Annotated in this window: 38 protein-coding genes and 2 pseudogenes; 24 read left to right on the forward strand and 16 right to left on the reverse strand. The window is 65.1% G+C overall.

Features of this window, described 5'->3' with window-relative positions:
* Nucleotides 1-91: 91 nt before the first annotated feature.
* The 3 genes from thrS to ACFWF1_RS34235 form a co-directional block, all read right to left on the reverse strand.
* Nucleotides 92-1309: a threonine--tRNA ligase gene (thrS, locus tag ACFWF1_RS34225; RefSeq protein ID WP_379281042.1), complete on the reverse strand. Its 1218-nt coding sequence runs from the start codon at nt 1307-1309 to the stop codon at nt 92-94.
* Between the two features lie 366 nt (nt 1310-1675).
* Complete coding sequence (locus ACFWF1_RS34230) at nt 1676-2284, reverse strand: dihydrofolate reductase family protein (RefSeq protein WP_379281043.1); 609 nt, start codon at nt 2282-2284, stop codon at nt 1676-1678.
* A gap of 71 nt (nt 2285-2355) precedes the next feature.
* A complete protein-coding gene (locus tag ACFWF1_RS34235) occupies nt 2356-3198 on the reverse strand; it encodes a helix-turn-helix domain-containing protein (RefSeq protein ID WP_379281044.1) in 843 nt (280 codons plus the stop codon).
* 319 nt (nt 3199-3517) lie between these two features.
* Between ACFWF1_RS34235 and ACFWF1_RS34240 the strand changes: the two genes are divergently transcribed.
* The 3 genes from ACFWF1_RS34240 (at nt 3518) to ACFWF1_RS34250 (ending at nt 6751) form a co-directional block, all read left to right on the forward strand.
* Nucleotides 3518-4591, forward strand: coding sequence for a fatty acid desaturase family protein (locus ACFWF1_RS34240; RefSeq protein WP_379281045.1), 1074 nt, complete (start codon nt 3518-3520; stop codon nt 4589-4591).
* Between the two features lie 227 nt (nt 4592-4818).
* Nucleotides 4819-5739 carry a class I SAM-dependent methyltransferase gene (locus ACFWF1_RS34245; RefSeq protein WP_379281046.1) on the forward strand — a complete coding sequence of 307 codons (921 nt, stop codon included), beginning with the start codon at nt 4819-4821 and terminating at the stop codon, nt 5737-5739.
* Between the two features lie 169 nt (nt 5740-5908).
* On the forward strand, nt 5909-6751 hold the full coding sequence (locus ACFWF1_RS34250) for a hypothetical protein (RefSeq protein WP_379281047.1): 843 nt from the start codon (nt 5909-5911) through the stop codon (nt 6749-6751).
* On the opposite strand, the gene ACFWF1_RS34255 is transcribed toward ACFWF1_RS34250, so the two are convergent.
* Complete coding sequence (locus ACFWF1_RS34255; RefSeq protein ID WP_379281218.1) at nt 6728-7711, reverse strand: helix-turn-helix domain-containing protein; 984 nt, start codon at nt 7709-7711, stop codon at nt 6728-6730. The two genes, ACFWF1_RS34250 and ACFWF1_RS34255, sit on opposite strands and share 24 nt — an antisense overlap.
* A gap of 184 nt (nt 7712-7895) precedes the next feature.
* On the opposite strand from ACFWF1_RS34255, the gene ACFWF1_RS34260 reads away from it, so the two are divergent.
* Nucleotides 7896-9182, forward strand: coding sequence for a cytochrome P450 (locus ACFWF1_RS34260; protein ID WP_379281048.1), 1287 nt, complete (start codon nt 7896-7898; stop codon nt 9180-9182).
* 24 nt (nt 9183-9206) lie between these two features.
* Here ACFWF1_RS34260 and ACFWF1_RS34265 read toward each other — a convergent pair whose 3' ends face one another.
* Nucleotides 9207-10001, reverse strand: coding sequence for a helix-turn-helix domain-containing protein (locus ACFWF1_RS34265; RefSeq protein WP_379281049.1), 795 nt, complete (start codon nt 9999-10001; stop codon nt 9207-9209).
* Nucleotides 10002-10283: 282 nt separating this feature from the next.
* On the opposite strand from ACFWF1_RS34265, the gene ACFWF1_RS34270 reads away from it, so the two are divergent.
* From ACFWF1_RS34270 to ACFWF1_RS34325, 12 genes are all read left to right on the forward strand, one after another.
* On the forward strand, nt 10284-11303 hold the full coding sequence (locus ACFWF1_RS34270; protein ID WP_379281050.1) for a ParB/RepB/Spo0J family partition protein: 1020 nt from the start codon (nt 10284-10286) through the stop codon (nt 11301-11303).
* 365 nt (nt 11304-11668) lie between these two features.
* Nucleotides 11669-12943 carry a lysine N(6)-hydroxylase/L-ornithine N(5)-oxygenase family protein gene (locus ACFWF1_RS34275; RefSeq protein WP_379281051.1) on the forward strand — a complete coding sequence of 425 codons (1275 nt, stop codon included), beginning with the start codon at nt 11669-11671 and terminating at the stop codon, nt 12941-12943.
* Nucleotides 12940-14019: an NAD(P)/FAD-dependent oxidoreductase gene (locus tag ACFWF1_RS34280; RefSeq protein ID WP_379281052.1), complete on the forward strand. Its 1080-nt coding sequence runs from the start codon at nt 12940-12942 to the stop codon at nt 14017-14019. Before ACFWF1_RS34275 ends, ACFWF1_RS34280 begins: the two co-directional genes overlap by 4 nt.
* Entirely contained in the window at nt 14016-16031 is a 2016-nt protein-coding gene (locus ACFWF1_RS34285) for a class I tRNA ligase family protein (RefSeq protein WP_379281053.1), read from the forward strand. Before ACFWF1_RS34280 ends, ACFWF1_RS34285 begins: the two co-directional genes overlap by 4 nt.
* Nucleotides 16031-17518: an AMP-binding protein gene (locus ACFWF1_RS34290; RefSeq protein WP_379281054.1), complete on the forward strand. Its 1488-nt coding sequence runs from the start codon at nt 16031-16033 to the stop codon at nt 17516-17518. The genes ACFWF1_RS34285 and ACFWF1_RS34290 overlap by 1 nt, the downstream gene beginning before the upstream one ends.
* The gene (locus ACFWF1_RS34295) at nt 17511-17771 is read left to right on the forward strand and encodes a hypothetical protein (protein WP_379281055.1); all 261 of its coding nucleotides are present in this window, start codon (nt 17511-17513) and stop codon (nt 17769-17771) included. Before ACFWF1_RS34290 ends, ACFWF1_RS34295 begins: the two co-directional genes overlap by 8 nt.
* Before the next feature lies 1 nt (nt 17772).
* The gene (locus ACFWF1_RS34300; protein ID WP_379281056.1) at nt 17773-18387 is read left to right on the forward strand and encodes a GNAT family N-acetyltransferase; all 615 of its coding nucleotides are present in this window, start codon (nt 17773-17775) and stop codon (nt 18385-18387) included.
* Nucleotides 18384-19418: a C45 family autoproteolytic acyltransferase/hydolase gene (locus ACFWF1_RS34305; protein WP_379281057.1), complete on the forward strand. Its 1035-nt coding sequence runs from the start codon at nt 18384-18386 to the stop codon at nt 19416-19418. Before ACFWF1_RS34300 ends, ACFWF1_RS34305 begins: the two co-directional genes overlap by 4 nt.
* Before the next feature lie 8 nt (nt 19419-19426).
* Nucleotides 19427-20605 carry an acyl-CoA dehydrogenase family protein gene (locus ACFWF1_RS34310; protein WP_379281058.1) on the forward strand — a complete coding sequence of 393 codons (1179 nt, stop codon included), beginning with the start codon at nt 19427-19429 and terminating at the stop codon, nt 20603-20605.
* Nucleotides 20602-24270 carry an acyltransferase domain-containing protein gene (locus ACFWF1_RS34315; RefSeq protein ID WP_379281059.1) on the forward strand — a complete coding sequence of 1223 codons (3669 nt, stop codon included), beginning with the start codon at nt 20602-20604 and terminating at the stop codon, nt 24268-24270. The genes ACFWF1_RS34310 and ACFWF1_RS34315 overlap by 4 nt, the downstream gene beginning before the upstream one ends.
* 2 nt (nt 24271-24272) lie before the next feature.
* Nucleotides 24273-25277, forward strand: coding sequence for a diiron oxygenase (locus tag ACFWF1_RS34320; protein ID WP_379281060.1), 1005 nt, complete (start codon nt 24273-24275; stop codon nt 25275-25277).
* A complete protein-coding gene (locus ACFWF1_RS34325; protein ID WP_379281061.1) occupies nt 25274-26479 on the forward strand; it encodes a CynX/NimT family MFS transporter in 1206 nt (401 codons plus the stop codon). Before ACFWF1_RS34320 ends, ACFWF1_RS34325 begins: the two co-directional genes overlap by 4 nt.
* A gap of 427 nt (nt 26480-26906) precedes the next feature.
* Here the strand turns inward: ACFWF1_RS34325 and ACFWF1_RS34330 are convergent, their stop codons facing one another.
* The 6 genes from ACFWF1_RS34330 to ACFWF1_RS34355 form a co-directional block, all read right to left on the reverse strand.
* Nucleotides 26907-27479, reverse strand: coding sequence for a hypothetical protein (locus ACFWF1_RS34330; RefSeq protein WP_379281062.1), 573 nt, complete (start codon nt 27477-27479; stop codon nt 26907-26909).
* Between the two features lie 216 nt (nt 27480-27695).
* On the reverse strand, nt 27696-28850 hold the full coding sequence (locus ACFWF1_RS34335; RefSeq protein ID WP_379281063.1) for a YncE family protein: 1155 nt from the start codon (nt 28848-28850) through the stop codon (nt 27696-27698).
* A 6-nt stretch (nt 28851-28856) separates the two neighbouring features.
* Nucleotides 28857-29633, reverse strand: a complete 777-nt coding sequence (locus ACFWF1_RS34340) for an acyl-[acyl-carrier-protein] thioesterase (protein ID WP_379281064.1) — start codon at nt 29631-29633, stop codon at nt 28857-28859.
* Between the two features lie 41 nt (nt 29634-29674).
* Nucleotides 29675-30814 carry a YncE family protein gene (locus ACFWF1_RS34345; protein WP_379281065.1) on the reverse strand — a complete coding sequence of 380 codons (1140 nt, stop codon included), beginning with the start codon at nt 30812-30814 and terminating at the stop codon, nt 29675-29677.
* A gap of 12 nt (nt 30815-30826) precedes the next feature.
* The gene (locus ACFWF1_RS34350) at nt 30827-32875 is read right to left on the reverse strand and encodes a lipoxygenase family protein (RefSeq protein ID WP_379281066.1); all 2049 of its coding nucleotides are present in this window, start codon (nt 32873-32875) and stop codon (nt 30827-30829) included.
* Nucleotides 32876-33415: 540 nt separating this feature from the next.
* Nucleotides 33416-34261 carry a YceI family protein gene (locus ACFWF1_RS34355; RefSeq protein ID WP_379281067.1) on the reverse strand — a complete coding sequence of 282 codons (846 nt, stop codon included), beginning with the start codon at nt 34259-34261 and terminating at the stop codon, nt 33416-33418.
* Between the two features lie 914 nt (nt 34262-35175).
* Between ACFWF1_RS34355 and ACFWF1_RS34360 the strand changes: the two genes are divergently transcribed.
* Nucleotides 35176-36336, forward strand: coding sequence for a GGDEF domain-containing protein (locus tag ACFWF1_RS34360; protein ID WP_379281068.1), 1161 nt, complete (start codon nt 35176-35178; stop codon nt 36334-36336).
* A 234-nt stretch (nt 36337-36570) separates the two neighbouring features.
* Nucleotides 36571-36783: pseudogene (locus ACFWF1_RS34365) on the forward strand (hypothetical protein); the annotation flags it as partial.
* A 742-nt stretch (nt 36784-37525) separates the two neighbouring features.
* Here the strand turns inward: ACFWF1_RS34365 and ACFWF1_RS34370 are convergent.
* Both ACFWF1_RS34370 and ACFWF1_RS34375 read right to left on the reverse strand, forming a co-directional pair.
* Nucleotides 37526-38629 carry an alpha-hydroxy-acid oxidizing protein gene (locus ACFWF1_RS34370; protein ID WP_379281069.1) on the reverse strand — a complete coding sequence of 368 codons (1104 nt, stop codon included), beginning with the start codon at nt 38627-38629 and terminating at the stop codon, nt 37526-37528.
* Nucleotides 38630-38685: 56 nt separating this feature from the next.
* Nucleotides 38686-39210: a MarR family winged helix-turn-helix transcriptional regulator gene (locus ACFWF1_RS34375; RefSeq protein WP_379281070.1), complete on the reverse strand. Its 525-nt coding sequence runs from the start codon at nt 39208-39210 to the stop codon at nt 38686-38688.
* Nucleotides 39211-39289: 79 nt separating this feature from the next.
* Between ACFWF1_RS34375 and ACFWF1_RS34380 the strand changes: the two genes are divergently transcribed.
* The 4 genes from ACFWF1_RS34380 to mdlC all read left to right on the forward strand — a co-directional run bounded on the left by ACFWF1_RS34380 (nt 39290) and on the right by mdlC (nt 46850).
* Nucleotides 39290-40789 carry an FAD-binding oxidoreductase gene (locus tag ACFWF1_RS34380; RefSeq protein WP_379281071.1) on the forward strand — a complete coding sequence of 500 codons (1500 nt, stop codon included), beginning with the start codon at nt 39290-39292 and terminating at the stop codon, nt 40787-40789.
* A 44-nt stretch (nt 40790-40833) separates the two neighbouring features.
* Nucleotides 40834-42237, forward strand: coding sequence for an FAD-binding oxidoreductase (locus ACFWF1_RS34385; RefSeq protein WP_379281072.1), 1404 nt, complete (start codon nt 40834-40836; stop codon nt 42235-42237).
* A gap of 81 nt (nt 42238-42318) precedes the next feature.
* Complete coding sequence (locus ACFWF1_RS34390; protein WP_379281073.1) at nt 42319-45246, forward strand: FAD-binding and (Fe-S)-binding domain-containing protein; 2928 nt, start codon at nt 42319-42321, stop codon at nt 45244-45246.
* The gene (gene mdlC, locus ACFWF1_RS34395; protein WP_379281074.1) at nt 45243-46850 is read left to right on the forward strand and encodes a benzoylformate decarboxylase; all 1608 of its coding nucleotides are present in this window, start codon (nt 45243-45245) and stop codon (nt 46848-46850) included. The genes ACFWF1_RS34390 and mdlC overlap by 4 nt, the downstream gene beginning before the upstream one ends.
* A gap of 327 nt (nt 46851-47177) precedes the next feature.
* On the opposite strand, the pseudogene ACFWF1_RS34400 reads toward mdlC, so the two are convergent.
* Nucleotides 47178-47405 (reverse strand): annotated as a pseudogene (locus tag ACFWF1_RS34400) (hypothetical protein); the annotation flags it as partial.
* 1063 nt (nt 47406-48468) lie between these two features.
* Between ACFWF1_RS34400 and ACFWF1_RS34405 the strand changes: the two are divergent.
* Nucleotides 48469-48975: a hypothetical protein gene (locus tag ACFWF1_RS34405; protein ID WP_379281075.1), complete on the forward strand. Its 507-nt coding sequence runs from the start codon at nt 48469-48471 to the stop codon at nt 48973-48975.
* A gap of 11 nt (nt 48976-48986) precedes the next feature.
* Nucleotides 48987-50189: an MAB_1171c family putative transporter gene (locus ACFWF1_RS34410; protein ID WP_379281076.1), complete on the forward strand. Its 1203-nt coding sequence runs from the start codon at nt 48987-48989 to the stop codon at nt 50187-50189.
* Nucleotides 50190-50200: 11 nt separating this feature from the next.
* Here the strand turns inward: ACFWF1_RS34410 and ACFWF1_RS34415 are convergent, their stop codons facing one another.
* Both ACFWF1_RS34415 and ACFWF1_RS34420 read right to left on the reverse strand, forming a co-directional pair.
* Nucleotides 50201-50818, reverse strand: coding sequence for a 2'-5' RNA ligase family protein (locus ACFWF1_RS34415; RefSeq protein ID WP_379281077.1), 618 nt, complete (start codon nt 50816-50818; stop codon nt 50201-50203).
* Nucleotides 50819-50909: 91 nt separating this feature from the next.
* Entirely contained in the window at nt 50910-51293 is a 384-nt protein-coding gene (locus ACFWF1_RS34420; RefSeq protein WP_379281078.1) for an XRE family transcriptional regulator, read from the reverse strand.
* Between the last annotated feature and the right edge of the window lie 1047 nt (nt 51294-52340).

Consider the following 52340-nt stretch of genomic DNA (forward strand, 5'->3'; position numbering starts at 1 on the left):
GCGGCCGAACAGCTGATCGGGCCGGTTCGGTGGCGGCCCCCGGCCGCCACCTAACCGGCTCTTTACCGAAAACGATCCGGGCCGATGGAGATCAGTCAGACCACAAGCGGGCGTCGTTGCTTTCGATCAATGCGCGGATTTGTGCGACTGCATGTTCGGCGGCTTGGGCGGGCAAACGGCGTCCGTCTCGTAGCCGTAGCGCCACCTCTCCGTTCGCGATTTCGGCCGGGCCGAGGATGAATTGGTATGGCACCAGCCGGGTTTCCCGTATCCGCGCGCCCAGGCTTCCTGATGCCGCATCGACTACCTGTGCCCGCAGCCCCGCGCGAACGCAACGGTCTCGAAGCGCTGCGGCAGCCGGTTGCTCCGCATCGGAGATCGGGAGCACGGCCACCTGAAGCGGGGCCAGCCAGGCTGGGAAGGCGCCGCCGTGTTCTTCGATCAGCTGGGCGATCGCGCGCTCGACGCTGCCGATGATGCTGCGGTGCACCATGACCGGACGATGCTTGGCGCCGTCGGCACCGGTGTAGTGCAGGTCGAACTGCTCGGGTTGATAGAAGTCGACCTGCACGGTGGACAGGGTCGATTCGCGGCCTGCGTGATCGGTCACTTGAACATCGATCTTCGGTCCGTAGAACGCGGCCTCGCCCTCGATCGCCTCGTAGGGCATTCCGGATCGGTCGAGTACCTCACTCAGGATCTTGCTTGCCCGTAGCCACATGTCCGGTGCCGCAACGTATTTGCCGCCCGCGCCGGGCAGTGACAGTCGGTAGCGGGCACCGGCGATACCCATGGCCCGGTACGCGGAGCCGATCATTGCCAGCGCACCGGCGGCCTCGTCGGCGACCTGATCGAGGGTGCAGAAGATATGAGCATCGTTGAGTTGGATGCACCGCACTCGGGTCAAACCGCCTAGTACTCCGGACAATTCAGAGCGGTACATCCCGCCCAGTTCGGCCATCCGCAATGGAAGTTCACGGTAGCTGTGCGCCCGGGACCGGTAAATCACCGCATGATGCGGGCACAGACTTGGGCGCAGCACCACCTGCTCGCTGCCGATGTCCATCGGTGGGTACATGTCGTCGTTGTAATGCGCCCAGTGTCCGGAGATTTCATACAGTTCACGTTTTCCGAGCACCGGGGAGTAGACGTGCTGGTAGCCCGCCTGCCGTTCCGCAGCGCGGACGTATTCCTCGAGGCTGTGGCGCACGATCGCGCCGTCTGGCAGCCAGTACGGCAACCCGGCTCCGATCAACGGGTCGGTGTCGAACAAGCCGAGTTCTCGGCCGAGCTTTCGATGGTCATACATGAGGTCTCCTCGTAGTCGAGGGACGGATGACCACAGCGAAAAGCCCCGGGCATCCGCCCGGGGCTTTCGCAGAACAGGATTCAGCGCGCCGGGACGTCGTCCGGCGTCGTGGTGGACTGAGCGCGCTGCATGCCGGAGAGGTTACACGCGGGATGTTTCGTGGGACAACCGAAATAACCGGCCCTGGTTTCATGATCGGCAACGAGGACACGAATCGGGCCACCCCCGCCATCCTCGGCGCAGGCCTACTCGAACTACCGGAACTGGCGGGCCCGGAAACCCATGCCCCCCTTCGCCACCTACTGCATAATCGCCGACCTACTCTCCACCGCCCACTTCAGTTGAAATACTGTGCTCGACAAGGACTTAGCGGCGGACCTTGAACTTCAGGTGGAGGACTCCCTCGCCCTGGATGACCACGTGGGGGTCCTCCAGGAGGTGTTGGTCATCGATGCTGCCGAAATAGCGTTTGCCTGAACCGAATACGACGGGGACCACGTCCATTGCTACTTCGTCTATGAGGCCGGCGGCGAGGATTTGGCCGCCTACCTCGCCTGCGTTGACGGCTACTGTTCGGTCGCCGGCGAGTTCTTGGGCCTTGGCGATGGCGGCGGTCACGTCGTCGACGAAATGGTAGGAGGCTTCGGGGTGCCAGCCTTCGGGCTTGGGGCGGTGGGAGACCACTACTACGTGGTCGCCTGCGGGTGGGCGGCCTTCCCAGCCGTTCACGAGGTCGAACAGGTTGCGGCCCATCACGATTGTGCCGATCGCCGCCCAGATCGATGAGACGTACTCGGCTGATACTTTCGAGGCTTTGAAGCCGTTGCCCGCGCCGGAATGGTCGAACTCCTCGTCGCGGTCGGCGATCGGGGTGTCTCCGTTGAAGTACCACTCGTGGAGTGGGCCGACGTCGTCGTTCTTGTCGGCGATGAAGCCGTCGACTGACACCACGTTGTGCATGATCACTGTGCCCACTGGTTCTCCTCGGGTCGCTCGGGTATTCGCTCCGATCTTGTCGCCTCGCGGACGATGGGGCTTGTAAAAAATCACTCGGCGGGCATAGGACCGCCGTCCGGCGGAAAATCCTGGTCGGCGGGGAAGCGGCGGCGCAGGGCCAGGTACTCCGTCGGGGTGTGGCCGGTGAAGTCCTTGAACTCCCTGCTGAAGTGGGCCTGGTCGAAGTAGCCCGCCGTGTGTGCGACCTGCGCCCAGTCGACCGGCCGCAAGGCATCCACGGACAGGATCAGCTGCGCGAAGCGGTAGATCCGCGCTACCCGTTTCGGGGTGACCCCGACATGGGATTTGAACTGCGCGGCCAGCTGATTGACGCTCACTCCGGCGGCATCGGTCAATGCGCCTACCGGGACCGCGCCGTGCGACGTCGCCAACCGTCCTGCCGCGTATTGGACCAGGTCGAGACCGCGTGATGGCGTCTCGGCAAGTCGGGCGCGCAGTTCCTGCTCCACCACCCGCAGCGTCTCGGTGGCCGAGGTGAGGTCGCCGACCAGGTTGCGGATCCGATCCACCGACCGTTGCCAGACGGCGTCGACCGGCACCCATCGGTCCCGCAGCTCGCTCGCGGGCATATCGATGAACGGCGAAATCCCCCAAGGTTTGAAGTGCACCCCGACAAGCCGCACCCATTCGGGATATTCGAACAGGAAACGCCTGGTCCAGACACCCATGAACCATCCGTCGGTGAACGTCGCCGGCGGCACCGAAGGATCGGAATCCCACAGCCGAGCCGGTCCACCCAGGTTGATGTACAGGTGCGCCGACGGCATCGGCGGAACGATCATCCGGCGGTACCGCGGCACCCCGGTCAAGCAGTAGATGTCGTCGACGAATCGGTCGAGCGGCGCAGCGGGCACCCGACCGACATAGTGCATGGCCCTAGTGTGCCGCTCCACCGAAGCTCAGTTCTCGTTCTCGTCGAGCCAACTGCTCATAGCTACTTCATAGCAGATCCCGGCCGCGCCCGCCGATGGTGGCAAAGATGCTGGATACGCTGGGTGATAACCGGGCTCGCGGGGGATGTCCGATCTCACTCCACAGTCCGATTCCATGTCATACCAAGGGATTACAGGTGACGAGAATCCGGCGGATAGCTTCGGGATATCGCAATGGGCGCCCCGGTCGAAATGTCGATCGGCCTGGCATCGTCGACGGACCGGGGTGGCGTCGCCGACTCAGCTCTCAGGAAGACACATGACGACACCTGCCCTGGTCCCCAAGTCAGCTCCGCGACGCGGCGCCGACGGTGATTACGCCCGACTTTTGCGCCGGATCTCCGAGGCGGGGTTGATGAACCGGCGGCCCGTCTACTACGCCGTCCGGCTCAGCCTCGTCGGCCTCGCGTTCGCAGCGGGCTGGGCGGCGTTCGTGCTGATCGGCGATTCGTGGTGGACGCTGCTGGTCGCGGGGTTCATGGCCGTGACGTTCGCGCAGATCGCACTCGTCATGCACGATGTCGCACACCGCCAAGTCTTCCGGCTCCGGCCGCCGACGGAGCTTGTGGGACGGCTCGTCGGCAACGCGGGCATCGGTCTCGGCTACGGCTGGTGGCAGGACAAACACACTCGCCATCACGCCAACCCGAACCACGAGGAACTCGACCCTGATGTCGCACCCGACATTCTGGTCTGGTCGCAACGGCAGGCACGGTCCAGCCGCGGTCTGGTTCGGCTCATCGGGCGGGCGCAAGCATTCCTGTTCTTTCCCCTGCTGTTGCTGGAGGGTCTGAACCTGCATCTGGCCGGTGTTCGTGCGCTCAGGAATCGGTCGGTCAAACACCGCGGCTGGGAGGGTGCGCTGCTGTTCGGCCACTTCGCCAGCTATCTGGTCGCACTGTTCGCGGTGCTGCCCGCCGATAAAGCCTGCGCGTTCATCGCGGTCCACCAGGGCCTCTTCGGCCTGTACATGGGCTGCATCTTCGCCCCGAACCACAAAGGCATGCCGACCTTGACCGGCGACGAGCGCCCCGACTACCTCCGACGGCAGGTGCTGACCTCCCGCAACGTCCGGGGCGGTCTGTTGACCGACTTCGCCCTCGGCGGCCTCAACTATCAGATCGAGCACCACCTGTTCCCGAGCATGCCGACGCCGAACCTGCGGCACGCCCAGCTGATCGTCCGCGACTACTGCGCCGAAATCGGTGTGTCCTACCACGAAACCGGGTTGATCTCCTCTTACCGCGAGGCGCTGAAACACCTGCACCACGTCGGCGCACCACTGCGCACTCCCGATCGGCACCCGGATTCCGACGTGCCGCAACACAATTGATGAACACCAGGTAGGTCGTACGTCGGCGGCTGTTCTGTCCGCGCCGACGTACGGCCTGGCCAAAGTTGTCGCACCCAGCCGATATATTCAACGGCACGACCCGCGCCATCGAAGGCTCCGGAGTGGTGTAAATGCTTACTGTTCAGTGGGATTCGAGTGTCGGATGCGTTACTTCCGAGCGGAGCGGGGCGTTCCCGAAGGCGAGTCCAACGAAGGGTAGGCAGCACATGACTTCCACCAGGTACGACGGAGACACCTGGGACCTGGCGTCCAGTGTCGGCGCGACCGCGACCATGGCCGCCGCGGTCCGGGCGATAGCGACCCGCGCGGATCGGGCGCTCATCGATGACCCGTTCGCCGCGCCGCTCGTCCGGGCGGTCGGCATCGACCTGCTCACCCGGCTGGCGACCGGCGAATTGCCACCGCATGACTTGGTGGAGCAGGTGTCGATCGACGTAGGCGTGGTACGTACCAAGTTCTACGACGAGTTCTTCCTCGATGCGACGAACGCAGGCATCACCCAGGTCGTGATCCTCGCTGCCGGGCTGGATTCCCGTGCGTACCGACTGCCCTGGCCGGCCGGGACCGTGGTGTACGAGCTCGACCAGCCGCAGGTCATCGAATTCAAGACCCGCACACTGGCTGAGTTGGGCGCCGTACCCACCGCCGACCGCAGAGTGGCTGCGGTCGATCTGCGCGACGACTGGCCCGCCGCACTGCGCACCGCCGGATTCGACCCGGCCCGGCCGACCGCATGGAGCGCCGAAGGCCTGCTGGGCTATCTGCCGCCCGAGGCGCAGGACCACCTGTTGGACACCATCACTGAGCTCAGCGCGCCGGGCAGCCGGGTGGCCACCGAAAGCAGGCCCAACCCGCAACCTGGTGACGAGGAAAAGACGAAGCAACGCCTGGATCACATCTCCGAAAATTGGCGAGCGCACGGATTCGATCCCGATATGACGAGGCTGCGATATTTCGGAGCGCGCAACGAAGCGGCTCCCTACCTGATCGACCAAGGCTGGACACTGAACGCAGCCAGCGTCCGAGACCTGTTCGCCGCCAACAACCTTGGGCCACTGCAGGACGACGACCTGCGCATGGGCGATGTTCGCTATGTCAGCGGCATTCTCAGCGAGACGACGAAGTAGTCGCCACCCTGACCTCCCGCAGGTATGTAGGACACAGCTGCGCTCGAGAGCAACCAGATCGCCATCTCCCAGGCTGACCGAGGATCCCGCGTGCATTTGGCGTTGCTGTTCCATCCGGTTGGCGTCGACGTTCAATGGCGCGCCAGGCTGCCTTTCCTAAAGTCCTTTCATGAATACAGGCAGTTACCTCGGGTTTCCGGCTCAGTGCGTCATCCGAGCACGGCAGGCTGATCTCGGCCGAAACGGCTCGGTGAGCACGATCGGAATGGCGCGTTGGCTGGAGGACGCGCGGATAAGGCTGAAAATGCCTCAGTTCGAGCGGCTCGTCGACGTCGGCGGGTTCGGTTCGCACCAGATCATTTTCGTCGGCCAAAGCGTCGAAAAGCTGGCACCCGCCTATCTCACCGACGCTGATGCCCAGGTGCACACCGGTATTCGTCGTATCGGGCGGTCATCGTTCACGTACCAACAGGCTGCGTTCGCGGGCGGCAAGCGGGTGGGCAGCGGCGAGGCCACGGTGCTGCATCTCGGTCCAGCGGGGCCGCTCGCGCTGCCGGACGAGTTGATCGCGGATCTCACCGAACTATCCCTTCAGGATTCGAGCGAGACGGCAGCATCCCGCCCAGGCGCCGAGCGCCAACATCGTGACTATTACGCGTTTTTCGCGCCGCTGCGCGCACGAATCGGCGACGTCGACGGCAATCAGCACGTCAATTACCTCGCCTTGGCCACCTGGTACGACGAGGCTGTCGCGGCATTCACAGCCGCGGCGATCGGCGCGGACGGGCTGGTGCCTGACCTGTCGCCGTCGTCGTATCGAATCGACTACCTCGGCGAAGTCACCTATCCCGGCGACTACGAAATCGGTGTGCTCGTCCGCTCTTTCGATGCCGAATCTGTGCGCTACGAACTCGGGATCTTCCTCGGCAGTACATGTTTGGGCATCGCGGACGCCGGCGGAGCGCGAGGTGTACTGCCCGCCAGGTCGTTAGGGCCCGGTGGTCCCCGCTGAGCGCGCGTATTCGAAAGGCGTCTGGCCGTAGCGTTTTTTGAAGGCGCGGATGAAGTGGCTGCTGTCGGAGAACTGCCAGTGCGCGGCGAGTTCGGCGACGCTCGGCAGCCGGGACTGGGCGGTGAGTGCGCGCCGGGCCTCATCCAACCTGCGGTGCCGGATGTAGCTGGTCACCGACTCACCCGCCTGGGTGAACGCTCGCTGCAAGGTACGCACGGAGACGTTGAGTTCCCGCGCCAGCATGGCCGGGGACAGCTCCGGATCGGCGAGATGACGGTCCGCCAATATCTTGGCCGCTCGGCTCAGCGCGGGCCGGAGCCCGGGTTCCATATCGTCGAATCGACCTGCCGCTACAGCTTTGGCCAGTTCGATCAGGGCCCCGTGGGCGGCTACCACCCCGGCCGGACCGAGGTCGGTCACCGTCGCGTGGACCATGTTCGTATGCGCCAGCAGCAGGCGCATCTCGGCCGAGTCCGCCGACGCGGTGATGCTCTGGTTTCTGAGCCGAGGCTCGAACGCGGCGGCGGGCAGCGTGATGATCTGCACCGTGGTGTGCGGTGCCGCCCCGAAATGCAGCGGCCGACCGTGCCGCAACAGGAACTGCCCAGCCGACACCGTGTGTTCGGCGCGATCGGGGGCGCCACCCAACGTCCAGGTGCCACGCCGCACCACATACATCCGGGCCTGATCCGCATAGCCGTACGGGGTGCCCGCTGTCCGGATCACGGATGCACTGTCGAGATCGGTGATCGCCACATCGCGCACCTTCGCCACGCGGCTCCTGACCCGGAAATCACCGGTTGTGGCCTGGCTGAAGGTGGGCAGCGGGAAGGCACCACCGACCTGGGTCTGCCACCCGTGCCGGAAGGCATCGAACCCGCGCGACACGGCGCCCGCGCCGGTGGAGTCCAGTGAGAACCCGCCGTGCGAGTAGGCGACCCGCGCTCCAGTGCTCTCCATCACCTACCGATCCATTCTGTATTCGCTGCGCCGAGCCTATTCTCTCGCCGAGTATCGCCCCGGTGGCGCGAAAGTTCTATCCGGGATGGCGCAGCGGTTCACTCGTGCGCGGCACCGATATTCCTAATCTTCGAAAGTAACCCGATCAGCCGATCGTGGCATCCGCACGAGGACGAGGCAGCGTGTGAGTCAGCAGAATTCCGGCCGGGTAGTGGCGGCCACGAACAGGGAAAACGAACCGATCGTGCTGGACACGGCCGGTGTCGACATCCAAGGCGAATCGGCACGGATCCGCCGGCGCGGGCCGATCACCAGGGTCGTGCTGCCCGGCGACGTTTCGGTGTGGTCGGTGACCGACGCCGCCGTGCTGCGCCGTCTGCTGACCGACTCCCGAGTATCCAAGGACGCGCGCCGGCACTGGACGGCATTCCAGGCGGGCGAGATCCCCGCGGAGTGGCCGCTGCGCTCGTGGGTCGGCGTCGACAATATGTTCACCGCCTACGGACCCGAGCACCGGCGACTGCGAAAGCTGGTGTCCCCCGCGTTCACCCACCGCCGGACGATGGCGCTGCGCCCACGGATCGAAGCGATCACCGCTGACCTGCTCGACCAGTTGGCCGCGCCCCCGCCCGGCACGGTGGTCGACCTGCGCAAGCGGTTCGCCTACCCGGTGCCGATCCGCGTGATCAGCGAATTGTTAGGTGTCCCAGACCAACTGGCTCCCGCGCTGCACGCCTGCGTCGACCGGTTCTTCGACACCGCGGACACCCGCAAAGATCCGCAGGCGAACTACCTCGAAATGTATGGGCTGGTCGGCGAACTCGTCGCCTACCGCAGAGCCGAGCCCGGCGACGACATCACCAGTTTGCTGACCGCCACCTACGACGAAGACGGCGCCCGGTTGACCCAGAAGGAACTCGTCGACACCCTGATGCTGATCATCAGCGCCGGGCACGAAACCACCGTGAACCTGCTCGACCAAGCGATTTTCGCGCTGCTGACCGAGCCGCGGCAACGGGCCGACGTGCTCGCGGGCAGGTCGAGCTGGGCCGACGTGGTGGAGGAGACCTTGCGCTACCAGGCACCACTGGCGCACCTGCCGCTGCGGTTCGCGGTCGAGGATCTCGACATCGATGGCTTCCACATTCCGAAGGGCGACGCGATCCTCGCCTCCTACGCCGCGGCCGGTCGCGATCCCCGGGTGCACGGGCCCACCGCCGACGAATTCGACGTGCACCGCAGCAGCAAAGACCAGCATGTCTCCTTCGGGCACGGTGCCCATCATTGCCTCGGCGCGCCGCTGGCCCGGCTCGAGGCGCAGATCGCGCTGCCCGCCCTGTTCACTCGCTTCCCGGAACTCAGCCTGGCGGTCGGCCCGGCCGAGTTGGCGCCCGTGCGCAGTTTCATCTCCAACGGACATGCCCGACTACCGGTCCGCACCGCGAGCAGGAACGCTGCTTCCACCGGATAGGACTGGGTGACGCCGCTGCGGGCGCTACGGCTCGAGATCGGTTGCCGTCCCTACCTGCAGATAGGTACTCGGCGTTCGGCCGGTCGATCGGCGGAACGCGGCAATGAACGCGCTGGGTTTGTGGTAGCCGACGGCCCGCGCGGTGGCGTTGACAGATCGGCCATTGGCCAGGTGCTCGGCGGCGGCCCGCATCCGGGCGTGCGTTCGCCATTGCGCGAAGGTCAGACCGGTTTCGTTGACGAACAGCCGGGACAGGGTGCGTACCCCGGCGTGCACCTGGTGTGCCCAGAACGCCAGCTCACGGGTGTCGCTGGGGTCGGCGATGAGCTGCTCGGCGATCGCGCGCACGCGCGGATCCGTCGGCATGGACACGTCGATGGCGTTGACGGGTAGCGGTGTGAGCAGATCGAAGACCAGCGGCTCGGCGTGCACCCGGCTCGGGTCGTCCGGCGCGGCTTCGTGCAGGTGCAGCACGAGTTCGCGCAGCAGGGGACCCACCGAGAGCCCGATCGGTTCGGACCAGCGGACCGGGCAGAGGTCCGGCGCGAAGTGCACGATGCAGAGCTCGCCTGCCCGTAATGCCTTCTCCGCGTGCAAGATCCGCGGCGGTACCCAGAGGCCGTAGCCGGGCGGCACGAGCCAGTCGCGCGCCGGGGTACTCATAGTCACGGTCGCGGTGGCGGACCACAGCAGCATCGCGTCGTCATGCGCATGCCAGTCGATGGTCCTGCGAGCCGGTGTCCCGCTCCGATCGATGCTCAGGATCGGCGACCGAGTACCCGGGTCTGCGCGGTGCGGACCGCGGCTCAGCGCACTCATACCAGCCACTGTTGTCGATCTGCCCGCCGACAACCACCGATAGATCGACTTTTCATGCCAGCAACCCGCCATTCGTTCCGGCGCGATGCGAAAGGAGGTCACGAAACCGCACGATGGTCCGTCCCGCGCCGCGGCGCGATACCCCCCGATCGGGGGGAGCCCGGTCGGCGGTGCCGCTGGTTACGCTGGGGTGGGAGTCGATCCCGGATTACGCGCGCCGTAGCCGTCTGTGCACCTGGCTGCGCGGCGTATCGGAGGCATACGGACCCGGGAGGGGAATCCATGACCAGTGGGGGTAATGCCGGTTCGCCCAGGGCGGCGAGCCTATCCGTACCGAATTTTCCTGGCGCACAATCGTATTGCTCGGAGATCGTCGAGTTGCCGATCAGCGAGCTACGGCCGTCGGATTCGCCGCCACGCACGGCAGGCGAGAACACGGCGCACACCCGTCTCCTCGCCGAATCGACTACCGCCCCTGCGCCCATCGTTGTCCGGCGCGCGACGATGCAGGTCGTGGACGGCTGGCATCGACTGTGCGCCGCTCGACTGCGCGGTGAAAAGTCCATCGCGGCAGTGTTTTTCGATGGCGGCCCGGAGGAAGCGTTCGTGCTGGCGGTCAAACTGAATACGGCGCACGGCCTGCCGCTGTCGCTGGCCGAACGCAAGACCGCCGCGTTACGTATTCTGGTGTCATACCCGGACTGGTCGGATCGAGCGGTCGCCGCCATCGCCGGGGTCTCGCCCAAGACCGTCTCCGCCATCCGGCGACGGTCGCCTGTGGAAGTTCCACACGCAACCAGTCGGATCGCTCGTAACGGTGTGCGGCATCAGTTCGGACCGCAAGGTCGGCAACGCGCCGCCGAGCTGTTCATCGCCGATCCCACCGCGTCGGCCCGGAAAGTGGCTGTGGCGGCGGGTATTTCGGTCACCACGGCGAAGGATGTGCGCAAACGACTGCACAGTGGCCGGAATCCGGTGCCGCGGCGCCGTTCGACCGCGACGCCCACAGCCGCTGACAGGTCCGATACAGCGCCGGTCCCGGCCGCGCAGCGGATGATCACCGCGGAGATGTTGCATCAGCTGCGCAAGGACCCGTCGCTGCGCTTTTCCGAGACCGGACGAAAACTGCTGCGGTGGTTGGAGTTTCCGTTCGAGGACGACGTCGAGCTGGCCGATGTCATCGGCGACATCCCCAGCCACTGTGCCCCGCGCCTCGCCGAGCTCGCGCAACGACGCTCGCAGGACCTGCATCGGCTGGCACAGCTACTCGACCAGCACACCCGCGGTGCGTTCTCCGCGTAATCATGAGGCTACGCCTTCGGCGTCTCATCCCAAAGGCCTACCGCGGCAACCGCTTCCCGCGATCTTGTCCGAGATCGTCAGTGCCGCACAGCAGCCCGGCAAAAACTTTCACCGTTCTTGTGCGCGCCTCCCCCACCCGCTACCGTTGATTTCGAGGATATTACCGCCGATTGCGAAGCGGTAAACAGGGCTCCAGCCGATCGACGGGGGTTCTATTCAACTGCAAGAAAGCTGCCCAGGCGGGCGAGTATTGCGAATCAGCAACCGCCGATTCTCTCGGTATTCACCCCGAGGACTGACCTCGAGGGGCAGGAGGCGTAATGAGCCAGAGAGCGCTCACCGACAATTGTGAACATTACCGATGCGTGGGCATCGGTATCGGACCAGCAAATCTGAGCCTGGCGTCGCTGCTGTACGAACAGCCGGACGTCTCGAACCGGTTCTTCGAAAAGCGGCACGACTTTCGGTGGCACGACGGCCAGCTCCTGCCCAACACCTCGCTGCAGGTCTCGATGCTCAAGGACCTGGTCAGCCTCTCCGACCCGACGAACCGTTTTACTTTTCTGTCCTATCTCCATGCCAAGGGCCGGGTCTACCACTACCTCAACGCACAATTCGATGCGGTGCCGCGCAGCGAGTTCCGGAACTATCTGGAATGGGTCAGCTCCCGGAACGAGAACCTTGTCTTCGGCGAAGAAGTGCGCTCGATCGAATTCGATGATGTTTTCCGGCTACGTACCGGCAACCGCACCGTTACCGCCGACAACGTCGTGATCGGCGTCGGCCGAAAGCCTTATGTTCCGCCGCTGGCCGACAATCTGCTCGGGCCGACCCAATTCCACATCAGCGAATTCGCGGACAAGGCAGTCGGGCTCGCCGGACGACGAGTCTGGGTGATCGGCGGCGGCCAGTCCGGCGCGGAGGCCTTTCTCGAGCTGATCTCCCGTCCGCGCGCCGAGCTGCCGCGCCGGGTCGGCTGGATATCCCGGCGCCGCAACTACTTTCCCCTGGACGACTCACCGTTCACGAACGACTACTACATGCCGGGCTACTCGGAGTACTTCTCCGCCCTGCCCGGCCCCGCCCGCGACGCCATCAACTTCGCCCACGTGCTGACCAGCGACGGCATCTCCGAGGCCACGCTGCGCGAGATCTACCAGCGCATCTACCTGCACCGCTTCGTCGACGGCGCCACCGACCTGGTCGCCCTGTACCCGAACCGCGAGGTGCTGCGGGTGACCGGCGATCCAGGCTCGGGCTGGGACATCACCTTCACGCACAACGACCAGCCCGGCGTGCACGAACATGCCGAGGCCGATGTGATCGTCTGGGCGACCGGGTTCCACGCCGACGGCATGGAGTTCCTGTCTCCGGTGGCGGACCGCCTGGAGCGGGACAACGACGAATACAAGATCGACTCGGATTTCGCCGTCTGCTGGGACGGTCCCGCCGATCGAAATATCTTCCTGCAGAACGGCGCACGGCGACAGCGCGGCTTGGCCGACACCAATCTCAGTCTCGTCGCCTGGCGCAGCAAACGGATCGCCGATCGCCTGCGCGGCATCCGCTCCGACGATCCGCACGATTCGTTCCTCGAATGGTCGGCCAAGGCTCCCGACGATCGGAGCGTGGAGCGATGACGAGTCGGACAGTCGCCGTCATCGGAGGCGGAATCATCGGTTGCCTGATTGCGCGCGAAGTGATTTCGCGCTTCCCCGATACTCCCGTCGAAGTGTTCGACCGGGATGGGATCGGCACCGGAGCGAGCAGGCGCTCCGCGGGACTGCACTTTCCGCGCGGCGCGTCCGACCGCGTGCGGCAGATGACCGCATACAGCCAGGACTATTACGAAGACCTGGCGGCGAAACATCCTGCGCTACCTATTCATTCGCTCGGCATGACCGTGGTGGCAACCCACACCGCCGCCGGCCTCGGGGAGGTCTATCTCGACCGTGCGGCGCTGACACCGACGGACGCGGTGCCGGGCGGTCTGGTCCAGGTGCCGCGCGAAGCCGGTGTCTGGCGCGGCCAGGGCTGCCACTACGCCGATGTGCCCGCGCTGGCTCAGGCGATAGCCCACGAGCTGCGCCGACACGTCACCATCCGGGAAGGCTTGCGTGTCAATGCAATCGAGGACGCTGGGTCCGAGGTGCTGCTCCGGCTCAGCACCGGAGAGACGTGCACAGCCGGACGCGTGGTGCTGGCCCCCGGACCATGGCTGACCGACCGAGCCTGGCGTGACCTGGTCGCGCCGCTGAATTCGCGCGTCAAGAAGGTCGTCGCGCTCCACATCGAACAGGAGCCGAGGCCCGATGACGGCGTCGTCGTGTTCCATGACGAGGACGCCTTCCTGCTACCGCTGCGGCACCGCGGGCACTGGCTGTTCAGCTACACCCACGACGAGTGGGATGTCGATCCCGACACCGTGTCCGGCGGCATCGAAGACAACGTCCTCGAAGCGGCAATGCCGCTGCTGCAACGGTATTCGCCCGTCCTGGCCGAGCACGCCGTGGGCGGCCGGGTGTTCTGCGACGCCTACAGCGTCGATCGGCAGCCGCAGGTGCGAGCGCTCGACCCGGCCGGGCGGGTGATCTTCGCGGGCGCCGCGAACGGTTCGGGTTACCGGCTGGCCCCGGCGATCGCGGCCGAGGCCGTCGGCCTGCTGCGGCTGGACGAGCAGACAAGTCAGTCACCGAAGGAGATGAGTCCCGCGTGATCGTCAATCGCTTCGACACCGCCGACCTGCATGCGGCATTCGGCATCGACATGAGTTCGATCGATGGGTTCGGCTTCGGCGCGGGCTGGGCGCGGGTGGCCCCCGGCGGCCGGTCCGATCCGCACCAGCACGACGAGACCGAGGTGTTCCTGGTCGTCAGCGGCCACGGCGATGTCGTCGTGGACGGCGCACGGCATCCCGTCGGCCCCGGCATGGTCGTGCTGTTCGATCCGTTCGAGACCCATGTCGTCGAGAACACCGGGCCGACCGAGCTGGTGTTCTTCGATCTGTACTGGCGTGATCCGGGCCGGGCCGCCCGCGCGGCCGTCGGCCGCAGCGACCGGCGGCGCTTCGGCGAGCGGCCGATCTTCGTGTTCTCCACGCCGCCGACGCCGAACGGCGACCTGCATCTCGGGCACCTGTCCGGCCCGTATCTGGGTGCGGATGTTTTCGTCCGTTTCCAGCGGATGAACGGTGCCCAGGCGTGGCACCTCACCGGCAGCGACGACTACCAGAGTTACGTGGTCGACCGGGCGCGGCGCGAGGGCAAGGCGCCCGCGGCGACGGCGGCGCACTACAGCGCCGAGATCGCCGAAACGCTGCGGCTGATGGACATCGAACCCGATCAGTACACGGCGACCGACGCGGACCCCACCTATCGGACCGGATTGCAGGAGTACTTCTCTCGCGTCGTGGCATCGGGATCCGTTGCGCCTCAAGAGGGTCCGGCGCTGTTCGACGGCACGACGAACGACTACCTGTACGAGGTCGACGTGTCGGGCGGCTGCCCGGGCTGCGGAGCCTCGGCCGGTGGCAATATCTGCGAGGGCTGCGGCGAGCCCAATTCCTGTGTCGACCTGACTGATCCGCGATCGAACAGGTCGCAGGCGTCCCCGCGGATCGACACGATCACCCGGTTCACCCTGCCGTTGCACGAGTTCGCCGCCGAACTCGCCGCGCACCATCGGCTCGGCCGAGTTCCGGCGCGGCTACGCGAACTGGCCGGGCGATTGTTCGCCCGCCCTCGGCTCGACGTGGCGATCACCCATCCGGCGACGTGGGGTGTGCCGCCCACCGAAACCGGCGCGGACGGACAGGTCATCTGGGTCTGGCCGGAGATGTCTTACGGTTTCCTGCACGGTATTTCGGCGTTGGGGCGGCGCCTCGGCCGGGACTGGCGCTCGGACCAGCCCGAGCAGGACTGGAAGATCGTGCATTTCTTCGGCTACGACAACAGCTTCTACCACTCGATCCTGTATCCCGCGCTCTACCGGCTGGCCTTCCCCGACTGGCACCCGGATATCGACTACCACGTCAACGAGTTCTATCTCCTCGATGGCGGCAAATTCTCCACCAGCCGACGGCATGCCGTCTGGGGCAAGGAAATCCTCTCGCCGGACAGCGTGGACGGTGTGCGGTACTTCCTGTCCCGGACTCGACCGGAGTCGCGGAGTACCAACTTCACCCGCGAAAGCTATGCGGCCGCCGTGCGCGAGGAATTGATCGGCACCTGGCAGCGCTGGCTCAACGATCTGGGGCACCGCATCCAGACTCGCTACGGGGGCCACGCGCCGGACGCAGGCGTCTGGACGCCGGAGCACACGGCGTTTCTCGGCCGCCTCGGCACTCGGCTGTCCGCCGTGACCGCCGCCCTCGGTCCCGATGCGTTCTCCGTCGAGGCCGCGGCCGCGGAACTGCACGGAATCGTCACCGACACAGTTTGTTTCGCCGAGCGGGAAAGCGTGGTGGCGGCGGTCGAGGATTGGCACGACGAGGCCCGCACCGCCGTCGCGCTGGAACTGGCCGCGGCGCGGTTGCTCGCCCACTGCGCCACTCCGGTGCTGCCACGGTTCGCCGGGCGGCTCGGCGAAGCACTCGGCGGGCCCCGCCCGAGCGAATGGCCGCACATCGTGGAACTCGTGCCCGCGGGGACCCGGATCGATCTGGTGCGGAAGTTCTTCGCGGAACCGTCGGTCGCGGCGGCGGAGCCGGTCGGGGTGGGGAGCGCGTGATGGATTCGGTGATCAACCAGATCGTCACGACGTCGCCCCCGCCCGGCTACCACGCGACCTTCGCCCGGCTGGGCACGACGGAGACGATCGAACTGCGTGAGTTGTGCACGCGGGCCGAACGTTTGGCGGTTCGGCTCCGCGAACTGGGCGTGGCGCCGGGAGATCGCATAGGGATTCTCGCGGCGAACTGTCTGGAATGGGTGCTGCTGGATCTGGCCGCGCTGCGGTGCAAGGCGGTGACCGCCGGGCTGGAACCCGGCAAATTCGAGCCGGACGCGGCGCTGCTCGCGCGCTACGACCTGAAACTGCTGTTCACCGATCAGCCGTCCACTGCCGCCAGTGTCCGGCCGATCAGCGAGGTTCGTACGCTCGCTGAACAACCCGCGGACCCGCTGCCCCCGGTCCGGTACGACAGTGACGAGGCGACCACCCTCAAATTCACCTCGGGCAGCACCGGCGTGCCGAAGGGGCTTGCGGCCAGCGTGGGCAGCATCGACAGCTCGCTGCGCGCCGTCCAGGAAATGTTCGCGCACGGCCCCGGCGATCACCTGTTCGTCTTTCTGCCGCTGGCCCTGTTGCAGCAGCGGTATTGGATCTATTCGGCGCTGTGCTTCGGCCACGACGTCACGGTCAGCACCTACGAGGCCGCGTTCACCGCGCTGCGGCAGGTGCGGCCCACCGTCGTGATGGGGGTGCCGGGTTTCTACGAGACCGTGAAACAACATCTGGCGGCACAGGCCGATCCGCAGGTCGCGGCGAAAGAGTTGTTCGGCGACCGAATTCGCTACCTGTGGACCGGATCCGCACCGGCCGGCGCGGACATGCTGCGTTTCTTCACCCGCCTCGGCGTGCCCATCTACGAGGGCTACGGCATGAACGAGACCTGCATCGTCGCCAAGAACCATCCCGGCGCCAGCAAGGCGGGCAGCGTCGGGCGGGTCGTGCCGGGCAAGGAGGTGCTGTTCGACGCAGACGGCGTCATCAGTGTGCGCAGCGACCACCCGGTGGCGCGGCGCTACGAATACGGTGCGACCGCGCATTCGATGGGCGTGTTCGCCGCCGATGGCACGGTCCGGACCGGCGATATCGGCTATCTCGACGAGGACGGCTTTCTCTACATCCGCGGTCGCGCCGACGACGTGATCGTGTTGGCGAACGGAAAGAAAGTGATCGTCCGGCCGATCGAGGAACGGATGGCGGCCAGCGCGGCGATCGAGCACTGCGTGGTGTTCTGCCCGACGCAGACTCAGCTCGTCGCCGTCGTCTCCCCGGCGGCCGAACCCGCCGACGAGGCGGCCATCGCCGAGCACCTCGCACACACCAACGCGGAGCTGGAGCGTGACGAGCGCATCGGCAGGGTGGTGATCGCCCGACCTCGGTTCAGCATCGACAACGGACTGCTCAGTTCGCAGTACAAACCGAAACGCAGCCAGATCCTCGAACAGTATCGACGGGAAATCGGTGAGAAAGGAAGAACCCATGCCTGATGTGGAAAAGGCTGTGCACGACAACTTCCGGAAGGTGATCGCGTCGAACAACGCGCAGGGTGCGCTCGATCCGGACCTCGACATGGTCGACGACTACGGGCTCACCTCACTGAACAAGGTCCTCTTCCTGACCGCGGTCTGCGACGACACCGGAATCTCGCTGGCGAACTTCATCGAGGAGGACGTGGCCGCCCTGCACACCCTGCGCGACGTGACCGCGGCGCTGTCCCGGCACGCGGAAAGTGCGGTCTGAGATGGGATGGGCTGAGCTGGCGCCCGCGCGGCTGGAGAACGACCATCTGTTGCTCCAGCCGATCGAGCCGGCGGACCGGGCGGCCCTGTGCGAGATCGCGCTGGACCCCGACATCTGGCGATACTTCGTCTCGCTGGTGCAGACCGAGGCCGACTTCGACGCGTTCTTCGATGCGGGACTGGAGGATCAGCGGGCCGGGCGCCGGGTGGTCTTCTACATCATGGACAAGGCCAGCGGCCGGGCCGCGGGCAGCATGAGCTACGGGAACATGGCCGAACGCGACGGCAGGCTGGAGATCGGCTGGTCCTGGCTCGGCCGCGACTTCCGCGGCCGCGGGCTCAACCGGTGGGCGAAATACCTGCTGCTGGAACACGCCTTCGAACGGCTCGGCGCGGAACGGGTGGAGTTCAAGACCGACGTGCTGAACGAGCAGGCGCGTCGCGGTCTGCGCAATATCGGGGCGGTCGAGGAGGGTGTGCTGCGCAGTTTCAACCCGATGCCCGGCGGCCGTCGCCGGGACGCCATTTTCTACAGCGTGCTGCGTGCCGAATGGGCCGGTGTCAAAAGCAAACTGGCCGCCTATCCGAAGGTGCAATTGGCGGGCGCCGTCGAATGAACGCGGTCCTGCGGACTCCGTTCCTGCGAGTCGAGGGTGATGCCTTCGCCCTCGGCTATCAGCACGGGCAAGCCAGGGCCGCGGCTTTGCGAGACTTTCTCGACGACGGGCTGTGCCGGTTGAACCGGATCCTGCCGGAGCCGGTGTCGCTGCCGGAGTTGCGGCCGACGATCGACGCCTACCTGGCCGAGATCACCGCTGCGACACCGGATCTGGCCGAGGAGATCCGCGGGCTCGCCGCCGGGGCGGACATCGACCTGCGGGAGGCCGTGCTGCTCCAGATACGCCGCGAAATCCTTGGCTACCAAAAGATTCCGACCGCAGGGGACTGCACCACATTCGCGCTGGCCGGCCCGGATCCGGTGCTGGCGCAGACCGTGGATCTCAATGGCAATCTGGACGATCAGATCAGTGTGCTGGAGATCGTGCGGGCCGGAGCGTCCCGACGCACGCTGGTGCTCAGTTTCGGCGGGCTGCTCGGTTACCTCGGCCTCAACAGTGACGGCCTGGCAGTGGGGTTGAATCTCGTGCTCGGCGGGCAGTGGCGGCCGGGTGTGCCGCCCTACCTGGCTATCCGGCATCTGCTCGACAACGCGGGCTCCGTCGAGGAAGCGGTGGGCATGTTGCGGGAACTGCCCCTGGCCAGTTCCCGCAACATCGTGCTGTGCGACCGGGACACGGCCGCCTACGTCGAGGTGCTCGACCAGGAGGTCAGGATCGAGTACGGCCGCAATGTCTTGCACACCAACCATTTCCTGGATCCCAGCTTCGCGCCCCGGGACGAGATCAACGTGTTCGCCCGCAATTCCTCGATCCGCAGGCTGGAGGTGTGCCGGACCAGGCTCGCCACCGTGGGCACCGACCCGGAGGACCTTTTCGCCGTGCTGTCCACGCCGCCGATCAACGTCGTGGACAACGGTGACATCCGCCGCGAACACACGGTGGCGGCCGTCGTCCTGTGTCCTGATCGGCTGCACCTGCGGCCCGGTGATCCCGCGACGCACCCCACCGAAATCTTCACGCTGTCCTAGGAGCAACGATGAGCTTCGATGCGGGCATCCTCGCCCTCCCGTTCTACGAGCCGCGGCATGTAGAGCGCGCGCGGCAAATCGAGAGTTGGTGCGCGGAACAAACTGAGCTCTGGGATGACTCGGGCGACGACCCGGATGCGACCGGGCTAAGGATTCTTCGGGCGCTCGGCGAGCACGGCTGGTTGACCGCGCTGGATCCGGCCGCGGGACCGGAGGGCCTGGCGGCAGGCGACTGCCGCTCGCTGTGCCTGCAGCGCGAGGCACTGGCCTACGCCGACGATCTCGCCGATTTCGCGTTCTCGATCCAGGCGCTGGCCGCGACGCCAATTGTGCGGCACGGCAACGAAGAACAGCAGCGGCGGTACCTCGCACCGATGGCGAAGGGCACGCTGTGCGGCGCGTTCGCCATCTCCGAACCGGAGGTGGGCTCGGATGTCGCGGCGATCGGACTGCGGGCCGACCGGGTCGCCGACGGTTACCTGCTGAACGGTGCCAAGGCATGGATCGCGAATGCCGGTATCGCGGACCTGTTCTGCGTCATCGCGCGGACCGGCGAGGGGCCGGGCGCCCTGGGTTTAACGGCGTTCCTGGTGCCCGCAGCTACACCGGGACTTACTGTAGGCCAACGGGTTCCGTTGATCGCGCCGCGGTCCTTCGCCGATCTCGAGTTCGTGGATTGTCACCTGCCGTCGGACAGCGTGCTCGGCAGGCCGGGTGGCGGTTTCGTGGTCGCGATGGAGGTGCTCGAACGGTTTCGGATGACCGTGGGCGCGGCGGCACTCGGGTTCGCGCGCCGGGCCACCGACACCGCGCTGGCCCACGCGAAGAACCGGAAGATGTACGGCGCGCGGCAGTTCGATCTGCAACTGGTGAAGGCGTCCTTCGCCGAGATCGAGGTCGAGCTGAACGCCATGGCGTTGCTGGTGACTCGCGCCGCATGGGCGGCCGACAGCGGGGATCCGGCCGCGGCGAAACACTCCAGCATCGCCAAGCTGTATGCCACCGAGCGGGCGCAGCACATCGTGGATGCCTGCGTGCAGGTCTTCGGCGCCGCGGGGTTGGTCGCCGACAGCGTGCCGGAGCGGTTGTACCGGCAGATTCGGTCGCTGCGGATCTATGAGGGCAGCTCCGAGGTGCAGAAGATGATCATCGCGGGCTCCCTCGGCGGCCGAGGACGGGCGAAATGAGCGCCTACCTGGCTCGGCCGCCCCGGCGCTCGGCTCGGGTGCGGCTGTTCTGCTTCCCGCATTCCGGCGGCGGCGCTTCGGTTTTCCGCGGCTGGCCGCAGGAACTGCCGGGGTGGGTGGACGTGCTGCCGGTGCTGCTGCCCGGTCGGGAAGAACGCGCGGACGAGCCGCCGCCGACCGATCTGGACGAATTGGCCGACGCGATCGCCGACGCGATCCGTCCGCATCTCGACGGGCCCTATGCGTTGTTCGGGCACAGCCTGGGCGGCCTGCTGGCATACCAGGTGGCGCTGCGGCTGGACCGGGCGCCGGTGGCGCTGCTGGTCGCGGGCCTGTCCGCGCCACACCGGCTCGCGCCGGAGCCGATGCACGAGCTGTCCGACGACGATCTGCTCGATCGGATCTTCGAGATGGGCGGTACCCCAGTCGAATTGCGCGACGAGCGGGATCTGCTGCGCTCAGCCCTACCCGCGCTGCGGGCGGACGTGACGATGTTCTGCACCTACCGGCATCGGCCCGCCGCACCGGTGGCGTGCCCGATCGTGGTGTTCAGCGGCCGCGACGACGCCCTTGCGGCACCGGACGACGCCGACGCGTGGGGTGAACTCGCCGAAAAGACCGTGCGCACAAGCGAATTGCCCGGCGGTCACTTCTTCGTCCGGACCCATCGCCGCGAGCTGACCCGGATGATCACGGCCGAGCTGCGCCGCTGCCTGCCGCCGATCGACCGGCCGCGGGCATCCGCCCCGGAGCCCGTCCGACGCGGGCGCATCGAGCCGATAGCCGTCGTCGGCATCGGCTGCCGCCTGCCGGGTGCCGATGGGCCACAAGCACTGTGGCGGTTGCTCGTCGACGGCGTGGATGCGGTGACCGAGGTGCCCGAGCAGCGCTCCGACCATCCGGCCGTGTTCGGCCGGCTGCCCGCGGTGCCGTCCGACTTTCGCCGCTTCGGCGGATTCCTGGACGACGTCGAGGGTTTCGACGCGGCCTTCTTCGGCATCTCACCCCGGGAGGCCGATCGGATGGATCCGCAGCAGCGGTTGCTGTTGGAGGTGGCCTGGGAGGCATTGGAGGACGCCGGGATCGCGCCCACCGCGCTGGCGGGCACGCGTACCGGCGTCTTCGTCGGTCAAATGGGCCGGGACTACTGGGAATTGCAGGCTCGGCAGAGTTCGCTCGACCTGCACGCACTGACCGGAGGTGGGCTGGCGTCGTTCCTGTCCGGCCGGATCTCGTTCGCGCTCGACCTGCGCGGCCCGAGCGTCTCGGTCGACACGGCCTGCTCATCGTCCTTGACCGCGGTTCACCTGGCCTGGCAGAGCCTGCAACTCGGCGACTCGGACCTGGCGCTGGCGGCCGGGGCGAATCTGGTGCTGCTGCCCGAACTGGCCGCCATCTACGAGCAGGTCGGGCTGATGTCGCGGCGGGGCCGCTGCCGGTTCGGCGACGCCACCGGTGACGGCTTCGTCCGTTCCGAAGGCGTCGGCGTGGTGGTGCTCAAACCGCTGGCACAGGCCCGCGCCGACGGCAATCGCGTGTATGCGGTGATTGCGGGGAGCGCGAGCAACAACGACGGCAGCGGCGGCGGTTCCCTGGTAGCTCCCTCCCAGGAGGCGCAGGAGCGGCTGCTGCGCGACGCACTGGACCGGGCGGGGGTCGATCCCGGCGCGGTGGATTATGTGGAAGCCCATGGCACGGGAACGAATACGGGTGACGCCATCGAGCTGCGGGCGCTGTCCCAGGTGTTCGCCGGAACGCGCCCCGACGGGCGGCCGTGCCTGGTCGGCTCGGTGAAGACCAATATCGGCCACCCCGAGGGGGCGGCAGGCATCTCGGGACTCATCAAAACGGTGCTGAGCGTGCATCATCGGTTGATCCCGGGAAATCCACTGCTGACCGAGTCGCATCCGGTCCTGCTCGAACCGGGCACGCCGTTGCGTGTGCCGACCGAACCTGTTGCATGGCCTGAGGATTCGCCGCCGATCGCCGGTGTGACGTCCTTCGGTCTGTCCGGAACCAACGTGCACGTCGTGCTCACCGCTGCTCCCGCGGATGCAGAGCCGGACGACGATACGCAGCCACTGGTACTGCCGCTCTCGGCACGTGATCCCGTTGCGGTACAGGAACTTACAGCCGCTTACGCCGATCGGCTGGACGGCGCGGACCCGGTCACCGCGCGGCAGGTATGCGCTGTGGCGGCGCGCGGGCGGGCGCACCACGAATGGCGATCGGCGGTAGCCGCGGTCGACGGCGACGGACTGGCCGCCGCGTTACGCGACCGACTACTCGATGAGGTCATCCAGCAGCCCACCGGCGGAATCCGTGTCGCGTTCGTCTTTCCCGGACACGGCAGCCAGTGGGCCGGCATGGGTCGCGAGCTGCTGAACACGTCGGCCGTGTTCCGGGAATCGATCGAAAGCTGTGACGCGGCAATCCGATCCGCGACCGGATGGTCGCTGCTGAAGGTGCTCGCCGACGACGACGGGACGGAGCTGGCGAAGACCGCGGTGATCCAACCGGCCGTGTGGGCCGTGCAGGTGGCTTTGGCACAACACTTGCGCTCGTGGGGCATTCGGCCCGATGTCGTCATCGGCCACAGTTTCGGTGAGGTGGCCGCAGCCACGGTCGCCGGGGCGATCGATCTCGCCACCGCCGCCGAGCTGATCTGTCGCCGTGGCGAACTCACCGCGCAGGCGGACGGCCTCGGCGGCATGCTCGCGGTGGCCATGCCGGTCGAGGAAGCCGCGGCCGCCGCCGCAGGCTACGGCGACCGGATTGTGGTGGCAGCCTGCAACAGCCCGCGCCTGACCGTGCTGTCCGGCGAAACCGACGCGCTGGACGGGTTACTCGACGAACTGCGGAGCGCCGGGGTGCGCGGCGGGCGGGTGCGGATCAACTTCGCCTCGCACAGCCGGTTCATGGATCCACTGCAACCGCAGCTCATCGCCGCGCTCACCGGACTGCGGGCCGAGCCGGTTGCCGTGCCGTTCCGGTCCACGGTCACCGGCGAGCGCATGTCCGGTCCGGATCTCGATGCCGGGTACTGGGCCGGCAACCTGCGGTCCGCCGTTCGATTCGCCGACGCGATCGCCGCCGAAAACGCTGAGGGTCCAACGGTTTTCCTGGAAATTGCCCCGCATTCGGTGCTGGCGCAGGCCATCGAGCAATGCCTCGCCGACAGTGCGAGCGGTACGGCGGTAGCCGGGCTGCGCCGGGACACGTCCGACACCGCCCGCCTCGCGGAGATCGTCGCCCGCCTCTACACCGCCGGTGTCGATCCGGAGTGGACCGCGATATACCCGGCGCTGCCCGTGCCGGACGAGATGCCCACCTACCCCTGGCAGCGCCGGCGCACCTGGTTCACGCCTGCCGAATCGGCGTCGGTGGACCTGCCGGCCCTCGCCGAACCTGCTGCGCCGCCTGAAGTCCCGGCCGATGGCGGCCTACTGGACACCCTGACCGCCGAGCTCGGCGCGGTACTCGGCCTACCCCCGCAACGGATTCCGCGGCGGCGCCCGCTGCGCGACGTCGGTTGTGACTCACTGGCCGCCGTCGAGATCCGGGCCCGGCTCGAACAACGGTGGGGAACCGAGATCTCGTCGAGCGCGGTGCTCGCGGCGAGCGTCGAAGACCTCGCCGAGGCCATCACCACAATGGAGGGATAGCCATGACTTTTCCGCAATATCCCGGAGACGGTCCCGTCGTGCCGTCACTGCCGGAGCACGACCCCGACGACCCGATCGAAAACGCGGTGATCAGCAGGCTCACCGCGAACTGGCATCGGCGCGCGATGGTGAAGCGCCCGGAACCCGACCTGGACGAGCTGTTCGAACCCGCCCGCCCCGACTACCCGGAAGGTCTCATCCCGTTCCGGGACCACCCGACCTACCAGGCCATGGACCCCGACCTCCGGGCGCGGCTGCTCGGCTGGGGCTGGGTGGCCTTCAACAAACACATCATGGACACCGAACAGCACGTGGTGAACCCGACCTTCGCGCTGATCATCGAGGACACCTACGACACCGGCCTGGAGATGGAGACGCTCACCACCGCCATGACCCAGGCGATGCTCGACGAGCAGTACCACACTCTGATGCACCTCAATGCCAGTTCGGTGATGCGGCGCCGCCGCGGCTGGCGGATGCCCGAGACGGCACTTCCGCTCGGACACAAGGCCGCTCGGCTCCGGCAGCGCATGGCCAACAGCGAGGAACGCTGGCAGCGCGAGCTCAGCGCGCTCGCCTTCACCACGGTCGCCGAGATCTCGATCAACTCCTACCTCGATCTGATCGCCGAGGACGACGAGATCCAGCCGATCAACAAGGTCACCGCGACCATGCACAACCGCGACGAGTACTGTCACTCCTCGATCGCCGACGAGGTCGCCAAGGCCGTGTACCACCGGCTCGGTCCGGCGGAACGCGCCCTGTTCCGGGAGGCGATGGTCGACGGGCTGGAAGCGTTCGCCGCGAACAACTTTCCCACCTGGCATCGCATCGTCGATCTGGTCGGCGTCGATGGCGGGCACGAGATGTTGCGGGAGGTCGAGCACGACCGGTCGACGAAACGGTTGCTGTCCAATTTCAGTGGGCTGCACAAGTTCTGCAGCGAACTGGACATACTCGAGGAGCTCACGTTCGATTGGTCAACGGTGACGATCGAGGGCCCGTGAGGGCTGAAACCACGGCGCTCGCACCGAAATCCGCTGCGGTGGTACCGATCTGGCTGGTAGCCGTCGGTGTCTCGCTGGTCGCGCTGAACCTGCGGCCGCCCATCACAGCGATTTCGACGCTGATGCCGCAGGTACAACACCAGGAGGGATTCAACAGCACCGTCGCCAGCCTGCTGGTGGCGGTGCCCATCGCCTGCTGGGTGGGCTTCTCCGGCCTGACACCGCGCATCGGACGCAAACTCGGACTCAACCGCACCATCGGCTACGCGCTACTGGTGCTGTTGGCAGGCTTCGGCATTCGGCTGCTACCCGGCGTGCCCGCACTGTTCGCCGGGACCGCGATCATCGGCCTGGCCATCACCATCGGCAACGTCCTGGTGCCCGCCGCGATCAAACGCGATCACCCCGCACACGTCGGCCTACTGACCGGCCTCTACACCATGTCGCTGTACACCGGAGCGGCCGCAGCCTCAGGAATCACCCTGCCCCTACAGGACGCCACTGGCTTCGGCTGGCGCGCGACACTGGGCCTATGGGCCGTCCCCGTCGTCATCGCCTGGTTCGTCTGGCTCCCCCAACTGCGCGTCCGCAGCGACACAGGCACCGGCCCCGCGGACGAGGCCACGCCGCGCAGCTTGTGGCTACAGCCGCTGGCCTGGGCGGTGACCATCTTCTTCGCCATGCCCGCGCTGCTGTTTTACACCGTTTCCGCTTGGCTCCCAACGATTCTCGTGGATGCGGGCATGGACGCCTCCCTGGCAGGCGGCATGCTCTCGGTAGCCAACCTGGTCGCGGTCCCTTCAGCCCTGGCCATGTCCATCCTGGTCAACCGAAACGAACGCCAAGTCCGGGCCGCGGTCTCGACCGGTGCCGTGCTGGTCATTGCCTTTGTCGGACTGCTGATTTCGCCGACCGACGGGACCATCATATGGATGATCCTGCTCGGTGCCGGACTAGGCGCAGGTACCGCCATCGGCTACTCGCTCCCCATCCTCCGCTCCCACGACGCACAGACCACCGCAAAACTCACCGCAATGAGCCAAACCGCCGGATTCGCCCTCTGCGCGATCGGCCCAGTACTAGCCGGCGCCCTCCACGACCTAACCCACGCCTGGACCGCCGTACTAGCCCTACTGATCGCACTGTCCATCGTCCAAATCCTGTCAGGCGCACGAGCCGGAACCCCACGCTTCGTATCCTGATCCCTGGTTATCAACACCTCGCCTGCCAGCGGTTTCGGCGAGGCCGCGTAGCACTCTTTACCTGAGCGTGATTTTGTGGCACAAGACAACGATTCATCGACATCGCCACAACGCGACGATAAGCCGAGGAGACGTAAGTGAGCCGGATCAATCGGCGGCCTGATGATCAGCAGCTGACAGTTCGAACAGGAGAACTTGCCGCTGCGGTCGCGGTCGGCCACCTCGGGGCTCAGGGACTCGCCGACCTGTCGTGCGAGGGTCAACCATGCACGACAAGGGCTCTCGGAGAATCGAGCAGAGTCAAATGGTCGCTGTTGAAGATCAAATATCGACCTTTTGACTCTGCTCGATCCCACGAACGCATATCTCCGCGAAGGCCTCGGGCCGCCCAACGACTAGATCCGAACGCACCATGCCCCCACTGTGTTCAGCCCGGCAGGGCCGCGGACACCAAGCCCATGATGATCGAGGACAACGACAATGCTCCGGTGCCGAAGGCGGCGGCGAGGGCGTAGCCGATGAGCAGTTCCTCGACGGTCGGTTCCGGCGGCTCGACGGTCTTGTTGACGAGCTTGACGTGTTGCGGCACGGCCCAGAGGACCTCGATCGTGCCGTCCACATCGGCTGTCAGATCGCCGAAGTGCTTCTCGATCTCATGCGGTTTGCCCTTGATGAACATGCAGGTGTCGATACCTGTGGGGCGGAAGCTCAGAATTCGGTCATCGTCCTCCACGATAATCCGATAGGTCCGCTTCAAAATTTTGCCGCTGCCCGGAACAACTTTGATCTCACGATCATTCACCCGTGTGGTGAGAAAATTCGGATCTCGTGTTCCGATGGGAATATTCTTACGGATGCGGGGGCCCGTTCGCGAGATGGTGACAGTTGTCGATTCGTCGGATTCGAGCCTCGTCGTCACCGTGTCGCCGGTTCGGGTGATGAGAATATTTCCGAATATCAGACTGTCTGCGATCAATTGCTGCGGTTCGGAAACTGTCACTTCCGTATTCCTCTTGCTTCAGAGTGATGGGCGAAGATGCGGATATCGGGCGATTCTTTCGCAGGCGGAATGTCCCTGCACGCCTGTCGATTTCGCTCATATGCTCGAATGTGGTCCCCCTGGAGTACGGCTGAGATACTAAATACTCTGCACCGCAACGAATTCCAGCATAGGGCGCGGGGCGGGTCAACTCCACTCGGATTGATGGCGAACGGCTCAGCCCGGGTAGACACCGGCGACGAAGGCGCCCTTCGTCGTGTATGAGCGGATTGGTTGCAGGGTTGTGGTGTCGTAGGTGGTCAGTGCGGTGTCGAGGTTCGCCAGGTTGGCCATGAACGGGTCCCAGGCGTTCTGTTTGGAGTGGTACCAGCCGGCGAGCGGGCTGAAGTAGATCAGGGGCGTGCCGTCCGAAACGATTGATAGGTATGCGGTTCGACCGTCCGGGGAGAAGCCCGCGTATACCGCCGCGCCGTCGGTCGCGAAGCGGTTCAGCTCCGTGCCGGTCCGGGCGTCGAGGATGATCACTTCGTCGGAGCCGTAGTTGCAGACCCACAACTGGGTGCCGTCCGGGGTCAGGGTCGCCGAGATCGGTTCCGCCCAGAGGTTCGGGAATATCACGGTATTGCGTACCGTCCAGGTGCGGACGTCGATCATCGTGACACCAGACCAGAAGTTGATCGCGTACAGCGTCTCGCCGTCCGCGGACAGCGCACCCCAGCCGGGGGCGGCCCCGTTGAGAAACAGCGGCGGTGCGCTGACCGCACCGGTATAGGCGTCGTACTTCGTCAGGATCCCGGCCGCCGACATGACGTAAATGGCTGAGCCGTCCGGAGATACCTCGATGTGCGCGGGACCGGGCGGAAACACGACCGGTAGCGTCCGCACGACCTCCAGGGTGTGGGTGTCGATCACCTGCACCATCGACAGTGCGGTGGGGACGAACAGATAGCGTGCGTCACGCGACAGGATGATGGTCGCGTATGGCGCACCGAGCGTCGGGATCCGTTTGGCGACTTGGCCGCTCGGCATGTCGATCACCGTGACACTCCAGGTCAACGGGTTCACCGGGCCGAAGTTGCCGACGAACATGCGCGAGCCGTCGGGCAGTGCCTTGATGACCATGGGATGGTCCCCGACGTGCGGCACTTCCTGCTGTACCGCCGAGGTGGCGGGGTCGATCCGCAGCACCGATCCCGTGCCGTAGTTCGGTATCCAGATCGATCCGTCCGGACCGCTGGTCGAACCCGATATCGATGGATTCGCCAGTGCGGCACCGGAGGTCAGGAACACGAAGGTCGCGCAGGTCGCGATCAGGACTGTTGCGCGCCGAGACGACCTGGCTGCATTGCTACGGATGTGCTTGAACAACAAGGGAACTCACTCTGTGTTAGCCGACATCTGGTGAATCGGGCCGAGGTGGACAGCGGCGTTGCACTTCTCCCCCGTGACGAACCACAGGTGGAGTCCGGTCGGGCGGTCCGCCGACCGGATGTGCAGGGACTGATCGGCCGTGATGGGCGCGTTGTACTCGATGATCGCGCGATACGGCTCGACCAGAAGTTCGGCACGGCCGGGCAGAAACTGCTCGACGGCCTGCCAGTACATGGCGTTGTTCATGTGCAGCAGCAGATCGATATCCGCCTCCCGGATCTGGTACGCCAGATCGCGCGCCGACCGCGCCGGCGGCATCCCGTCGAGCATCGGGGCCCAGCGGAGTCGGTGCTGGTCGGTGCTGGCGCTCAGGTGCTCGAAGCCGGCGTCGCTGATTCGTGCTGTCGTGCCTGCCTTTTCGTCGACATTGATCCAGAACGCCTCGGTCTCGACCAGCCCGCCCGCGTCGCTGGTGAGGCGAACCCGCATGTTCGCCCATCGGGTCGAGACACCAGAACACCAGCGGCGCAACGAGACATGGTCGGGCCACCGGATCGGCTCGATCACATCGATCACCGTGCGTCGCACGATCCACGCCGGATCGGAGTCGACGAAGCCGCTGGCGTTCAGGTCTTCCCACGCGATGTCCTGCAGATAGCGCGCGATGCCGTCGAGCCGGAGCCTGCCGTTGCGATCGACGTCGCCGGCGCGTACCGGCCAGCGCGTCGTATAACCCGCGTTCTCGGACGGTGGATTCGGCAATGTGCTGACGGGCTTTGTCATCTGACCTTCTCTGTAGATGGGTTCGGTGACGTGCGGCGACGCTAATTCAGCAGGGGGAGCCAGAGTGGAACGCCGGGACCGACCTTCGTCGGAATCGGGTCTCCGATAATGCGATCTGTGCGGGGATCGAAGACGATCACCTGCCCCGGGGTGAGCCCGACACCCATGGTGACCAGGTTGCCGAACAAGAGCGGGTCCAGCAGCGGGCCCGGGTAGGCGTTCGTCGACGGTCCGACATCGGAAATGTAGCCGCGCGTTCCGTCCTCGCTGAACATCACGGCGGTCGACGCGCCGGTGGTCGGAATACGTCCGATCACCTCGTCTTTCGCGGTATCGACGATCATCACGTCTTTGCCGCCGAACACCGTGACATATAATTTGCTGCCATCCGGAGTGAGCGTCGAGACGAATGCCCCGGGATTGCCGGGAGAGTAGTTGCCGTCCGCACTGGTGTGGATCAGCTTGGTAACACGCCAGTTCCGCAGATCTATGACGCTGACCGTATTGATCGAGTTGGCATAGAGTTTGGCGCCGTCTCTGCTGAAGGTGTACCAGAATGTGCCGATGCCGCCGACGATCAACGGTGGCCGGACGACCGCGCCGGTGATCGGATCGATGGCTTCGATCATGCCGCTGTTCATGAAACCGACGTAGAGCAGGCCGTCCGGCCCCTGGATCGCACCCGCCGGAATGTCGGGAAAACGGCCGGTGGCCAGATCCGGGAAACGGAAGCGCCGCACAATCGTATCGGTGGCGACGTCGAGCACCTCGATCACAAAGCCCACTTCGGGCACGAAGATCTCTTTCCCATCGTGCGACGTGAAGATTCCCAGCGGCGGACTCTCGACCGGAATGGACCTGGTGGTGTTCGACGGCCGGTCGATAATGGTGACGCTCGGGGGCGTGAAACCGAAGTTGTCGACGTAGATCTTCTTGCCATCCGGGGTCGCCGCCAAGACACCGGGTTTGGTCGCCGGTCCCGTCGGTATCCGCTGCTTGACGGTGTCGGTCGCGGTGTCGATGACGGCGACGGTGTTGTTTTGCACCTCGGGCAGGTACAGCTCACCCGCTGGTCCCTGCGGCGGCGCGGTGCGCTCCCCTGACGGCGCGGGATGGGCGGTGCCTGCTGCGACACACAGCGCCAGCATCGACGAGATGCCAAGACGGGCAAGAGTTTTCATACAGCCCTGCTCCTAGATATTGGTGCTGGTCGGGATCGTGCTCGGCAGCAGATACGTGTACGGCTCGCGCCCCGAGTTACGGTCGTTGATCTCGGCCTCGGCGTCGCGTAGCGCCGCACGAAATCGATCCAGCGGGCCACCGGGACCGGTGATCCGGGGATCGTTGATCGCGTTCGCGAACGGAAAGGTATTCGTGCGGTAGTCGCCGAGCGGCCGGTAGTGGACGCTGCCGAGAACGTCGAAAAGATAGAGCTGGGCAATCGAGGTCAGCAGCGAGGGCAACATGCGGATCCAGTCGGATTCGGTATGCCCGGCCGGGCTGGACGGCGCCGGCGCAGCGGTCATGCCGCTGTAGAACGGCATGTACTCGATGAAGTCTTTCTGCGGAAAATTGACGGCGGCGTGCTGAGCGCTGGCAAGGAAGACGACCATGGTCACGACCTCGACCAACTGATCGACGCTGTCGATTCGCCGGAAACCTTTGACCTTTCCCACCTGAGCGATCTCGTCGGCCCACGCGATCAGTTCGAAATCATCGCGCACATCGCCGTCGGACCCGTAGTAGGTGCGCACATAGCTATCCACCCACTCATGGATGACATCCCAGATCAGCAAGGCGTCGTCCCGGTACGGGAACGGCAGGTGAGCGTCATCGACGCCGCGCTCGGCAAACTCACGGTGCGGCATTTCCGCGTAGAAGTCCCAGCTCAAACGAGCCCGTCCGGCGCTGGCGATGGTGTCCTCGAGCAAGGGCGCGAGAATCAGATCGCCGGTGAGTTCCGGGGCCAGGATGAGATAAGTGGCGAATTTGTTGATGTACAGCAGTCCCTCGAAGTGCGGGGTCAACAAGACGCTCAGTGGATGGTTGGCGGCCAGCTGCCGACGGGTGGCCACACAGAACGCCTCGGTCACCAGGTGGGTCCGCCCGAGGTGCGAGTGCATTTCGTGGTGGTTGAAATCCGCGGTCTGCAGCACCGTTTTCGCCATCTGCCAGCCCCAATAACGGTCGGTATCACCGGCGTCCGGACGCAGGAACAAGACATGTTTCGCGGGGTCCTGGCCGCATTGGATCGCTACCGGTTGCAGCTCTCCGCCACCGGCCGGGACGGCGAACGCCGCCATCGGCGCGGTGTTGTAACCCGGTCCGGTGAGCAATTTGTACGTCGCGGACTCCGACGCGGCGGAGCCGAGCACCGCGTAATCGACCAGGTACAGCCGCCCCTGCGAGATCGCCGCACTCAGGCTGTCGCCGGATCCCATCACCGACTGGTAGCCCTTGTTGTCCAGCGGGAAATTCGCGGGCACGGCGCCACGCACCTGCCGCAACGCCATCGGATTCGGCCCCGCGACCCGCATCCGCGCGAAAACCATGTCATCGTGGAGGCGGTCAGCGACTTCCGGCACCGGGATGGTGGCGTACAGATTCCGGTATCGCTCCACCCCGTCCACGGTGCCGAAGTTTCCTAAACCGGGGCTGCTGAACATCTTTCGCAGCGTCGTGAAGAGATCGTCACGGATCTGATCGAGCGTGCGGAGTACGGTCTGCACCGTCTCGGTGAGCAGGTACTCGCCCGCGCGCGCCGGCGGATCGAGCGGATAGGCCACCGGGCTTGCCAGGACCGGGGCCACGATGCGGACAACGTTGTCGACCGTAGCCTTCAGGCCGAACAGTTGATCCACCAACGGCTGCAGCGCATCGCCGATCAGATGGTCGAAATGCCTGGTCAGCGCTAGCGCGATGTTGGAGATGACCTGGTAGTGCTCGTCGATCACCAGCACGAACCATTCGAGCGTCGGGTTGTCCTCGATCGATAGGGATGCGGCCATCGGAACGCCGTGCACGAAGTTGGCGTCTTCGGTCCAAACGTACTTCGATTGCAGGCGGCCGAGTTCGGCTGCGCGCCCTGCTGGATCCACCTCATGTTGCGGCAGTACGGGATTCACCGATCCTGGGCCTGCGGGATCGCCGAACGGCAACGGCAGGTTGAACAGCGGAGCAGCGTTCGCAGGCGACCCGAGGGTGGCGACCACGGGCCCTCCGGCGATCAGCGCCGAGGCCATGAAGAATTTCCTGCGATCGATTGTCGGCCCTGATACGCCCTGTCGATTTGTCGAAGGTTGATCGAATCGCTCAGGGCCTCCCGAACTCGCATTCAGCAACATTGCAGCAACGTTAACTATGGAGGTTTCGTCGGCCAAGTTTCTGTGAAATGAATCACTTTCGCTTTTGTGATATGTAACAAGAACGTGGAGTGCGGCGATGGCGGAATTGGTCACTTGACCTGGAACTGTATTGAAGATCGAACCTGGAGCATTGATTCGAGCCCCTGGAGTATGGTGAATCAATCGGGCTCGCCGTATTCGATTCAGCTTTTATGTATATGCAATTCTTCACTGCATACAGCAATCTCACAGCTAATTAGACTGAACCTCGCATATCTCCGATCGCGACATCCGTCAGGTCCAGGCATCGATATATCCGCGCGCTGGATCGCTCAGCACGCGCGACCACAGCGTGCGGCGTCGACACCACGCAAAAGTCATCTCGCACAAGGCATTCGGCTGTCCGCCGACCCTCCCGACCTGCCTCGACGCGGCGGTTCAGCTCCGATCGAAGGCAATCAGCAGTTCGATAGCGGTGTTGCCGATGCTTCCCAGCGGGTTATTGCTGACCGGCGGCTGGATGCTGTAATCGGCCGGCTCGACCGGAATCTCGGCCTTGAACGCCAACCTCGCACCGACCTGTGTCGTCTCGAATGTAAAGCTCACGTCGCGGGTGACGCCGTGAATCGTGAACTGACCAGCAGCTGGGACGCTGGAGACGGCGCCGGAGGCCGGAGCCGACGGGAAGACGATCGGCGACGTCAGCACGAACGTCGCGGTCGGGAACTTCGTCGTCTCGAGCATCTCGTTGTAGGCCGAGTCGTGCATGCAGTTGCAGGCCGCGGTTTGCATATTGACCACGATGCGCCCGGAAGTGATTGCCAGGCCATCGATCTGAATGGTCCCGGACACGTCATTGGTCCGGCCCACGACGCGGGTCGTCTGGCCCAGCAGCGTGTCGTCGGTGGCCCAGCGCGCGTCCGTGCCGGAACCGACGGTCCACGAGCCCGCGATCGGGCTATTGGATGGCAGCGGTTCGCCGGTCTCCGGCACCGGCGGCGAGGCCACGGAGGGCCCGGGCGGCGGGGGTGCTGTCGGCGCTCCCAGTACGGGTTGCGGCTCCGACGATAGCGGCGTGGGCACCGTCGTCGTCCCGAGCGACGCAGGTTCGGTGGGCATCACAGTCGCCTTGGGCGGCCCGGTGGTCGAGCTCGCCAGGTCACTGAAGCTCAGCTCCTTGGGATTGTTCGAGCTCACCATCCGGAGATAGACGAAGGGCCCGGCTACGCCGAGTGCGACCACCACCAGCGCCGCAACAATCCACACGATCGGCCTGCGCAGCACAGATCGGACCGTTCCAGACGATTTCCCTGATTCCATTGGACTATCTCCTCATCTGGCTTACAACGCGACGCAGAACGTTCCATCGATGTTCAGTTGGAGGATCCGAGAAATCCGTCGTTTACGGATATGCGGAATAGACCGCGATTCGGTTCGACGTAACTGTTGCGCATAAATGGCGGTTTGACCAGAACGTCGCTGACCTCAGCGAACCACCATCACAACCCGCTGGAGTCGCCCATCGCGCACGGCGGGCGAAATGTCGCAATTCGCGCTCTGTGTCAGCGTTGAACGAGCTCGTAGGAAGTACTTCGACCGCCGGAGTTCGATCGTTGCAGGACGCCGAGGCCGACGAGTTCGTTGATATCCCGAAGCGCGGAGTCTTGTGAGCACTTCGTGCTGACCGCCCATTCGCGGCCGGTGAGCTTGCCGTGGAATCCGTCCAGGAGGCAATTGAGCATGGTGATCTGACGGGTCGAGCGTGCCCTTCTGGTGCGCTCCAGAATCGTGTAGTAGGCGTTGCGATCTCGTCCACATTCCGGTCGGTGAGTGGGAGTGCATCGGTCTCCACGTCGCGGTAGCGGGCGATCGACGGAGGACCCGATGCGGCATCGAGCAGCTCACCTCGATTCGCTGGTCTTGACCACATCCGAGGCCAGTGACGCGAGACCGGCTTGCTCACGTACCGAATCCTCGGTGTCGGCGACAAGCTCCCCGGGGGCCACTCGGCCACCGATCAGCAATCCAATCGGGTTCGCGCAATCTCCCTGGAGCCCCACCGATGCAGGAGTTGCAGGCATCTCAATGATTCCGATTGGAAAAGAACTACAGAGAAGCTACTATCCAGCTACATCATGAAGTGATGTGCACTACAAGCGGCGGACGATGTGTCTGCCGGAACAAGGCGGTGGTTTCCGATGGCCGACGGCCGATCGCTGATGCGGAGCTGGTGGCACGATCGGGCCGGTTACGACTGGTTGATCGACGTGCTCGAAATCCATTCCGCCCAGCGCTACGTCAAGGCGATGATCGGCGCGGGCGGTGCGGTGATGTGTCTGGTCACCGTGGCGTCCGTGATCTCGAACATCGGGCCGCGCAATGCGTTCTTCGAGACCGGTTGCTGGCTGATCGTCGGGCTCACCGCGCTGTGGGCCCTGCGCTGGTGGCTGTTGCCGTGGCCGAGCCGAGCGGAAGCGCTGTTGTGGTGTGCCGGAGCCGATCTCGCCATCACCTTCGGTGCGCTGGCCGCCGAGCATCGCGTGTACGGCGCCCTCGTATCGACGCTGATGGTGGTCGTCGGCATGTTCGTGATCTTCCACGGACCGCTGATCCTCGGCCTGCATATCTGCTGGTCACTGGCGTCGGGCTGCTTACTTGTCGTGCTGCTGGTGGCCGACGACCCGGTGCACACCGGTGCGGCGGCCGGCGACGTCCGGCTCGCGATAGCGATCATGTTGATCCTGGTGGCGCTCAACGTAGTCGGGCTGCCCACCGTCCAGTTCTGTCACTGGCTGTGGCGTCAACATGCGCTACTCGACCCGTTGACCATGCTGCTGAACCGGCGCGGACTCGACTATCACCTGTCCTACGTATTCCGTCCGAACACAACGGAATACGCCTATATAGCCTCGCTGGATCTCGATCGATTCAAAGACGTGAACGATACTTTCGGCCACTCGTTCGGCGACGAGGTCCTGGCGCGGGTGGCCGACCGGTTGCGTTCGGCCGCCGACCCGGACGCGATCGTCGCACGCACCGGCGGTGAGGAATTCGTGGTCCTCGGCCGCCGCCGCGACGAGCCGGTCGCCGCGATCGCCGAGCGGCTTCGCGGCGCCATCGAAACCATGCCGGAACTGCCGGTCCTCGTCACCGCCAGCGTGGGCGCGGCCCTGTGCCCCCTCACCGATCTGCGTGATCCGGCGATCATGCGACGCATCCTGCACCGCTGTGACACCGCGATGTACAAAGCGAAACGCGAGGGCGGCAACATCGTGGTGATCGCAGAGCTGGAGACCACCGACGGCATCGACCAAGACGCACGACATCACTTCTGCCTCAGGACAATCGGCCGCTCTTAGCGCACGTCCTGCCGCGGTACTTCGACGCGATCCGTGCGGGTCGCCAACGGACCGAATCCGCGGGGTGTGACCGTGCCCGAAGGTGCTGAGCTGGACATACCGAAACCCTTCTGTATCAACAGAAGTCGCGTCCACCGCGCTGCCCTGCGCAGACTTCGATCAATGATGCCCCGAGCCAGAGCGACGGAGGTTGCAGTTCGGCCGATCGTCTCGCCGATCGAGTACGTTTGCACCGCAACGCATCAGCGCGCCAGGGCATGGATCGATCCGCTTACTCCAGCAGATTTGGATCGGATCGTGGACGAGCGCTGGGACCCTGCGGTTTCGCTCGGCAGTCGGCTCGTCAGCATCCTCAACGACGACATGCAGCATATCGGTCAGGCCGCCTACCTCCGCGGACTGTTGCTCGGCGACCGGAAACCAGCCGGCGTGCAACAGGTGTCGTGATCGGACGATCCTGCTGAGCTCCCGGCGACGGGTCGAAAGCCACTACCGGTACGCCGGAGCGCGCGTTGTTCGGCTAACCGAACTGGTTGGAAAAGGCTAACTCGGGACTGACGTGCTGAAATCGGCTATTTTCGTGCGTTAGGCGCTAGCGCCGTGATGCCCCGGGCCCAGGCCCGGGGCATCACGAAAATGGTTGTGGCTGTGGCTCTTTCTTGCCGGATCCGCCGCTGTCGGCATTGCCCGCGCCTGTGGACTGGGCTCGGCCTGTAGGCTACTTCGGCCCGAAAGTACCGAGGGTTAGTGGCCTCGGACGCAGCATTTTTCGGTAGATTTCAGGCCCTTTACCTGCCCGTGGTCGTGTGGCCGCTCGTCGGGGCATTCGTCAGATTTGTCAACGACTACGCTTTTCTGGTAGCCACCGCACTTGTCCCCCGGCGATTCGGCTGCGGCAGTTGGGGCCATTACGGCCTGCATCATGCAGGTTGCTGCAACCGCAGACATCAGTACACCGGCTACGGAACGGAACGACAACATCGCAGAGCCTCCTTCGCAACGGGGTGGTCACTGTAAGTTGCCCCGAACAGGGGCCTTCCTACGAGCATGTGCTGGTTATTCGGAGCACCACATCGTTCGGATTGGAAATATACGTAGTCGAACGCCACGAATCTCGCTTCACCACGCGCGATCACTACCGGCCGTACGCGGTGTACAGCCCCCTACCTCAACTCAGATGATGAACGAGCTACCCCGTGGGCAGGATGGCCGAGGGAGTCAGGTCGGCGATCGCCGGGTAGCCGTCGAGGCCCATCAGCAGGTCCGTTTCCTGCAGTAGCGCGTCGAGGACGTTGACGATGCCGTCAACTCCCGCGAGGGCGAGGCCGTAAATGTAGGGACGGCCGATGCCGACGGCGGTCGCGCCGAGGGCGAGAGCCTTGACGATGTCGGCGCCGGATCGGATACCGGAGTCGAACAGCACCGGCATTCCGTCGGCGGCCGCGACGACACCGGGCAGCGCGTCGATCGCGGCGAGGCCGCCATTGGTTTGCCTGCCACCATGATTCGAGCAGTAGATGGCGTCCACGCCGCCGTCCTTGGCGCGCCGGACATCATCGGGGTGACAGATTCCCTTGAGTATCAACGGAAGACGAGTCAACGAGCGGAGCCAGGGCAGATCGTCCCAGGTGAGGCGGTTGCCGAAGATCGAGTTCCAGGTGTCCATCGCGGCCGACGGGTCCGCTACGGACGAGGTGGGGAGCAGCTTCTGGAACACCGGATCAGTGAGGTAGTTCGCCAGGCACTCGCTGCGCAGCCGGGGCGAGTTGGTCAGCGACGGGTCGCGGGGTCGCCAGCCGGTGTGCCAACAGTCCAGAGTTACGACCAGTGCGCGGAAGCCCGCGGCTTCGGCGCGTTGCACCAGGCTTTGCGCCAAGTCGCGATCGGTCGGGGTGTACAGCTGGAACATTCCAGGAGTGCCGCCGAGATGCGCGGCGACGGTTTCCAGCGGGTCCACAGCCATGGTCGACGCCACCATCGGCACTCCGGTGCGGGCCGCCGCCTGAGCGGTCGCGATCTCACCGTGCCCTTGTGGATCACACAAGCCGATCACCCCAACGGGGGCCATGAACAGCGGGGTGGGCAGCGGGATACCGCACACCTCGACGGACAGATCACGGTGCGCGCTCGCGCGGAGCATGCGAGGAAGCAGAGCGAGTTTCCGGAAGGCGGCCACGTTATTGGACTGAGTGAATTCGTCACCCGCCCCGTGCGAAACATACGACCAGATATCGGCCGCCATCGTGGTGCGGGCCTTGTCCTCCAGTTCGGTGTAATCCGCGAAGTTCGTCATGCCATTCCTTTCTCGGTCGGTCGGTGAAGGCAAAGCATGGGACCTCACCGCGGCGGTCAGCCGGGTAGGACCGGTTTGAGCATTCGGATCAAGGCCGGGGAGGTTGCCAGGGAATCGAGTGCCGGTCGGAGGCTCTCGGTCAGGGCGGCACGGTCACGGCTGGTCAGGTGTTGCAGGAAGTAGCGGCGGACCCGGTCGATGTGTTCTGGGACAACGGTGCGCAGAACCTCGCGGCCAGAGTCGGTGAGCACGACCTCGACGCCGCGTTTATCGGTGACAGCCTGCTGACGGTCGACCAGACCGCGGGCCTGCATGCGCTTGATCTGCTGAGACAACCTGCTCTGCGACAGCAAAGCCGCTTCGGCCAGGTCGTTCATGCGCACCCGGAAATCCGGTGCCGCGTCCAACGCGACCAGGATCCCGTATTCGTCCAACGTCAGTCCGTGCCCGCGCCGCATATCGGTGTCGAGTCGGTCGAGCAACAGTCGGCTGGTGAACACCAACGACCACCACGCCGCCTGCTCGTCACCGTCCCACCTGCTCGTTTGCGCAGCCTCTACGGGCACTTCCCGTGCGACCATGATCACAACTCCTTACTCGCAACATCTCAGCTACTGTAGAACTTACATTAAATTTGATGTAAATCAACAGGAGGTAGCTATGACCGACACCGCAAAGCTGCTCCACCAGCCCCAGCCCGCGGCGCAGCGGAGTTTCAAGGACCTGATCCACAATCGTCTTCCTTCGGTTCCGGCGTCGTTCCCGCAGGACGCCACCTTCGACGAGGCCACCGCGACCTGGAACTACCTGGCCCAAGCGCACCCGGTCGGTGTAGTGGCCCCGCGTTCTACCGCGGAGGTGCAGGAAATCATCCGCTGCGCCCGCGAAGCGGAAGTCACGCAACTGGCCATCCGCTCGGGCGGGCATTCCTTCGAAGGAGCCAGCCTCGGCGGGCGTGACGGGCGCGCCGTCGTGATCGACATGGTCGAGATGGACGACATCAGCATCGACCGCGACGCCCAGACCGCGACCGTCGGCGGCGGCACACTCACCGGCAACCTGATGGTGGCGGCGTTCCAACAGGGCGGGTTGATGCTGCCCACCGGGGAATGTATTGCGGTCGGCATAGGCGGTCAGATCCAGTGCGGCGGTTACGGTCATTACTCGCGGACCTATGGCATTCTCACCGATCGCCTGTCGCGGGCGGAGATGGTGCTGGCCGACGGATCCGTCGTAACCGTCGACGAGCAGCACAACCCGGATCTGTTCTGGGCGATCCGCGGCAGCGGCACCGGCTCGTTCGGCGTGATCACCAGCCTCACCGTCGAACTGAACAAGGCCCCCGCAGCGCCGGCGAACTTCTTCGTCAAATACCCGCTGACCGACGCCGCATCGTTCGTCTCGACATTCAAGGCACTGCAGGAATACTCGCTCAGCGCACCGCCTGCGTTCAATCCGATGATCGTGATCTGGCGCGGGCACCTGGAGATCCTCGGCTCACTGGCCACCGAAACCGACGCCGAACGCGACGCGCTCGTTGCCGACATGCGCGAAAAGCTCCCTCCCACCGATCAATTCGACATCCGGCCCGCCGATTACGTCGAAACCATGCGGATCCAAGGCCTGGAGGACACCTCCGCGCCGTACTATCCCGACCTCAGCGATGTGCGGCGCGAACGGCGAGAACACCTGCGCTACATGAAGATCAAGGCCGGGTTCGTGCCCGAGCCGTTCACCGGCGAATTCATCGAAACCCTCGCCGAATTCGCCATCACCCAACCCACCGAAGGACTACGAATCCAACTGCTCGCCCTGGATCCGGACTCCGGGCTCCCCGCCGAGGCCACCGCCATCAAAAACCGTGGATGTCCGTGGCTGATGGGGATGTCGTGCTGGGTGCCGCTCAGCGACGCCGGTGACATCGACACGATGGCCGCAACCGGCAAGAAGTACGAACAGTGGCTCGACCAGGCCTACGAGATCTTCTACCCGTATACCACCGGCGGCTACATCGGCGACGACGACTACGCCGAAGCCGACCACGGCCGCGACATCTTCGACAGCTACTACGGTCGGCACCTACCGCGACTGCAAGCGGTCAAAGCCAAATACGACCCCGACAACCTGTTCCACCACAAACTCAGCATCCCGCTGAAATGACCGACATCGCAACGCTTCTCCACCAGCGCCTGCCGTCAGTGCAGATGAGTTTCGAGGGCGATCCGGAGTACGACCGGGCTCGGGCTACCTGGAACGTGCGGACCCAGTTCCGTCCGCTGGGGATCGTGCGACCGCGCAGCAGCGCCGAGGTGGCGACGATCGTGCGATGTGCGCGCGAGGCGGGCGTCACCCAGATCGCGATCCGCTCCGGCGGCCACTCCATCGAGGGCAACGGGCTGGGCGGGCGTGGTGGGCACGCTCTGGTGATCGACCTCATCCACCTCGACAAGATCAGCGTGGACCCGCAGGCGCGCAGCGCGACCGTGGAACCCGGTGCGCTGCTGGGCAATCTGTACTGGGAGGCATGGTCACACGGCGAGCTCATGGTCCCCGGCGGCGACTGCCTGCCCGTCGGTATCGGTGGCCAGGCCACCTGTGGTGGCTACGGACGCTCGGTTCGCCGCTACGGCATCCTCACCGACCACGTGACGCAGGTAGAAGTTGTCACCGCCGATGGCCGGGTGCTGATCGCCGACGAGGACACCAACTCCGATTTGTTCTGGGCGCTGCGCGGTTCCGGTACCGGGTCGTTCGGTGTGATCACCAAGTTCGTCTTCCGGCTGCACGAGGCGCCGAAAGCTCCTGCGAACTTCTCCCTGCGCTACCGCCTGACCGACCTCGACTTCGTCGAAACATTCACCGCCCTCCAGGATTTCACGCTCAGCGCGCCGACGACCTTCAGCCCGATGCTGGTCATCTGGCAAGGCATCCTGGAAATGGCCGGCGCGATCCTCACCGACACACCCGCCGAGCGCGACGCCCTCATCACTGACATGCGCACGCGTCTACCGCAACCGACCGAAGCCGACATCGAACCGATGAGCTATATCGATGTGATCGCCACCCAAGCCGCGACCCAGACCTCGGCGCACTGGCTGGCCGAACCCGGCAAGGTCAGCCGCGAAGCCGGGGAAAACCTGCGCTACCAGTCGATCAAGGCCGCACACCTGCCCGAACCCTTCACTCCCGACGTGATCGCGAAACTCGGCGAGCTCGCCGCGCGGCAACCACTGCAGGGCGCCCGGATGCAGATGCAAGCCCTGGACCCGGCTTCCGGGCTCCCGGCCGACGCCACCGCGGTCAAGGTTCGCGGCGATGTGTGGCTGCTCGGCTTCGGCACCGATGTCGAATCCGACGAAACCGATGACCCTGCAACCCTCGTCACGCTTGGTGACGCTCGCCGCTGGTGGCCGCGCGAGGCCTACGAACTGATGTACCCCTACACCGTCGGCGGCTACATCGGCGACGACGATCTCGAAGAACAGCTGCATGGACGCGACATGTACGCCAGCTACTACGGCGAGCACTTCCCCCGGCTCCAGGCCGTCAAACGAAAGTACGACCCCGACAACCTGTTTCACAACGCCATGAGTATCCCGCTCGACTGACTTCCGCCCATCTACGGGACGGTCGGCTGCACCACAAGCTCGGCATTCGTAGTCCAGTCCATCGGATCGAAGGAGCTGATCGTGAAATTCTTGCAGCCATTCCTCCATGCGCCAGCGTTACTGGATTCGCCCGGTGTCGCTGCCGACGCCGCACCAGCAGGGTTGGCAGCGGGCTCCCCGGCATCGTTGAAGGCCGATTTGGCGTCTTTGCTCGGTGCGGACAAGGTGCATGCGCGGGCGATCGATCTCGTGCGGTATGCCAGCGATTACAGCCCGTACCGGTTGATTCCGAAGGTGGTGGTCAATCCACAGACACCGCAGGAGGTCGCCGCGGTGCTGGCCTATGCGCGCGAGCACAGGCACACAGTGACGTTCCGGGCCGCGGGCACCAGCCCGAACGGTCAAGCGATGGGCGACGACATCCTCGTCGATGTCCGGCGCGGCTGGAGCGGGGTGAGCGTGCAGGATCAGGGGCAACGGGTGCGGGTACGACCGGGCACCGTGCTGGCCGTAGCCAATGCGGCGCTGGCTCGGCGTGGCACCCGGCTGGGGCCCGATCCAGCCAGTGCCGCTGCGTGCACAGTGGGCGGCGTGATCGCCAACAACTCCTCCGGCTTCGCGGCGGGGGTGGCCCAAACCGCCTCGGCCACACTACGTTCGGTCACGGTGGTACTACCGTCGGGAACCATCGTCGACACCGGCGCGGACGACGCCGATGAAGTGCTGGCGTCCGCCGAGCCGCAACTGGCGGCGGGGTTGATGGGGATCAAGGCCGAGATCGAGGCCGACACCGAACTCGCCGACCGCATCCGCAGCAAGTTCAGTATCAAGAACGCCAGCGGGTATCGGCTCGACGGCTTCCTGACCGGGGCGACTCCGGCGCAGATCCTGACCCGGTTGATGGTGTGCTCCCAAGGCACGCTGGGATTCGTCGCCGAGGCCGTGTTCGACACGGTGCCGCTGCTGCCCGCCCGCGCGGACGCGTTTTTACTGTTCGACACGCTCGAACACGCCACCGAGGCGGTGCCGAAGTTCATCGAGGCCGGCGCTCAGGTCGCCGAACTACTGGACGGGCGCACCCTGCGCGCATGCGCGCAGCTGCCTGCGGCGAATCCGGCTTGGGCCGAACTTGATTCGGGTTCGGCGGCGTTGCTGGTGGAAGTACGGGCCACCGACGAGGCGACACTCGAGTCCACGCTACCGGCGGTCGAAGAGGTGCTTGCCGACTGCTCGCTCACTGAACCGCGCCGCTTCACCCGGGACCGGGCCAAAATCGCCACATATTGGAAGATCCGTGAGTCGCTGGGCGGTTTGGTGGGGATGCAGCGCCCCGTCGGCGCCACCATGATCGGTGAAGATGTCTGCGTACCACCGGCGCGGGTCGCCGAAGCGGCCAAAGACCTTGCCGCCCTGCTGGACAAGCACGGCTACGACCCTTCCCTGCAGGGACATGCCTCGGCGGGCAACTTCCACTTCTGCCTGATGGCCGACTTCGGCACCGCCGAAGGCACGAACAACTACGCGACGTTCATGGACGAACTGGTCGAACTCATCACCGGCAAATACGACGGCTCGCTGAAGGCCGAGCACGGCAGCGGCCGCAACATGGCACCGTTCGTGCCGATCGAATGGGGCGAGCAGGCCACCGAATTGATGTGGCGGATCAAGAACCTGTTCGACCCGCACGGGGTACTGGCCCCGGACGTGATGCTCACCCGCGGTGCCACCGCACACCTGAAACATCTGCAGTCGATGCCCCGGGTGGAAGACACGATCGAGCACTGCATCGAGTGCGGTTTCTGCGAACACGTCTGTCCCAGCCGCCATCTCACCACCACACCACGTCAACGCATCGTCGTGCGCCGGGAGATGGCGCGCCAAGGCGGGGACACTCCACTACGGCGCACGCTGCTCGAACAGTACGAATACGACGCGGTGGAAACCTGCGCCGGAGACGGCAGCTGCTCGCTGGCCTGCCCGCTCGACATCGACACCGGCACAATGATGAAAGCCTTGCGGCGTTCCGAACACAGTCCGCGGACAGAAAGAGCGTGGCTGCTGCTGGCGCGGCGGTGGGGACTGATCGAGCGGCTGGCGCGGGTGGCGGTGCGTGCTGGTCACCTGATGGGTGCCACCGTGATGACGGCGATCACCGGTCTGCTGCGCCTGGTAGTGAGCACCGAGCTGATGCCGGGGTGGCTGCGTGAGATGCCCGCCGCGGCCCCCGCACACCTGCCGAGGACCGAGCGAGCCGGTGCCGCGGCGGTGTACTTTCCCGCCTGCATCAATCGCATCTTCGGCCGCGCACAACGGGATCGGCGGGAGTTGAGCTTGCCCGAGGCGCTGGTCGCGGTCTCCGAGCGGGCGGGGATGCCGCTGTGGATTCCTGAGGATGCGCGCGGTAGCTGCTGCGCCACGGTGTGGCATTCCAAGGGCTACCACGACGGCAACGCCTACATGGCCAACAAAATCATCGAAAACATGTGGCGCTGGAGCGATTCCGGCAAACTGCCGGTCGTCATCGACGCCGCATCCTGCACCCTCGGCGTGCTGGATGAGGTCACCGACTACCTCACCGAGGACAACGCGGCGCATCGGGCGGCGATGACGATCATGGACGCCACCACCTGGGCGCAGCAGCAGTTGCTGCCCAACCTCATCGTCGGCGAGAAACTCGACCGGATCGCGGTGCACCCAACCTGCTCCACTCGCCACCTCGGCATTGACGGCACGCTCACCGAGATCGGCTCCGCGCTGGCCGAGGAAGTGATCGTCCCGGAAAACGCCACCTGCTGTGCCTTCGCCGGCGACCGGGGTTTCCTGCACCCCGAACTCACCGAAGCCGCCACTCGCGACGAGGCCGACGAAATCGCCGATCAAAACTTCGACGCTTACCTGTGCAACAACCGGACCTGCGAGGTCGGTCTCGAGCACGGCACCGGCGGCCACTACGAATCGTTCGTCTTCGCGATGGAACGTCAGACACGCCAAGGAAGGAAAGCAGAATGACCACGGTACGAGAAGCTTCCTACGAGGTCCTGCGGTCGATGGGTGTCACCACTTTCTTCGGCAACCCCGGGTCGAACGAATTGCCTTTCCTGCAACAGTTTCCGGACGACTTCCGCTACATCCTCGCCCTGCAGGAAGGTGCCGGTCTGGCGATGGCCGACGGGTATGCCCAATCCACCGGAAAACCAGCGCTGGTCAGCCTGCACTCGGCGGCGGGTGTGGGCCAGGCGATGGGCAACCTCGTCAACTCGTGGCAAGCCGGAACACCTTTGGTTTTGATCAGCGGCCAGCAGTATCGTCCGCTGATCACCTTGCAGGGCATGCTCACCAACCACGACGCCACCACACTGCCGCGGCCACTGGTCAAATGGAGCTTCGAAGCGCCCTCTCCGCAAGCGGTCCCCGCCGCGCTGACGCGGGCGATCGCCTGCGCGATGTCCGCGCCGTCCGGGCCGGTGTATCTGTCTGTGCCACTGTCGGATTGGAATGAACCCGCCGACACCGACAACCTGCCCTACCTGCTGGGCCGCCAGGTAGCCGGCCGACCTATCGCCGACCGGATGGCGCTACAAGCACTCGCTCGACGCCTGGACACCGCCGACAATCCCGTGCTGGTCCTCGGACCCGACGTCGACGCCTACGGCGGCTGGGACGCCGCGGTCACACTCGCCGAAAAGGCCGGACTACCAGTCAAATTCGGCACTTACGAATACCCAAGGATCTCGTTTCCCACCCAGCATCCCTGCTACCAGGGCACCCTCGGCGCCAGTGTCAGTCAGGTCCGAGATCAATTGGCCCCCTATGACTTCGTCGCCTGGATAGGTGGCGCGGTACTGCCCTACCACGCGTGGGAGCCGGGCCGGTACCTGCGCGAAGGGACCGAACTGACACTTGTCACCGCAGACCCCGACCAGGCCGCACGCGCACCGCTCGGCACCGCCATCATCGGCGACCCCGCCGAAGCGCTCGTCCAGCTCGCCGACTTGGTCACCACCACCCGGCCGCTGCCCGCATCGATGAAACAGCCTGCACCGGTAGATATCTCGGTGCAACACACCGGCACAGTCAGCGAAACCCAGCTCCTCCAGGTGCTCGCCGAGCACCATCCCGAGGACGCCGCGTGGGTTTACGAAGCGCCATCACTCGGCGCATGGTGGGACAGACTGCCGATCACCAGACCCAACAGCTTCTTCTGCGGCGCTGCCAGTGCCCTGGGCTACGGACTACCCGCAGCGGCCGGAGTCGCACTGGCCCAACCGAACCGGCCGGTGATCGCGCTGATCGGCGACGGCTCAGCGAACTACAGCATCACCGGCCTATGGAACGCCGCCCAGCACAATCTCGACATCACCTACCTCATCGTGCACAACGGTGCCTACCAAGTACTCAAGGACTACGGCAGCTGGCTCAGCGCGGACGGGCTACCGGGGTTGAACCTGCCGGGCATCGACTTCACCGACATCGCCACCGGATACGGCGTCCCCGCCCGCACCGTCACCACCACCAACGACCTCGCCGACGCACTCAAACAAGCCTTCGGCACCCCCGGCCCACACCTGATCCAGGTCCAGATCACCGACGAACCCAGCACGGTATTCGACTGAAGCTCTCGACAAGGCGGCGAGCGGCGAAGGGAGGCCGGGGCGAAGGGACTCCAGGACGGGCAAACCCGAGAAGGCTTTGTCCGGAACTGCCCGTCCACAGGTTCCGTGACACTCCCGAGGCGTCGGGGGCATCGTCGTCCTCATCGCCCCTGCAAGGGTTCGCAACCTGAACGCGCGGTCTTGCTGTTGATGGAACGGCGGTCCTCATCGCCCCTGCGAGGGTTCGCAACTTCGACGTGATACCGACAGCGAAGATCACATGCGAGGTCCTCATCGCCCCTGCGCGGCTTCACAACTAACGTGTGTCAACGTGACCGGCACCGCCGACTAGACGTCCTCGGTCAGCGTCCGGATCGCATCATCCGCATTCGCGGCTGTCACCACGACCTCCGCATCGTCGAGCTTCACCGTGACGGATACATCCTTACGCCGTGACTGAATGAACGCCGGAATCGTCTTGACCGCCACCGCTAGTGCGCTGCTACCCGCAGCAGCAACCTGGAGAACTCCCATACGCCCAGCTCGCCGGCGGACCCCTCGACCCCGTTCCGTCCGACCTCGTTTACCCGCCGCACCTCGCCCCCCGGAACACGTGCCAAATGCTCGCGCAGGGAGCGCAGCTGCTCAGGGTCGGAGACTCGAATCTCCATGGTCAGAACCGTCTTTCAGCTCTAGACGACCGCCACGAACGGTTCAAGCCAACCCGCACCAACCTACCCTGGGATTCTCGCCAATCGCCCGAATCTCAAGGCGCATGCGTGCCGGTCCCCCCGTAGTCCACTCATCAACAGATCGTATGCCGACACCATCGTGTACGGAATCCTGTTGGGCCGTTAGATGTCCGAGCTGTCGAGCGTGACAAGTCATCCGGTCCGAGGCCGGGTAATTCCGACGTTTGGCGGACACGATCAACCAGCTTCCTGGGACTAGCAGCGGTACTCACACGAGATACACCCCTGGGCCACCGACTCAAGTTCGGCTGCCCATGGGGCCGCTCGCGATTCGGCTTGGCGTAGGTCTCCGGGGAGCACGGCATGACCGCGGTGAGTCCGGCGCGCTTGGCTGCACTCATGATGCGGGTGAGCAGACGGTGGATATCGACTCGATGGTCGAACGCGTACCCACGGCCGACCTCGCTAACTCACCACGCCACACCGAGTCGCCGACACGAGCGACACCATCACCATCACGCACCGGCCGGTACCCGCCCGAACCGACCAGCAGCCCGACGTCGGCACCACACCCTAGGACGCGGACGATCGCGAGTACGGGTGCCGAAAGGTGTTGCATCGCGCCACACGTCGCTTCTGTATGAAATTTATTCCCAAAGACAATTATTTTCGATCTTTTTTGCGAGTTGCAACAGTAGGGTCGCACAGGAGATAGATGCTGGTCAGCACGGAATCGTTACCGGATGACGATTGTCCATTCGGTGAAAATTATTGTCACTCTTCGGGTGCAGCGACCCGCTCCGAGGGGTGCAAGACATCCCGCCATGGCCTGAGCAAGCGTCGGGTTAGACTGAGCTGGTGCATTCTGAGGTACCCAGAGACAGCAGGTCCGGTGTTCGGATCTCTCCAATCGGCAGTCGCTCGCGATATTGGGTGCGTCCAAAGCCGTGACCGATGCATCCTTCTTACGAAAACGTTGTGAAGAAATCGCACGAGCCCTCCCGATTCCGCACCCCTTCAATTCCAAAGCCTTTATCGATGCATTGATCGAATATCGCGGAAGGCGAATTGAGCTGGTCGGGATGACCGTCGATCGCGATACTCCGTGTGGGATGTTCGTCGCTACTCCTGACGCCGATTACATCTTCTACGCATCGAACACCAGCCTGCTGCACCAAGAGCACATCATCGCCCATGAGGCCGCTCACATCCTGTGCAATCATAGCGGCACCGGCGCATTGGGCGAATCCGTAGCTCCATTGCTGATGAAGAATCTTTCTTCCAAGCTCATCACACGAGTTCTCGGCCGTACCGTGTATTCCGAGTCCGACGAGGCCGAGGCCGAAATGCTCGCGTCGGTGATCCTGATCCGCGCCGGGCGAGCACACCCACCTCCGCTGGCCAGTAGAGAACTCGAGTGCGGGATGAATCGGTTCGGCGCGATTTTCGGATAGGTGACTTTTCTGTGGTCGACATTATTAAATACTTTCTCGGTGCATTCTGCCTTGGGATAGCCGTATCCAAGTGGATACAGCTTCGTCGACGGCAAATCGCCAACGCGGTGGGCTACTACACCGTCGCCTGCTTCGTTTTGCTGGGCGCAGGAGCCGTCGTCATCGCCCCGACAACGCAGCGTTTCATCGTCGCGTTCGAGCCCTTTCCGCTTTTCACCCGCTGGGTGGGGAACGGATTGGTGGTCGCGGCAGGGTTTTGCCTCTTCGCCTTGTCGGCGCACACCGTGCGGGATCCCGCGCAGGCCCGGCGGCGTACCGCGTGGCACGCTGCGGTCGCTGCGCTCGTCCTCGTGTCTATGGGGGCGTTGCTGCTTGTGGGTAACGGGCAGTTGGAGATCGCGTTCGTCGGCGCGTACGGCAAGCGCCCGCCGTTCGCTGCCTATCTCCTCATTTTCAGCGCCTACGTGTCGTGGGCGTTCTCGGCGTTCATCGCGCTGATCCGCCGCTATTCGGCCGCGGCTCCTGAGATGCCCCTGCGGGTGGGGCTGTATACCATGATGGCTGGCGCCATGACCGGATTGCTGTGGGCCGCATGGAAAACCGCCGTCATGATCGTCAATCTGATCCGCCCGAAACCGGTCGCGGTGGAGCCGTTGGTCACCGCGGTGCTGTCCTCGTCCTGTACCGCGCTGATCTGCATCGGGGCCGTGATCCCAGTGGTGGTCCGGTTCGCCCAGGACTCGTTGCGCCGCTTGCGCATCGGTCGCTATCACCGTGAGCTGGAGCCCCTGTGGCGGCAGATGCATGCCGCGCTTCCCGAGATCAAGCTGGCACCGGTCGACGACGGCGACGACGACTTCGGCGTTTACCGCCGGGTGATCGAGATCCGGGACGCGAGCCTGACCCTGCGCCCGCACTGTCATCCCGACGTTCGCCGCTGGGCGCTCGAAGCCGCCGAGCGCCAGGGTCTGACCGGCGACCAGGTCGAGATCGTCACCGAGGCATCGGTGCTCGCGGGAGCGCTCGAGGCGCACGCTGCCGGAGTGCGGTATCTCCTCGACTCGTCCGCTACCGACACACCGCCGATCGGATCGGGCGGGTTCGACGCCGAACGAGACTGGCTCGCCCGTGTCTCCCGGGCCTTCGCGCACGACCCCATGGTTCACCACATCCGTCGGCGAGTACGGGAGCAGGTCAGCTCAGCCGAGTTGTGAAGCGAGGAATATCAGCTCTTCAGTGGAAGTACCGCGACTTCGTTCCAGCGGAACTGGAGACGATCCATGTCCGCGGTCACGTCCACCAGCCGGACGGCATCGACGGTCAGCGGCACTCTCATGTCGGTGGCGTGCAGCAACTTGGTCTGGATGATCCCGGAATCCCCTTCTCCGCGTGCGTATCCGAGAGTGATGTGGGGTCGGCCGTTCGAATATCGCGCCGCATCCGCGTCGAAGACGTGGGCGGCAGCGGTGGTGGCACGGGTACGCAGTTCCGCGAATCCGCGGTCGGGTGTCAGGTCCAGGGCGATGGTGCTGCGACCTGCGACCGCGGGGCCACAGGTGACTGTGAAGACTGGCAGATCGGCCATCGCTTGCTCGAGCCGTTGGGTCAGGTCGGCGATCTGTTGTTCGGTCACGTCTCGGGCGGGGATGCCGTCGATCACCATGAGTGTGGCGTGTAGCCATTGATCCGGTTGGGGGGACACGCATTCGAGGTCTTCGATGATGCTCTGGTACGCATCGATCAGGGGCTTGATCTCAGTGGGGTCGGGCACGAAATAGACATGCAGCTTCGTCCAATCGGCAGGCCAGCGACGCTTGAGCTGGTCGACCATATACGTGTCCACAGGGGAACCTCATCTTTCTCGAAAGTCACTGCCGCAGTTGGGTTGTTGGAGATTCCGCGCGATGCTGAGTTGGACTTGGGTCAGCGCCGGCTCAGCTCCCGCTGCCGTCTCGCCGCATCGCTTCGCGTCTGACGATTGCATCGATGATGTCGTTGACGGTTCCGAGCCCGTCCGGAGACAGATTCACCGCCCGCAGGGCGACATTGCGGACCTCAGCGTTGCGCAACGCGCCGAGCAGTTCCAGTTCCGCCTGGATCTGCTTGCCCTGATCGTCGTCGAAGAAGTAGGCCACCGGCACCTCGAAGAAGTTGGCCAATGCCTCCAGGTGCCGTTTGGTCGGGTTGTCGCGCCGACCGGTACGCAGCTGCCACAGGTAGGTAGCCGAGAAGCTCCCACCCGTCGCGTCTCGGCACGCTGTTGCCACCTCTTCATTGGTGTGCTGCTCCCCGCTGGAGCTGGGGATGATCTGGAACAACCTGTCAATTTTGCCAGCGAGTGTGGTCGCCTGCTCGTTCGCGCCGCTGTCAGGCATGGGTCATCAACTTCTTCGTCCATTGGTTGATCGGATCGTCGGGCAGAAGGCCAGGCGGCCGGCCGCTGCCGACCGGATGGTGCCGTAGCAACCTGCTCGGCACCTGGGCACGGCGACATCTTCGCATCGCGGTCACAGGCCTGCGATGATCGCTCCCGGGTCCGAGAAGCACCGCGCCGCAGACCATCCTGCGCCTGCCGATTCCGCCGCCAAGGCATCGGTACGCAGCACTCCCCGACCGCGGCCCCATACCGATCCCCTTCCGTCTAATTAAGCTGTGGTTGAGCGTTGCCGTCAACGGATTCATTCTAGTTGACAGAGGGGTCGCCGCCGATAGACTTGCGCTCAGCTCATATGAATCGATGTACGCCTCTAATCCACATGAGCTTATTACTCGCGGCCGGTCCACCGACCCGATCGAGGGGAGGGGTCGGCGGATCGCTCGCGGCTGACGCCGTTGTCGATCAACGGCACATCCGGAGGGACGGAATGCCCTACTCGCCGGGGCGAATCCGATTGGGGCCGCGGCGATCCCGACTCCCAACCGTGGCAGCGGCCGACAAGCATACTGACCGCCGCACTGCCCGACCGCGTTCGACGGCCGCTCTTATCGGCTCGATATCGGTTCCGGCACAACCTGATCGGTGTAGTCATTTTGACAACCATCGGGCAGGCGCCGAAGATGCCGTCGAGCACATCTCCTCCCATCCAGTGCAGGAGCAGCGATCCGTCAATAGTTCTGCATGTGTCGGTTCGTACCCCCAGCGCGGCTCCACCCAGAAGCACATCGTTCATGACGCGCCGATGGCCGCCCGACCACTCGTGATCGAGACACGAGTCGTACTATCCAGGGGCAGAGCACGGCGGTCGCAATCTCAAGTCGAGTAGTGGGGGTGTTGGGGGGGGGGGGGGTGGGGGGTCAAAACCAATGCCCGAGGGCGAGCGTGATTGAGCTGCCACAACTGCCGGGCGAGAACAACAACAAAAACC

It is taken from the genome of Nocardia sp. NPDC060255 (genome assembly GCF_042727395.1).
Lineage (GTDB): Bacteria > Actinomycetota > Actinomycetes > Mycobacteriales > Mycobacteriaceae > Nocardia.

Excerpts from the sequence above, each read along its gene's own strand:
- thrS (WP_379281042.1), bottom strand. The coding sequence starts at position 1,309 with ATGTATGACCATCGAAAGCTCGGCCGAGAACTCGGCTTGTTCGACACC.
- ACFWF1_RS34235 (WP_379281044.1), bottom strand. The coding sequence starts at position 3,198 with ATGCACTATGTCGGTCGGGTGCCCGCTGCGCCGCTCGACCGATTCGTC.
- ACFWF1_RS34240 (WP_379281045.1), top strand. The coding sequence starts at position 3,518 with ATGACGACACCTGCCCTGGTCCCCAAGTCAGCTCCGCGACGCGGCGCC.
- ACFWF1_RS34245 (WP_379281046.1), top strand. The coding sequence starts at position 4,819 with ATGACTTCCACCAGGTACGACGGAGACACCTGGGACCTGGCGTCCAGT.
- ACFWF1_RS34250 (WP_379281047.1), top strand. The coding sequence starts at position 5,909 with ATGAATACAGGCAGTTACCTCGGGTTTCCGGCTCAGTGCGTCATCCGA.
- ACFWF1_RS34255 (WP_379281218.1), bottom strand. The coding sequence starts at position 7,711 with ATGGAGAGCACTGGAGCGCGGGTCGCCTACTCGCACGGCGGGTTCTCA.
- ACFWF1_RS34265 (WP_379281049.1), bottom strand. The coding sequence starts at position 10,001 with ATGAGTGCGCTGAGCCGCGGTCCGCACCGCGCAGACCCGGGTACTCGG.
- ACFWF1_RS34270 (WP_379281050.1), top strand. The coding sequence starts at position 10,284 with ATGACCAGTGGGGGTAATGCCGGTTCGCCCAGGGCGGCGAGCCTATCC.
- ACFWF1_RS34280 (WP_379281052.1), top strand. The coding sequence starts at position 12,940 with ATGACGAGTCGGACAGTCGCCGTCATCGGAGGCGGAATCATCGGTTGC.
- ACFWF1_RS34290 (WP_379281054.1), top strand. The coding sequence starts at position 16,031 with ATGGATTCGGTGATCAACCAGATCGTCACGACGTCGCCCCCGCCCGGC.
- ACFWF1_RS34295 (WP_379281055.1), top strand. The coding sequence starts at position 17,511 with ATGCCTGATGTGGAAAAGGCTGTGCACGACAACTTCCGGAAGGTGATC.
- ACFWF1_RS34300 (WP_379281056.1), top strand. The coding sequence starts at position 17,773 with ATGGGATGGGCTGAGCTGGCGCCCGCGCGGCTGGAGAACGACCATCTG.
- ACFWF1_RS34305 (WP_379281057.1), top strand. The coding sequence starts at position 18,384 with ATGAACGCGGTCCTGCGGACTCCGTTCCTGCGAGTCGAGGGTGATGCC.
- ACFWF1_RS34310 (WP_379281058.1), top strand. The coding sequence starts at position 19,427 with ATGAGCTTCGATGCGGGCATCCTCGCCCTCCCGTTCTACGAGCCGCGG.
- ACFWF1_RS34315 (WP_379281059.1), top strand. The coding sequence starts at position 20,602 with ATGAGCGCCTACCTGGCTCGGCCGCCCCGGCGCTCGGCTCGGGTGCGG.
- ACFWF1_RS34320 (WP_379281060.1), top strand. The coding sequence starts at position 24,273 with ATGACTTTTCCGCAATATCCCGGAGACGGTCCCGTCGTGCCGTCACTG.
- ACFWF1_RS34340 (WP_379281064.1), bottom strand. The coding sequence starts at position 29,633 with ATGACAAAGCCCGTCAGCACATTGCCGAATCCACCGTCCGAGAACGCG.
- ACFWF1_RS34345 (WP_379281065.1), bottom strand. The coding sequence starts at position 30,814 with ATGAAAACTCTTGCCCGTCTTGGCATCTCGTCGATGCTGGCGCTGTGT.
- ACFWF1_RS34350 (WP_379281066.1), bottom strand. The coding sequence starts at position 32,875 with ATGGCCTCGGCGCTGATCGCCGGAGGGCCCGTGGTCGCCACCCTCGGG.
- ACFWF1_RS34360 (WP_379281068.1), top strand. The coding sequence starts at position 35,176 with ATGGCCGACGGCCGATCGCTGATGCGGAGCTGGTGGCACGATCGGGCC.
- ACFWF1_RS34370 (WP_379281069.1), bottom strand. The coding sequence starts at position 38,629 with ATGACGAACTTCGCGGATTACACCGAACTGGAGGACAAGGCCCGCACC.
- ACFWF1_RS34375 (WP_379281070.1), bottom strand. The coding sequence starts at position 39,210 with ATGGTCGCACGGGAAGTGCCCGTAGAGGCTGCGCAAACGAGCAGGTGG.
- ACFWF1_RS34380 (WP_379281071.1), top strand. The coding sequence starts at position 39,290 with ATGACCGACACCGCAAAGCTGCTCCACCAGCCCCAGCCCGCGGCGCAG.
- ACFWF1_RS34385 (WP_379281072.1), top strand. The coding sequence starts at position 40,834 with ATGAGTTTCGAGGGCGATCCGGAGTACGACCGGGCTCGGGCTACCTGG.
- mdlC (WP_379281074.1), top strand. The coding sequence starts at position 45,243 with ATGACCACGGTACGAGAAGCTTCCTACGAGGTCCTGCGGTCGATGGGT.